Source organism: Vagococcus zengguangii (genome assembly GCF_005145005.1).
In the GTDB taxonomy this organism is placed as follows: Bacteria; Bacillota; Bacilli; order Lactobacillales; family Vagococcaceae; genus Vagococcus_A; species Vagococcus_A zengguangii.
The window spans coordinates 1,423,775-1,481,445 of the sequence record NZ_CP039712.1; the positions used below are offsets into that span (position 1 = coordinate 1,423,775).

Consider the following 57,671-nt stretch of genomic DNA (forward strand, 5'->3'; position numbering starts at 1 on the left):
CCCAAAGCTTATCGGAGTTAGTCCCGTCCTTCATCGTCTTCTAGTGCCAAGGCATCCACCGTGCGCCCTTATTCACTTAACCTTATTTGCTACCACTTTCGTGCTAGACTCTTGATTTCCACCAACTAGCGATAGTCAGCTCCATCAACCCTATGTTTTAGCTATTGAACTTTGTTTATTAACTCGTTTCAACGCGGTGTTTTCGGTTTGTTTTAATTTTGTTTCAATATCCAGTTTTCAATGAACGAATTCAGGTAACTAAGTTACCTATGGAGCCTAGCGGGATCGAACCGCTGACCTCCTGCGTGCAAGGCAGGCGCTCTCCCAGCTGAGCTAAGGCCCCTCTTTAATTAGAGAGTAAACCTCTCAAAACTGACAATGAATAATCCTAACCTGTGTATTCCGTAATATTCCTTAGAAAGGAGGTGATCCAGCCGCACCTTCCGATACGGCTACCTTGTTACGACTTCACCCCAGTTATCTATCCCACCTTAGGCGGCTGGCTCCTAAAAGGTTACCTCACCGACTTTGGGTGTTACAAACTCCCGTGGTGTGACGGGCGGTGTGTACAAGGCCCGGGAACGTATTCACCGCGGCGTTCTGATCCGCGATTACTAGCGATTCCGGCTTCATGTAGGCGAGTTGCAGCCTACAATCCGAACTGAGAACAGCTTTAAGAGATTAGCTTGACCTCGCGGTCTCGCGACTCGTTGTACTGTCCATTGTAGCACGTGTGTAGCCCAGGTCATAAGGGGCATGATGATTTGACGTCATCCCCACCTTCCTCCGGTTTGTCACCGGCAGTCTTGCTAGAGTGCCCAACTTAATGATGGCAACTAACAATAAGGGTTGCGCTCGTTGCGGGACTTAACCCAACATCTCACGACACGAGCTGACGACAACCATGCACCACCTGTCACTTTGTCCCCGAAGGGAAAGTTCTATCTCTAGAATGGTCAAAGGATGTCAAGACCTGGTAAGGTTCTTCGCGTTGCTTCGAATTAAACCACATGCTCCACCGCTTGTGCGGGCCCCCGTCAATTCCTTTGAGTTTCAGTCTTGCGACCGTACTCCCCAGGCGGAGTGCTTAATGCGTTAGCTGCAGCACTGAAGGGCGGAAACCCTCCAACACTTAGCACTCATCGTTTACGGCGTGGACTACCAGGGTATCTAATCCTGTTTGCTCCCCACGCTTTCGAGCCTCAGCGTCAGTTACAGACCAGAGAGTCGCCTTCGCCACTGGTGTTCCTCCATATATCTACGCATTTCACCGCTACACATGGAATTCCACTCTCCTCTTCTGCACTCAAGTTCCCCAGTTTCCAATGACCTTCCTCGGTTGAGCCGAGGGCTTTCACATCAGACTTAAGAAACCGCCTGCGCTCGCTTTACGCCCAATAAATCCGGACAACGCTTGCCACCTACGTATTACCGCGGCTGCTGGCACGTAGTTAGCCGTGGCTTTCTGGTTAGATACCGTCAAGGCGTGAACAGTTACTCTCACGCTTGTTCTTCTCTAACAACAGAGTTTTACGATCCGAAAACCTTCTTCACTCACGCGGCGTTGCTCGGTCAGACTTTCGTCCATTGCCGAAGATTCCCTACTGCTGCCTCCCGTAGGAGTCTGGGCCGTGTCTCAGTCCCAGTGTGGCCGATCACCCTCTCAGGTCGGCTATGCATCATGGCCTTGGTGAGCCGTTACCTCACCAACTAGCTAATGCAGCGCGGGTCTATCCATCAGCGACACCCGAAAGCGCCTTTCATCATTCGACCATGCGGTCAAAAGAATTATGCGGTATTAGCACCTGTTTCCAAGTGTTATCCCCCTCTGATGGGCAAGTTACCCACGTGTTACTCACCCGTCCGCCACTCATTTTGTTTCGGTGGAGCAAGCTCCGGTGAAACAAAATGCGTTCGACTTGCATGTATTAGGCACGCCGCCAGCGTTCGTCCTGAGCCAGGATCAAACTCTCAATAATATAAGTGGTTCACAGCAAAGCTGATGTACCACTATAGCTAGAAACTTGTTTCTAGCATCTTATGAGTTTTAGCTCATTTATGTTTGCTAGCGAATTACTTCACTAAAATTTAAAAATTGTTTGGTTTTGTTTTACATTTTGTAAAACACCCTACACATTTGGTTTGTCTTATTCATTGTTCAGTTTTCAAAGGTCTACTTTTTAAGTCGTTGTCTTTTGTGACAACTATTATATAATAACAAATGAAGTTGATTTTGTCAACAACTTATTACTATTTTTTTAATTAATTAGAAGTGTTGATTTCTAACAACTGTTAATATAATAGCACACACTGTTGACTTGGTCAACTATAACCATTAAAAAAAGCAAGACGAAAATTCGTCTTGCTTTAACTCAAAATCTCAAGCTTATTTAGCTGATCTACTTTCAGCTGTTACGCCAATGTTAAACCACATATCTTGAGGTAAGTTGTTTGATGACCAATCAACACCTGTTACACGTGTATTAACTGGTAATACTTCGTTACGATATAAAGTTGGAATCACAAACGCTTCTTCAGCTGCATATTGTTGCCATGCATCGAATGCTTCTTTACGTTTTTCTGGATCAAATGATGCATTTGAATCGATAGCTGCTAATAATTTATCATTTTCTTCGCTAGCGAAACGCGTATAGTTATATTGAGCCGTTCTTCCATATAAGCCTGATGGACTTGGATCAGTACCAGTTCCCCATGCTCCTTGGAAGACATCAATTTCTTGATCATCATTTTTTAATTTGTCATAGAATGATTGGAAATCAATTAAGCGACCTGTAGATAGTTCTACATTCAAACCAATTTCTTTCCATGATTGAACGTAGTAATCAGCTAATGGTTGAGCTGTTTCTCCACCGTCCATAGAAGCGAATTTAATCACTAATGGTTGTCCATCTTTATCTTCAATAAACCCATCGCCATCAACATCTTTGAAGCCAGCGTCTGCTAATAATTCTTTCGCTTTATCTTTGTTTTCAGTAAAGCCTTCGATTGTTGTGTCATGTAACGTACCAAATACTGGTGGAATTAATGTTGTCGCATTAGAACGTAAACCGTTGTAGAATTTCTCGCCTACTTGGTCATTGTTTACTGCATAACCCATTGCTTGACGTAATGATTTGTCAGCCATTTTAGCGTTAGGATCAGTTACTACTTCATTTTTCTCATTATCCCATTTACCTAGTTTGAAACCAATGTAAGTGTAAGATAACTCTTCACGACCTAATACTTCATAACCTTCTGTATCTTTGTAGTTAGGATAAGTATCTGTTGCCATTTTAATCATCATGTCATATTTAGATGCACGCATTGCTTCGATAGATGAAGCTGATGGTACAACTGTAAAGACTAATTTGTCTAAAGCAGGTTTGCCTTTGTAATAATATTCATTTGGTGTAAATGTTACAGATTCACCAGCAACGATTTTAGACATTTTGTATGGTCCAAATGTTACAGGATTACGACGTACAGCATCTGCTTTTTCTAAGTCTTTAATTGCAACATCTTTTAACGCATGTTTAGGTGCAGCATAATTCCAAATACCTCCACCTAATTGTTGCATACCTGGGTTCACTTCTTTATAAGTGATTTCGATTGTTTTATCATCGATTTTTTTAATACCTGAGATAGTGTCTGATTTTCCATTATGGTAATCTTCCATCCCAACAATGTTCGTCATTGTTGTGTCGTAACGAACACCTGTGTAATCTTTGTGTCCAATGATTTCGTATGGATAAATTAAATCTTCAGCTGTTACAGGTTCACCGTCTGACCATTTTAAATCTTCTTGAATTTTAATCGTAGCTTTGTTAGCTTCTTGATCTAAATCTAATGAAGCAACACCGTCATTTGTGATTACAAAGTCTTCATCTGAAGTGAAAATTGAGCCATGTGAAGGTGCCATGAATTCAGCATCATAACTATCTTCATATAATTCCCATAAGAATAAGCCTTTAAATTGCGTGTCCATTACAACAGCAACTTCCATCGTTTGACCTTCTAGTGCTTTTTCTTGATTTTCACTTTTAACTGGTAGAGTAGTAATATCCACACCTTCTGATGACTCTTTGTCTTTACCATTGTCTTTGTTGCCACCACAAGCTACTAATAAAGTAGTTGCAGTCACCATTGTTAAGCCTGCTAATAAATGTTTTTTCTTCAAGTTTGTTTCCCCCTATTTTTTTACCCTAATCGTTGACGTGCATCTGCCGAACGTTTGAACGCTTGTCCTACATAGTTAATAGCTAACATCATTACTAAAATTAATAATGACGCTGGTAACCAAATCCATAACATGTTAGATAAAACATCACCGTTACGTGCATATGCAATCAATGTTCCTAAACTTGGATCACTCGCTGGTAACCCGAACCCTAAGAACGTTAAGGTTGTTTCAATCCCAATATTTGCTGCAAAGTTCATCGTTAAATTGGTAATAATTAATGAGCTTAAGTTAGGCATTAATTCTCGGAACATGACTTTGAAATCACTTGTTCCTAATGTTTTAGATGCGCTAATATAGTCTCTTCTTGATTCTGATAATGTCTTAGAACGGAATAGACGAGCTTTACCTACCCAATAGAATAAACACATGATCGCAATAAACGACCAAACGTTAAATTTAGGTACGATCGTTACAAATACAATGATTAACATCTGTGTTGGTAAAATCATAACGAAATCGACAATACGCATTAAAATGTTATCAATAGCACCACCGTAGTAACCAGCAACAATCCCTAAACCTACCCCGATAATTGAGGTAATCAATGTAATCGCAAAACCGATCCAAATTGAGTTACGTGCCCCGATAATTAATTGACCTAATACATCACGACCACCTTCATCTGCCCCTAGCAGATAAGTCATTCCTTTAGTATCACTATATGTACCCGGTCTCGCATACTTATCAAAAATACTTACATACATTACTTTATCTTTATCGACAATAAATGATCCGATAAATACAAATAGTAGAATTGCTACTAATAAAACTAGTGAAAACATCGCTAATTTATCTTTTTTAAATTCACGCGCAATCATACGGAAGCCCATTGGTGGGATACTTTCCACGACTGCTGTATCTTTTTTTACATCTTCTGACATATTATTTACCACCTTTCCTTTTATTTTGATCTATTGAATACGAATTCTTGGGTCCACGATACTCATGATAATATCAGATAGTAACGTCCCAATTAATGTCATAATACCTAGTATCAAAATCAAGGCAGTGATTACTGTGTAGTCACGTTGTAATAATGAATCGATAAATAATTTACCAATCCCTGGATAAGCAAAAATTTGCTCAATTACAACCGAACCACTGATTAAACCAGTAATTTCATAACCTAATTGTGAAGCAATCGGTAATGAAGCATTACGGAAAATATGACGAGTATAAACTTTATTCGTTGGTACCCCTTTAGAACGAGCAGTTCTTACATAATCTAAGTTTTGAGAATCAATTACTTCACTACGTAAATACTGAATCGTTACAGCTGTTCCTAGTAAGGCTTGACTTAGTGCTGGTAAAATTAAATGATGTAATTTATCCCAGAAATAAGCCATCGTTCCTGGCTCAACATTAGCTGAAACAGAACCTGTCGTTGGGAACCAATCTAAGCGGTAACCAAAAATAAATAGCATTAATAAGGCGAAGATAAAGACTGGAATCGCAAAACTTACGAAGTTGTAAATAACAACGCCTTTATCAAACCATGAGTTTTGGAAACGACCTGCAAATAATCCTAATGGTAACGCAATAAGATAAGTTAAAATAACTGTTATAATTGATAACCAAATAGTATTGACAGCACGTTGACCGATAATCTCAGCAACTGGCATTTTGTATAAGAAACTTGTACCAAAATCACCTTGTAAAGCATTTCCTACCCAACGGAAGTACTGAGTGTACCATGGGTCATTTAAACCAGCTTGTTCACGAAGTGCCTCGATGGCAGCTGGGTCCATGTTTGGATTAATTAAACCGGTAAATGGATCTCCTGGCATTGCTTGAGCAAGTAAGAAGATGAAAACACTTAAAATAATGACTTGTGGAATCATTAAAAGAACACGACGTAGTATTGTTTTCCACATAATTATTTCTCCTCGCTTTCTCTATGAATAACTGCCGCTTTATGCGTTGATGAAATTTCTTGTAAGTCGTATACACGTCCATTTTCATCATAATAATCAGTCATCAATGTTTGATATTCTTTTTCCACTTCACGACGTTGTGCTTTATGCAATTCACGATTTTCAACATCAATTTTTGGAATGGCAGATAGCAAACGCTTCGTATAAATATGTTGTGGGTTGTTATAAATATCTTCGCGAGTTCCAACTTCAACAAAGCGACCTTTGTTCATAATAGCTAAATTATCACACATGTATTTCACGACACCCAGGTCATGAGAAATAAATAAGTAACTTAAGCCGTATTGTTGTTGGATATGTTTCATAAAGTTTAATACTTGTGCTTGAACTGATAAGTCTAAGGCTGATACCGGTTCGTCAGCTACGATTAATTTAGGATTAGTTGCAACAGCACGTGCGACACCTAAACGCTGACGTTGTCCACCTGAGAACTCATGCGGATATTTGTATAACGCATCTGTTGGCATCCCTACGATGTCTAGCATTTCTTTGACACGTTGCTTTTCTTCTAAGTCTGTTAAGTCTTCGAAGTTGCGAATTGGCTCCGCAATAATATCAATCACACGTTTCTTTGGATTCAAACTTGACATTGAATCTTGGAAAATCATTTGAACATCGCGGTTATAATCCGTCGACTTTCTAACAGAACGTTTCGTTACGTCTTGGTTATTATAAATAATTTGACCATCTGTTACTTTTTCTAAACCAACGACCGCTTTACCAATTGTTGATTTACCAGAGCCTGATTCACCAATTAATCCGTATGTTTTTCCTTTTTCAATGATCATTGTTACACCGTCTACGGCATAAACATGATCCGTTACGCGATTGAAGAAGCCACTTCTAATTGGATAATGAACTTTTAAATCTTCAATTCTTAATAATTCACTCATTATTCTGCTCCTCCCTCATGTTTGAAATGGAAATGCTTATAACAAGTACAGCGAACCAAGTGATCCGGTCCTACTTCATGTAATGTTGGATTCTCTTCATGATCTGATTCAGGAATCCAAGGAATACGTGCTGCAAAACGACAACCTGTTCTAGGCATTTTTGTTAATGAAGGAACGACACCATCAATCACGTGTAATTCTTCATCTGGATTATCTTCTTGAGGAATAGAATTCAATAATGAACGAGTGTATGGATGCATTGGGTTTGCGAATAATTCTGCTACCGGCGCCTGCTCCACAATTTGACCACCGTACATAACCGCTACACGGTCAGCCATTTCGGCTACAACTGAAAGGTCATGCGTAATCATAATGATTCCAGCTTCTGTTTCAGCCTGTAAATCAGTTAATAGATCTAGAATTTGTGCTTGAATGGTAACATCTAGCGCTGTTGTTGGCTCATCCGCAATAATAACGGGTGGCTTACAAGAAATTGCAATCGCAATAATAACACGTTGACGCATACCACCTGATAATTCATGTGGGTATTGACGCGCTACACGTGGAGGATTTGGAATTCCTACTTGTGCTAACAATTCTAATACACGCTCTTCACGTTGTTCTTTATTATAGTCTGTATGATATGATAACGCCTCAGCGATTTGATCACCAATTCTCATCAACGGATTTAAAGCCGATAATGGATCTTGGAAAATCATCCCGATGTCATTACCTCTAATTTTGTTATATAATGTTTCGTTAAATTCCAGCAAGTTCATATCTTTGTATATAACTTGACCTGTTGATTTAGCATTAATCGGATTATGTAATCCCATAATCGTTGTTGCTAATGTACTTTTACCACACCCTGATTCTCCTACAATCGCTAAAATCTCGTTTTTATCGAGTGTTAGAGAAACATCATCGACGGCGTCATAAAATGTATCTTTGATTCTAAATCCAGTATGTAAATTACGGACTTCGAGTAATTGTTCCCCAGTCTTCATAAGATACCCCTCTCCTAAAGCGTGCTTAATACTCTTTTTAAAAATCTGTCAATTTTCTTATAGTAATCAGCATGTTTCTTTTTTATTTTTAATATTCTTCTCAATATTTAATAATTATACTCAAATTATCATGATTTTTCAAGGTATTCTTTCATGTTATTCTCATTTAATAAGGAAAACATGGCAAAAAAAGAAGAGAATATTACGATTGTTCGTTATATTCCCTCCTTGACTTATAATTTTTTTGACTTCTACCACATTCAAACTTTTAGACATAACATCTAAAAAACATTTTGCTTTATAAACTTATTATAGGTTATTTGCGATGTAATCAACAGCCGCACCGACTGTTTCGATTTTTTCAGCATCTTCGTCTGAGATTTCTGTTCCGAATTCATCTTCGATTTCTAAAACAAATTCCATAATCTTGATTGAATCCGCACCTAAATCATCCTTAATACTTAATTCATCAGTGATTTTATCTTCTTCAATATCAAAATGTCTTAAAATGATTGCTGAAACTTTTGCTAATACTTCTTCACGTGTCAAGTTTCTCCACCTCCATCTCATGTTCGCTTAGACTAGTTACACTAGCCTATTTTACTTTTTTTTAATAGATTTGTCTAGCTCTCTATTTTCAGGTTAGGCTTCTATCTCTTTTGCCTTGCTAGCATAGTACTCTACTAAACCATCAGTTACTTTTGTTTCTAACATTGTGTTAATTTGTTTAATCGTGTAGGCAACGGCTTCTGGACCTGTTGAACCATGTGTTTTCACAACGGGTGCTTTTAAGCCGAATAACACTGCTCCACCGTATGCTGAGTAATCTAAACTATTTTTAACGTTTTTCAACGAATCCTTCAATAGTAATGCACCCATTTTCCCTTTGACGCCACTATCCATAATCGAGCCTTTTAAAATCGACATGATACCTAGCGCTGTTCCTTCAATGGTTTTCAATACCGCATTACCAGTGAAACCGTCTGTCACAACGACATCGGCTGCGCCAGTTAATAACTCACGCGCTTCAACGTTCCCAATAAAGTTAATACTTGCTTCATTCGCTAACAATTGATAAGTAGCTTTCGTAAGTTCATTTCCTTTAGTTGCTTCTTCACCATTGTTTAATAAACCGACACGAGGGTTATTAACACCACGAACCTGTTTAGCATAGTGAGTACCCATGATTGCATACTCCACTAAATGTTCCGGTTTATTATCAGCGTTAGCACCTAAGTCCATAAAATCAAAACCTTGTGTGTTTTCACCAAACGTTGGGAGAGTGGTCATCAAGCCTGGACGCTCGATTTGCGGAATACGACCGACTACGAACAAACCTGCAGCTAATAACGCCCCTGTATTACCTGCTGAAAAAACTGCATCGGCTTCGCCGTCTTTCACCGCTTTGGCTGCCAACATCATTGAAGCGTCTTTTTTACGACGAACCGCTTTTACCGGCTCATCATCACTTTCAATTTTCACGTCTGTATGAATGATTGTAACATTCTCCATATCTGTTACGTATTTTTTAATTTCCTCTTCTTTACCGTATAATTGGAATTCGATTGAAGGTAGCTCTTTTTTCGCTAACATTACACCTTCAACGATCGCTTTAGGTGCGTTGTCGCCGCCCATAGCATCTACTGCAATTCTCATATTATCACTCCTTTGGTCAAATTATATCATATTTAAAGCACGGTTTTAGTCAAATTTTCCAGCCTGTTCAATTTCCGTCATTTTCTCTGCTAACAATTGATAACCATTTTTGAGTTGCCAATCTGGTTGTTCCCAAATAGCAGTAGCTTCTTGGCGAGCTGTCTCTAGAATATCGAAGTCCACCACCATGTCACCGACTTGAAATTGCGGCATTCCTGACTGTCGAGCGCCAAAGAATTCTCCGGGTCCGCGCATTTCCAGATCTTTTTGACTCAAGACAAAGCCATCTGTTGTTTCTGTCATGATTTTCATTCGTTCGATACCCGTATCGTTTTTCGGTGCCGAAACTAGAATACAATATGACGCGTCGCTCCCACGCCCTACTCGCCCTCTTAACTGATGAAGCTGTGCTAGACCAAAACGTTCCGCATCCATAATCATCATGATGGTCGCATTCGGCACATTCACACCTACTTCGATTACCGTGGTTGAAACGAGAACTTGTAACGCATTATTTTTAAATTGCTTCATAATCTCATCTTTTTCAACTGGCTTCATTTTACCGTGCAGTAGCCCCACTTGAAATTCCGGTGCATAATACTGTTGTAACGTTTCAAATAATTCAGTCGCATTTTTCAAATCTAATGATTCTGATTCTTCTATTAAAGGACAGATAACATAAACTTGATGACCTTTACGTAACTCTTTGGCCGACCAGTCCAGCACCGTATTAAGTTGCTGTGGTTTGACCCAACGTGTCGTAATCGGAATACGGCCAGCTGGTAACTCATCAATAACTGAAACATCCATCTCACCATAGGCAGTAATCGCGAGCGTACGCGGAATTGGCGTGGCGGTCATAAATAAGACATCTGGATGGTTGCCTTTTTCACGCAAAGCTTGACGTTGTTTCACCCCGAAACGGTGTTGCTCATCGGTAATTACCAAACCGAGATGATGATAGTCTACCCCATCTTGAATTAAAGCATGGGTTCCGACAATAATATCTAACTCATGATTGGCTAACTGCGCTAAAATTTCACGTTTTTCTTTGGCTTTGGTCGAACCAGTCAGAAGTGCAATTTTCACTTCAGCGTCTTTAAATAAATCGGTCAAACTTAAGTAATGTTGTTCGGCTAATATCTCAGTTGGCACCATCATCGCCCCTTGAAAACCAGCTGTTACCGCAGCGTATAATACAATAGCCGCAATAACCGTCTTCCCACTACCAACATCCCCTTGTAGTAAGCGATGCATGTGTAAGGGACTACGCATGTCACGACAAATTTCATTCGTCACACGTTTTTGGGCTCCAGTCAACTCAAACGGCAACGTCTCAATAAAGGCTTTTAAGCGTGCATTATCGTATAGAATCTCAGTCCCTATATCACTCGTCTTTTCTTGATGACGTAGTTGCTGCATACGCATTTGGAATTCAAAAAACTCTTCAAATACCATACGATGACGTGCTGCTTGATTTTGACTCATCGTTTCAGGAAAGTGCATCGCTTTAACTGCTTCTTGTCGGTCTAACAATTGATACTTTTCAACTAACTCATCAGGTAACCAATCTTGGATAAGCGGTAAATAACCATCAATTCCTTTAGCGATAATATCAACTAAGGTCTGCTGACGAACTTTCTTATTCACATGATAAATCGGCGCAAATTCATCCACACCTTCTTGTTGAGAGCCACTGCTTAATATTTTAATTCCCATTAGTGATTGGCGTTTGCTATCCCACTTACCGTAAACAGTAATTTCTTCGCCCATGTGAATTTGTTTTTGCAAGAAATGTTGGTTGAAGAATGTCACCTTGACGACGACGTGTTCTTGGCGCATATTGAAGGCTAGACGATTTTTTTTGTATCCAAAATGCGATACGACCGCCTCCGTCACAACCGTTCCTTTTAAAACCACTTTTTCTTGATCGGCAATTTCTTCGATTTGACGCAATTGAAAATCATTATAGCGAAACGGATAATAGGTAATTAATTGTTCAATCGTTTCGATACCTAATGATTGTAACTGCTCAACTTTTTTCGGTCCCACACCTGATAATACCGCAACAGAATCCTTTAATGATTTCAACTTTCTTCACCTCTTTAAAACAAAAAGACTATGACGCAGTGTCACAGTCTTTTTAATTTTTTATATTTTCTGTAAAGCTAAACGTACTCGAAAGCAAAACACTCATTTAAGCACTTTATGCAATCCGGCTTTCTGCATCAGCTTCTGCGGTAATATGTCACGATTCTCAAAAATTGTTGCACAATTTTCGGCATCTTTCGCATATTACTTGAAGCTAAACGATGCCTCAAGCACTTTACGTAATCCGGCTTTCGCGTGTAACTCTTGCCAAAATAAGTCGTATTGCTACAAAAATTTGAAAAGCAATTTTCTACGCAATCCGGCTTATTTTTCAGAGTTGTTCAACACGCTCAAGCACTTTATTCTACAGAGAAGATATATGGATAAACAGGTTGGTCTCCTTGGTGGATTTCAACTTCTAGTTCATCGTTTAAGTCTAGTACGGCTGCTTCGATTTCTTCAGCTTCGGCTTGTGTACCTTCTTCACCGATAATAATTGTAACGATTTCGCTATCTTCAGTTAACATTTTTTCAATTGTTTTAACAGAAGAAGTTAAACGTTCTGGTTCTGAAACAACGATTTTACCTTCTACCATTCCGATGAAGTCATCTTGGTGAATTTCTAAACCGTCAATGGTTGTATCTCTAACGGCTGTTGTCACCTGTCCACTTGCTACTTCGTCAAGCATCGCAATCATTGCTTCTTTATTTTCTTCTAATGATGCTTGATCATTGAAGCCTAATAAAGCTGACATTCCTTGAGAAATAGTTTTTGCAGGCACAACGACTGCTGGAATTTCACTCACTTCAGCTGCTTGATCAGCTGCCATGAAGATGTTTTTATTATTTGGTAAAATAATGACTTTCTCAGCATGCACTTCATCGATAGCTTTCATAATATCTTCAGTACTTGGGTTCATCGTTTGACCACCACTGATGACATAGTTAGCTCCCATGCTTAAGAACAATTCTTTCACGCCTTCACCGGCTGCGATAGCAATCACGCCATAAGGTTTACGTGGTGTATCAGCTTTCACTTCGTGTGAATGATCTGATTCTAAAATTGTTTCGTGTTGAACACGCATATTATCTACTTTAATTTTGATTAATGAACCAAATTTTTGACCGTAGTTCATGACTTCACCAGGGTATTCTGTATGAATGTGAACTTTAATCACTTCATCATCTGCAACCACTAATAATGAATCACCTAATTCATTTAAGTAGTTACGGAAAGTATCATAGTCAAATTCGCTATCAACCGTTTCACCTTCACCGATACGAACCATGATTTCTGTACAGTAACCGAATTTAATATCTTCAGTTGCCACGTGTCCAGCCACACTACGGTGATGCTCAGCGTTCACCATTTCTGTCATTTCAGCAGGTGTTGGTTGATAAACAGGTGTTTCTAATTCTTTACCTGATAAAACACTTAAAAATCCTTCATAAATAAATAATAGCCCTTGACCACCGCTATCAACAACGCCAACTTCTTTAAGAACTGGCAATAAATCTGGTGTTTTGTCTAAAGATTTTTTAGCACCTTTGACAACTGCTTCCATTACTTCTAAGCAATCTTCTGTTTGTTGAGCTTTCTTAACACCAGCTTTAGCACTTTCACGTGCAACGGTTAAAATAGTCCCTTCAACAGGTTTCATAACTGCTTTATAAGCTGTTTCAACACCGTTAGCAAAAGCTGCTGCAAATTGTTCACTTGTAATTTCTTCAAAATCTACAATTGCTTTTGAGAAACCACGGAATAACTGAGATAAAATAACTCCTGAGTTACCACGAGCGCCCATTAATAAACCTTTTGATAATACTTTAGCTAATTCACCAACATGTTCAGATGTTGAACCACTAACGGCTTTAGCACCACTTGTCATTGATAAATTCATGTTAGTTCCAGTATCGCCATCTGGCACCGGAAAAACGTTTAACGAGTTAACGTACTCAGCATTTTGGTCCAAACGCATCGAACCTGCTTGTACCATTGCTTGAAATTGACCCGCTTTAATTGTTTTGATATCCACTTGATAAATCCTCCCTTTAGTCAAGACTACCTTCCTAATTATTCTGGTAGTACACGTACACCTTGGACAAAGACATTAACTGAATTGGCAGTAATGCCTAACATTGTCTCTAAATTGTATTTTACTTTCTCTTGAACGTTCTTAGATACTTCTGAAATTTTTGTGCCGTAGCTAATGACAGTATAAACATCAACTGCTACACCATTTTCTTCCTGACGTACAACAACGCCACGAGCATAGTTTTCTTTACGAAGGATTCCATTCAAATTATCTTTAATTTGATTCTTACTAGCCATGCCGACAATACCATAAATCTCAGTGGCAGCTCCGCCAACCACAGTGGCAATTACTTCATTGCTAATTTCGATAGTTCCTGCTTGTGTATTAATTTTAACAGTCATAAACATATCCTCCTTAAGGCACAAAGGCCCATATTCTTAAACCATTTTATCATAACCCTTGTCAGAATAAAAGTGAAAGTATTGTTTATCTATACATTTTCTGTAAATTTCATAATACTTTTTTATTTTTTCTTACGGTTAAAGTCTTGCATTGATACCCGATTTATGATAAATTAATCAAGTATGAGTAAACAAATTAACGCTTCAATATCAAAGCAAAGGAGGAAGAACCATGGCAAAAGAATGTTATATCACTGGACGTAAAGCTAGATCTGGTAACACTCGCTCTCACGCGATGAATTCATCTAAACGTACTTGGAAAGCTAACCTACAAAAAGTTCGCATTTTAGTAGACGGTAAACCTAAGAAAGTTTGGGTTTCAACTCGTGCTTTGAAATCAGGTAAAGTTGAGCGTGTTTAATAATTAAATTAAAGACAGACATCTAACATGTTTTAGGTGTCTTTTTTTATATCAATTTTCCATATAAAAAACCAACGATCAGTGCCCTCTTCCTGGGAAGCTATCGTTGGTTTTTCGTTTAACTTATTGTTTATCCACGCTTTGAATCACTGCCACAATCCCACTATCGAAACTAAAACGAGTACTTTCGCCTACAAATTCATTAGACGCATAGCTCTTTGGGTACGGACAATCTGCTTTATCAAGCAAATACTTAGCATCATATAAAGATAACCCCGTTACTGGCGTCAAACAAACAAAAGCTAAATACTTTTTATCCGCTTCTTTGCTGATTCGATGTTCACCAGGTAAAAAATACTGCAAACTGTTCTGTTCATCTCGCAAAGTAATTTTCGTCGCTAATTCAATATTTTGCCAATCAAGCGGTAGCCACAAATTAGCAAGGAAATGATCCCAACGCCCACCTGAAGCACCAATAATCGTAATTGAATGATTCGGATAGCGTCGCAACGCTTCAAAAACAGCCAATTCTGTATCAGTAAAATCTTTTTCCGGTTGCGCAGTTATGACCTCTTTGGCATGATGTTTAACGTGTGCTAATTCATCAGCACTTAATGAATCAAAATCACCCACAGCAAGAGTAGGAGCAATCCCCCGTTCAACTAAAAATAAACTACCTCTGTCAACACCAATCCAGACATCTTGTTTGGAAAAAGCCGCAAGTGACGGCCAAAGACTTGGCTCACCACCCGCGACTATCATCACTTGTTTCATTTTAGTTCACCGCATCGCGTAACGCTTGAATACGCTCAGCTGGATTTTCAGCCGCATAGACAAAAGAACCTGCCACAAAAACATCCGCACCAGCATCGGCACAAGCTTTAATCGTTTGGTCAGTTACGCCACCGTCAACTTCAATTTCGTAGTGATAGCCTTTTGCTTCACGAATCGCTGCAACTTGCGCAATTTTATCCGTTACTTCAGGAATAAATGATTGCCCACCAAATCCTGGATTAACCGTCATTAACAAGACCATATCAACCATACTCAGCACATGTTCAATTGCACTAACTGGCGTACCTGGATTAATGACAACACCTGCTTTTACGCCTAAATCTTTAATCATTTGAACACCACGATGTAAATGAGGCGTACTTTCGGCATGAATCACGATGAAATCCGCTCCTGCTTTGGCGAAATCTTCAATATAACGCTCAGGTTCAACAATCATCAAGTGAACGTCTAAAGGTAATTTAGTCACCGGGCGTAAGGCTGCCACAATATTTGGCCCCAACGTGATATTCGGTACAAACTGACCGTCCATGACATCAATATGGATGTAATCTGCTCCTGCCTTCTCAACTAAGACAACGTCTCTTTCTAAATTCGCAAAATCAGCGCTCAAAATAGATGGTGCAATCTTCATATAGTTATCCCTCTTCCTTCTTCAAGTAGTAATTAACGTTTATTTTTCCCATACATTGGTTTACGATTTTCAAGCTCGGATAAAATTTGCAAGTAATTATCATAACGTTCTTGCGCAATCTCGCCAGCTTCAACTCGAGCTTTCACTTCACATTTAGGTTCATGTACGTGTTTACACTCGCGAAACTTGCAATAATCACTCGCTTCATTGATTTCGATAAACTGCTTAGATAACTCGGGCAACTCCATTTGCGGAATATCAATCGCACTAAAACCTGGTGTATCGCCAACTAAACCACCTTCTAACGGAATCAACTCAACGTGACGTGTTGTATGTTTCCCGCGACCTAAGTATTGTGAAATCTCACCAGTCTTCAAATCTAGTTCAGGCGAAATTTTATTAATTAGCGTTGATTTACCCGCACCCGTTTGTCCCATAAATACCGTCACCTTATCATGGAAAAGTGCTGAAATCTCACCAACCAACTCATCAGATTGACCAAATTTGGGCAATAATACGTGATAACCAATTTTCATAAAGTAATCAGCATAGCCTTTAATTCTTTCGTATCCTACTTCATCTAATAAGTCTGTTTTTGTAAAATACAAAATGGGCGTAATCTTGTTGTATTCTAAATAGACTAAAAAACGGTCTAATAAATTCTCAGAAAAATTCGGTTCCTTACAACTAATAATCAAGACAGCTTGATCGATATTGGCAACGGGTGGACGAATTAATTCGTTTTTACGAGGTTCGATAGCTAAAATATAGCCTTCCGTCAACGAATCAAATTTAAACTCGACCTCATCTCCCACTAACGGGGTAATATTCTTATTTCTAAAGTTACCTCGGGCTCTTGTCTGATATGTTTCGCCATCAGCGTAAACATAATAAAAACCACTCAGCGCTTTTCTGATTTGTCCTTTTGCCATAGGGCCTCCTTTTTTGCCATTAATTAGTACTAGTATACCACAATTATCATCGAATAAAAAAACTCTAACGAGAAAAACCAGCACTTGGTTTATCGTTAGAGTTTTTAAAGTTAGATCTATTATTCAGTCTCTTGATCAGATTGTTCATCTGGCTTAACTTCTTCACTTGATGATGGTTTATCTTCGTCAGATGATGCCTCTGTTTCAACTTCTACTTCGCTTGATGACGTTGGCTCAGAAGGTATTTCTGATTCACTCACCGACTCACTTGATTCTTCAACTACTGGTTCTGGTCCTTTAGACAACGTAATCATAACCGAATTCCCTTTAACTAAACTTGCACCCGGACCAGGTGATGTACTGATAACCGAATTTTCTGGAATCATATCCGAAAATTCACTTGAACCTTGTGTGAAACCAAGACCCTGACTATTTAAATAGTTTATAGCTTCAGTTAAGGTATAACCCGTTAAGTCATCTAATAAAATCGCTTCAGTCCCCACACTGACTTTCAATATAACTGTACCCTTTTCTAAGGAAATACTCGAACCGCCTGCTGGTGATTGACTTACCACCGTGCCAGGTTCATAATCAGGATCTTCCACTTCCTCTACAGTAATACGTTTATCTTCAATTCCTAATGAGGTCAATTCACGTTTAGCTTCCGATAGACTCATACCAATAAAATTACTGATTTCAATTTTTTCAGACCCTTTGCTAACGGTCAAAACAATCGTCTCGGTTTTAAAAGCTTTCGTACCGACACGAGGTGATGTTCTAATCACATGATCCTTTTCAATCGTTTCAGAATATTCCTCTTGATAATCATCTGACACTTTAAAACCTTTATCTGCTAATGCTGTAATAGCATCATCAACCGTTAACCCTGACACATCCGGGACTTTAGTTCCTGATGGCGCAAAAAAGATACCAGCTAACACCGCCAAAACAGCTAAAACTAAAAATAAGGCGACGCGTCGTTTACGTCCACGTTTTTTTTGTGGTTTCTCCGTCGTGTCTAACTTAGATACCATTTCATCAGTCTCACGTTTCACAGCCGGCTCTTTAACTTGCGTTACTTGTTGTACGTGTGTGTCTGTAATTGGTGTTAAACGTTTTGTCTCATCATCCATCACTGATTTAGGTTCAAAAATGGGCTCATTTGCACGATTGGGTAACAAACAAGTCAACAAATCATTGGCCATTTCTTCTGCCGATACATAACGATCGGATGGCTCTTTAGTTGTTGCCTTCAAAATAACATTTTCCAAACTTTGAGGAATGTCAGGATATTGTTCACGTACCGACGGCATATCAGATTGAAAATGTTTCAATGCAATGGAAACAGCTGATTCACCTTCAAACGGCACTTTTCCCATTAGCAATTCGTATAATATTATCCCTAAAGCATATATATCAGACTGACGAGTTGCCATACTACCACGAGCTTGTTCTGGTGATAAGTAATGTACCGAACCTAATAACGTGTTCGTTTGCGTTAACGATGTTTCAGATAGGGCAATGGCAATACCAAAGTCTGCAATTTTCACATTACCTTGTTCGTCCATCAAAATATTTTGTGGCTTCAAGTCACGATGAATGATACGATGCTCGTGGGCTAAACCAATTGCTGATAACACTTGTTGCATAATCGCAATCACATGTTCTGTTGGCAGCGGATAATTATCTCGAATATATTTTTTCAAATCAGTTCCATGGACGTATTCCATAATTAAATATTGACGATTATCTTCTTGTCCAACATCATAGATACCAACAATATTCGGATGTACTAATTCTGATGCCGCTAATGCCTCACGTCGAAACCTTCTAATTGCAGTTTCATCCTCTAGGAAATCAAATCGCAAAACCTTTACCGCTACTTCACGATCCAAAATCAAATCGTAGGCAAGATATACGTTTGCCATTCCGCCGCTTCCAATGCTACGAATTACTCGGTAACGTCCGTTTATTTTGTCACCAATTTCTACCATTATTCTTCACCTTCTTCGCCTTCAAAATCCATCAAGAGAACGGTAATGTTATCTTTACCTCCTGCTTCATTTGCGATTTCAATCAACTTTGTGACTTTTTCTTTCAAGGCTATCTCACTTGCCACAATACGTAACATTCTTTCATCTGGCACCATATTACTTAAACCGTCTGAACACAAAATAATATAATCATTTAATACCAAGTCAAGCTTAATTACATCAATCTCAACTTCCATCGGCAATCCTAAAGAACGTGTTAGAACGTTTTTTCTAGGATGTAATTGAGCCTCTTCTTTTGAAATCTCACCTGTTTTCACTAGCTCATTTACTAGTGAATGGTCTTCTGTGACTTGGACAATTTCACCATCACGAACTAAATACGAACGGCTATCGCCAACATTGGCCAGAATCACACGTTTATCAATTACAACAGCCGCTACAATAGTTGTACCCATACCCGCTCGTTCTGGATATTGGACACCTTCTTCATAAATGCGATGATTCAACACTTGAATTTCCGCATTTAACCAGCTTATAACGATTTCTTCCTCATCAATATCGGTTTGTTCCCAAACAGATCCTAATTGGTTAACCGTTAATTGACTCGCAACATCGCCAGCTTGATGTCCTCCCATACCGTCAGCAACAATCGCTAGAGCGATATTTTTTTGGTTAAGATATAATCCGACCGAGTCTTGATTACTTGAACGTTTTTTACCTACATTCGTTTGGAAAGCAACTTTCATTTTTTCACACCTCTTGTCAATTGCTCGTTTATTTAGCTTTTCTTTGCAAACTGCAAATGAAAAATCCATCTGTACCGTACTGGTGTGGATATAACGTTATCCACTTCTCCTTTGAAGCAAATGGTTCAGCACCAGCCACTTCAATAATCTCAAATTCCGGATGATTAATAAGAAACTGTTGGACAACTTCCTGATTCTCTTCAGGTAAAATCGTACACGTACTATACGTAATGATACCATATTGCTTGACCTTAGTTGCAACACTTTCCAAAATTTCTAGTTGAATTTTGGGTAAATTGGCAAAATCACTAGGCTTTTTACTATATTTAATATCTGGTTTACGGCGCAATAACCCTAGACCAGAGCACGGGGCATCCACTAAAATTTTATCAAAGGTTTCATCTTCAAACATCTCACTTACTTGACGCGCATCAAGCTGTTGAGCGGTTACCACATCACCAAGATGCAGACGTTCGGCATTTTTTTCAATCAATTTTGTTTTATGTTGATGAATATCTAGTCCTAGTACACGACCACCTTGCTCAGCTTCTAAATATTGCGCAATATGCGTTGTTTTACCACCTGGCGCTGCACAAGCATCTAAGACATAATCACTTGGTTGCAGTTGTAAACTTGGCGCCACCAGCATCGAACTTTCATCTTGAATGGTAATTTCACCACGTTCAAACAAGCTACTTCCAGCTAAGAAACCTGTTGGACCAACAATCCCAACTGGTGAAACTTTAGAGGCTTCAACCTCATAACCATCTTCTTGTAAAAAGGCTATGGCTTCTGTTTGCGTCATATATTTTGTATTCACTCGCGCACTTGAACGACTTGTTTCAACTAACGACTCACCTAAGGCAATCGTTTCTTCTTCACCAATCGTTGCAATTAGCTTCTCTACTAACCATTCCGGCAAACTTAATTGAATCGATAAACGTTCTGTCGCATCTTTAATCTTTGATAAATCAGGACGTTCTTGACGTAAAACATTACGTAAAACACCATTCACGAATTTACCGATACCTGGATTACCATAGGCTTTAGCAATCTCAACCGCATCATTTACCACGCCATGAGCAGGCACGCGGTCTAAATAGGTAAGTTGATAAAGTGACAATAATAATAACTGTTTAACCCAAGGCTCAATTTTTTTCGCTTTTTGAATAAAGGGTGCTAAGTAATACTCAAGTGTCAATTGACGACTCAGTGTCCCGTAGACAATTTCCGTCATTAAACGAGCATCGCGAGCATCTAAGTTACCTTCGCGAATCCCTTTGTCGACTAATAAATTTGAATACGCTTGATTTTGACTAACTTGCGTTAATAAGTTCATCGCAACGAAGCGCGGATTTTTTTTAATTTTATGTGGTACATGTTTTTGATTTATTTTACTCATTAGTTTAATTGATCGCCAACTGCTGTTTGACGACCTACTCCATTTAAGAATTCTTGAGCGGTTAACGCTCCTTTACCGGCAGGTTGAATAGTTGTGACGTGATAAACACTACCATCTCCACAAGCAACCGTAAAATCTTTTTTATTAACTGCGACAATTGTGCCAGGGGCTTGCTCGGTTGTTTCTTCACCGACAAAACCACCTTGGATTTTCCAGCGTGTGTCTTGATTCATGGTGAAAGCAACTGGCCAAGGGAATAAGCCACGTACTTGGCAATCAACTTCACTTGCTGTTTTTTGCCAATCAATTTGCTCTTGCTCACGCGAAATATTAGGTGAATAGGTTGCTTCCTCATCATTTTGTTGAATCGGTGTCAGCTTGCCTGCTAGTAACTCAGGAATCGTTTCTAATAATAAATCGTGACCCACTTGGCTTAATTTATCAAACATTGTCCCAACATTATCGTTGTCTTCAATCGGAATCGCACGTTGTGTTAATATATCACCGGCATCCATTTTTTTGACCATACGCATGATAGTAACACCTGTTTCCTTATCTCCGTTCATAATCGAATAGTGAACCGGTGCACCCCCACGGTATTTTGGTAATAATGACGCATGCACATTGACCGCACCAAACGTTGGCGCATTAAGTAAACTTTCTGGTAAAAATTGACCAAAAGCCGCTGTGACAATTAAATCCGGCGCTAATTCTAAAACTCGTGCCATCTCAGGTGAACCTGAAATTTTTTCCGGTTGTAAAATTTCTAGGTCATGTTTTAAGGCTGCTTCTTTAACAGGTGGCGGTGTTAATACTTTTTTACGACCAACTGGACGGTCTGGTTGCGTTACAACTGCTAATACTTCATAACCAGCTGTAATCAAACCTTCTAAAATTGGGACTGAAAAATTAGGCGTCCCCATAAAAACAATTTTAGTCATTTTCTAGTTCCTCCATGTATTGTACCATTTCTTCTTCGGTCATTAGTTTCGTTGCTTTATCAATGAATAAGCCGCCATCTAAATGATCCATCTCATGTTGAATAATGCGTGAAAAATAATCATCGGCTTCTAATTCGTACTCAACGCCTTCGCGGTCAAAATAACGAATCACGATACGGTCATAACGCGGCACTAGACCATATTGACCTGGAATACTTAAACACGCTTCAATATCTACTGTTTCGCCCTCATAAGCGACCAACTCTGGATTAATTAATTCTAAAATATCATCCTCTTCGTCAGCTTGAATAACTGCTACGCGTAATGATTGACCAATTTGTGGCGCTGCTAAGCCTACGCCATCATGGGCTACCATTGTTTCATACATGTTATCTAACATTGTGACTAACTCTTCGGTAATTGCGGTCACTTTCTCTGCTTTACGTTTTAATAATTTATCTGGGTGTAACACCACTGGATATTTCATCTTTTTCCTCATTTCAAGTCATCAAACAAAATTCAAGGGGTCAGTATCAACTGACAATTTCAACCCTTTGCTAATTTCTGCTTGGTTATTTTCTAAAATCGTGCGTAAGTACGCATATAAATTAGGTTCGACTTTATATTTTATCACAATTTGGTAAAAATAACGATTATTGACACGCATAATTGCTTTTGGCGTTGGGCCTAAGACAATCGCTTGGTCACTTAATTGCTCTTTCAATCCTAGTAATATGTCATACATCTTCTTCGCCACCACATTTTCTTCCGGGTGACTAGCGATAATTTGCGCCGTAAAATAATAAGGCGGATAATTTGCTTCGTGCCTAATCTTCATCTCATAACGGAAAAATCGCTCATAGTCTTGGCGTTGCGCGAGTTGAATCGCGTAATGTTCAGGATTGAACGTTTGAATGACGACTTCACCAGGCTTATCACCACGACCCGCTCTACCACTCACTTGTGTCAACAACTGGAAGGTACGCTCACTCGCACGAAAGTCTGGCAAGTTAAGCGCCGTATCCGCATTTAAGACACCTACTAAGGTAACGTTTGGAAAATCTAGCCCTTTAGCGATCATCTGAGTCCCTAGCAAAATATCCGCTTCATGATTACCAAATTGTTCTAGTAGCCGTTCGTGTGCGCCCTTACGACGGGTCGTATCGACATCCATACGTAAAATTCTCGCTTCTGGAAACAGTTGTTGCAATTCTTCTTCCACCTTTTGCGTGCCTGTTCCATAATAACGAATTTTCTGACTTTGACAATCAGGACATGTATTCGGAATCTCTTCTTCATGTCCACAATAATGACATTTCATCGAGTGACTGTCCATATGTAAGGTTAGTGATATATCACAGTTTGGACACGGCACAACATAGCCACAATCACGACACATGACAAATGATGAATATCCTCGACGATTCAACATTAACACGACTTGTTCTTTACGTTGCAAGCGAGTGTGAACTTTTTCTAACAAATGACGAGAAAAAGTCTGCATTTTACCAAACGTTTCAGCTTCAGTCATGTCGATGATTTCAGTTGTAGGTAGACTACTAGCTTGACTCGCACGTTGTGTTAAATATAATGATTGATAAACATTTTTTTGCGCACGAGCACGCGTCTCTAATGACGGCGTTGCGCTTCCTAGCACAACCGGACACTGATGATAATTTGCACGCCAAATCGCTAAGTCACGCGCATGATAACGTGGATTCTCTTCTTGCTTATAACTACTCTCATGTTCTTCATCAATAATAATGACCCCTAAATTATCAAGTGGTGCAAAAATAGCTGAACGTGCCCCAACGACCACTTTGGCTTCACCACGTTCAATTTTTCGCCATTCATCGTATTTTTCTCCGACTGATAAAGCACTATGTAATACTGCCACTTCAGGACCAAATCGTTCTTTAAAACGACGAACAGTTTGGGGCGTTAATGAAATTTCTGGCACCAATACAATCCCAGTTTTCCCTTCATTCAATACTTCAGCAATTACTTGTAGATAAACCTCGGTTTTCCCACTACCAGTAATCCCTTGCAGTAAGAAAGTTTGCGCTTGACGTTCCTGAACAGCTTGAGTAATGGCTTCGTAGGCCGCTTGCTGTTCAGCATTCAAGGTAGCCGCATACGTTTGTTTGAACGAGTGATTCGCATAGGGATCACGTTGTACTTCACGTTCAACAATTTCAACCCAGCCTTTAGTCTCACCTGTTTTAATTGCTGGGGCGGATAACTCATAAAGTTCTTTCGCTTCGCTATTTGATATCGCATTACCGTCTAACATTAATAAAACATCCACTAAGAGATGCTGTTGCTTGGCATTTGGTTTAAGTGATGCTTTAACCTCGACTAATTCAGATTGCGACAAGCGTGCCTTAAAACCACGAGCGGTTTTGGCACGATTTTTTTTATTTACGATGTATACAACATCAACTAATTCTTCTTGGCGAAGTTTCATAATGACAGGTAATTTACCTTGTTGTTCAGCCAGTTCCCAACTTAGCTCTGATAGACCATCAAAGACGTCATCGATAATAGTTTGCGGACAGTGCTCCCGGACTACTACTTTTTTATCATAAGAGGCTTTCATGACATTCGGAAGCATCGTTTGAAAACACGTGATTTTAAACGCCAAAGTTGTCCGGCGCATCTCATCAGCTAATTCTAATAACTCTGGTGAAAGAACTGGTACTAAATCCATCGGCGCCTCAATCCTTTTCAACAATGTTGTCTCCGTTGGTGATATATTATCTTTAATTTCAATAACAAACCCTTGGATTTTACGGTTACCATTACCAAAGGGGACAATTACGCGCATACCAGGTTTAATTTTATCTTCTAAGGCTTGCGGAATAAGATATGAATAAGGCAAGTCTGTTTGCATGGTAGGGACATCGACGATTACTTCTGCTACTTTTTGCACATTCTTACCTCCTTAACGTTTCTTCCAATTGCTTCTATTTTACTAAAGTATCAATGATTTGTCTGTTACAAAAAGAATAGAGCTGAGACATCGCTGCCACAGCTCCATAAATGGAATATTTTACTTGAAGCTAAACGCATCTTCAAGCACTCTATGCTTCTTCTCTTAGTTTTGCTTCTAGTTCATTGCGTTCGCGTTTTTTTTCGGCCAAATGTATTTCTTCTTTTTGGCGTTGTAGTTCGCGTTTTAATTCTGGGTTAGGGTCGATAACAACATCGCCCATTTCAATTTCTTCTAAAGCTTGACCAACATTTTTAACTGAATAAAAGTTTTCTTTCATTGGTGTTGCGCCTAATTCTAATTCATGGGCGCGTTTACTAGCTAAAATTACTAATGAGTACTTTGAATCGACTTTCTCTAATAATGAGTCGATTGATGGTTTTAACATCATTTGTCTACCACTCCTTCATCATTTCTTTATAATGTGCTAAAACATTCGATACTTTCAAATGTTCACTTTCGATAATATGTTCAATACGCTCAACGGCTAATTCAATTTTATCATTAACAACCGCATAATCATAGTGGCTCATCATTTCGATTTCTTGTTTCGCTACTTCCATACGCTCTTCAATGACAGACATTTCATCTGTACCACGTCCGATAATACGTGCTTTTAATTCACCTAAATCAGGTGGTGTCAAGAAGATAAAAATACCATTAGGCACTTTTTCTTTGACTTTCATCGCACCTTGTACTTCAATTTCTAAAAATACATCGTAACCCTGATCAAGTGTTTGATTAACATAATCAAGCGGTGTACCATAATAGTTACCAACATACTCAGCATGCTCTAACATTTTGCCTTCTTCGATTAATCGTTCAAATTCCTCACGACTGCGGAAAAAGTAATCAACACCGTCGACTTCTCCATCACGCATATTACGAGTGGTCATTGATACTGAATATTTTAATTCATTGCCTTCTTTTTCAAACAAGGCTTTTCTTACTGTCCCTTTACCTACACCAGATGGTCCTGACAAGATAAATAATAGTCCTCTTCTTGACATGTTGTCGTCCTCTCTACTTTTCAATAGTATCTTTTATATTACGTTAAAATCGTTAGAATTTCAAGAGATAAACGACATTTACAGACGTATTTATTCGATATTTTGAATCTGTTCTTTAATCTTTTCAAGGGTTGTTTTCATTTGCACGATGGTTTCTTTAATTTGAATATTGACCGACTTTGAACCGGTCGTGTTGACTTCACGATTCATCTCTTGTAATAAGAAGTCAAACTCGCGGCCAATCGCTCCTTCAGTCCTTAATAATTCACGTGCTTTCTTAATGTGAATCACTAAGCGATCTAACTCTTCTTGGATGTCGCCTTTTTCAATTAACAAGGCTAATTCTGTCAACAAGCGCCCCTCTTCATAATGCTCACCGACTTCTTGGCTTAAACGTTTTTCTAAACGGGTACGGTAATCTTGTTCAATCTGAGGGACCATCGTTTTAACACGCAACATCTGCTCTTCAAATTCCATCAATAATTCTGTTAATACGCTAGCAATCTGCTGACCTTCAGCTTGGCGACTTGTATCCAATTGTTGAACAGCTTCTAGGAAGGTTTGCTTAATCAATTCTAACGACTCTTCAGTTAGCTCTTTATTTTCTTCTACTTCAAAAAACTGTTGGTTGCCAATTAGCCCTGTCATGATAGCTTCAGGACTAAACATTTGATTAGCATAACGCATTTCACTTGCTTCATTTAAAGATGATACTAACTCATCTAATAATTCCCAATGAACGACCAATTTTTGTTGCGCTTCACCACTGTTTTTTAACGTGATGTAACTTTCTACACGACCACGTTGAATTGCTTCTTTTAAAATAGTTTTGTAATCATTCTCGTACGCCAGCAATTCACGTGGCATTCTAAACTGAGCATCTAAAAAACGATGATTGACACTCTTAATTTCAACTTCAACTTGTAGTTGTTGGTTTATCTGTTGACTTTTACCAAATCCAGTCATACTTTTCATTTTGACAGGGCTCCTTTACGTTACATATTTTGCAAGGTTTCTTTTAAGGAATTAAATTCCTCATTTGATAACGTCACACCTTTACCCATTTTTTCATGGTTAGGTGACCAATCACGTAAATCAAATTTGGCTGGACGATCGTTCCAACTTACTAGATTTAATTCTTTGCGCCAACCTTTTGGATTTTCTGATAATACAGCGATTTCTTCAACGATTTCATATTTAAATTCTTGAGCCATCTTCGTTCCCTCTTTCTTCTATAAATGTTGCCAACATTTGCGCCATAATAACAAGTGGCGCATTTATTAAAGCGATTTTCTTATAAATATCGGTAGAAATTTTGTCTTGTAACCTCAAATCGGTTAACAATAACAACTGGGCGCGCTCACTGATGAGTGGCGTATTACCAAAATAACGGTGCCAGTATTCTCCCATTGATAATAACATATCTGCCGACACTTGTGTCTTCTCGCCACGAGCTTGATCATATGCCATCACTATTTCTTCAATAAACGATTCGTAAGAATATACTTGCGTAGGCACAACACCTAATATTTTAGCAAGATGTTCAAACAAATCAAACAACCATGTATGAACTGAAACCCTGTCATTACTTAACTTACGAATTTTCCTAATGATTGCATCTAATTCATCATTTGAAAGAACCTTAATTTGCTTGTCACTAAATACTCGGCGTAATAGACGATAATTAATTGCTCGCAAAGGTTGTTGTTCAGCTGCATAATTAAAGCTATAATGTCTACCACTCAAATCACCTAGCATTTTCTTAGCTTCTAAGTAACCTAGTTTAATATTCCATTTCGAACGCTCATGATCAAATAACAACACAGTCCCTAACGACCAATGACTTCTTAGCATGCGAACTGGTATTTCCGGCGCAATCGTATTTATTTTCGTCACACCAGGACCGACGATATCGACAACCATCAAACTTGTCGCCCCTCGCTCTAACGCGACATCCAGCGGAATATTATTGCGATAGCCACCATCAATGTAGGCTTCACCCTGCACATCTGTAGCCGACATAGCAGGGAAAAACGATGAAGATGCCAAAAGCCATTGTGAAACTAGCTCATCAGGTTGATTCTTAATCTCAATCACTTGTTCACGCATTGATCTCAAACGCGTTGTACACAAGTAAAAATCTGCCAAGTTTTGTTTAATTTTTCTTGGAATCAATAACTTATCAATCATTGTCTTAAGCGGCTCAGTACTGACACCTTTATTTAACAACGCCGCCTTAATGAAAGCTTGAATATTATCCAGAAGTTGTTCTGGCTGATAAACACTACCTTCACTTTCAAGGGGGAAATCCAATATTTTATCAGTCGCAATTTCTTCCCACATTTGCTTAGCTGCCTCAAAATCACCTTGCATGATTAAGCCGCCATTAAGCGCTCCAACTGAAGTCCCTGTAATAATGTTGATCGTCCAATCAACTTCGTTAAAAGCTTGCCAAGCACCAATTTGATACGCACCTTTGGCACCACCGCCACTAAGAACTAAGCCCTGGCGATATGTCGGTGTCAAGACTAAGCCTTCACTATCCGTTTCCGCACCCGCTTGTTTCAACCAATAGCGCCAAGACGGTTCACAGCTCGCTGTTTCAACCAAAATACTCCTAACGTTTGCCAACTCATGAGCCGCCTGTAACAGTTTAATCACCACATCACGCTCAATGTGATAGTTACCATTTAATAGCGCTTCTTCCAGGACTAATGTATTCTCATCACGAACTCGCCAACGTAAACCTAGCAAAATTTTTGAACCATAAATATAGAAAAACTGCTTACTTTCGGTTTGCTTCGGACGATAATAACCTTCGAACCACTTCACACGAAAGACTTGGTCTTTTGGTATTCTGATTACAATAGGACGAGCATTTTGTATAAATGAATCGATTTCTGACCATGATAATTGATAGTCCTCAACCAGTTCTCCAAACTTCATTTTGTCACCTCAACTTTTGTTTTCCTCTTCCATTATACCTTAAATTCCTTATCTTGATATTTATATGATTGGTTAGACGTTCATTGAACGATCATCGAATCTTCACAGCTATTAAGTTGAAAAATCCAATTTTATTGCGTATAATGAACGTATTAGTAAAAGTTTGGAGGAGAAAATATGGAGAAGCAAACAATGAAACATCAAGTCAAATACCTGACCAAAATCATTTCAAGCTCGTCACAACGTTTTCTCGCATCCTTCCTCGACGACTCTTTGATCACAAAAAAAGAGCAAGAAAAAATTAAATCACAATTAATTCGTGCTGCTTCTTTAAAAGCAACAACTGTTCTGCAAGTATCTGATACTATTACAGAACCTGTAGAAACACTCTATGGAAAAGTTAAGTACCATCCTTCTAACGAGACTACTGTCATTCTGAAAGACGAGAAGACTAAGACATTAAAAATGTTACCGATACATACAATTCGTAAAGTCAGCTTTATCGAACCATACCATTCAAAAATAAGCTAAAGGGCCATGACAAACGTCATGCCCCTTTTTTATTTTTCTAACACCATATAGGCTATCGCAACCGCTTCTGAGTGTGAAATGCTTACATGAACATCTCCGTCAAACGGTGATTGTGTCACCACCGGCCGTCCACTCTCTTCATTTAACACTTCAATCGATTTAAAAAAATCAACTGGACCAATACCTGTACCCAAAGCTTTCGAAAAAGCTTCTTTACAGGCAAAACGGCCGGCAAAATATTCGATTTGACGCTTAGCTCCTCGTGTCATAAATTGCTCGTATTCATTATCAGTTAAGACGCGCTGAATAAATTTCGGGTTCGTCTCAACAATTTGTTTAATTCGTGGTATATCAACCACATCCACTCCAATACCAAAAATACTCATAACATGCCTACTTTCATGGTTTACTATCCATAGAATAACACGAATTCCGTGCAATCTCTATACCCTAATCATCCGCCTATCCTTCCACTTATTACTTCAACCAAACACTTTTCTATAAGAAAACCCGAAAAGAAGGAACTCTCTTCGGGTTTTCGGTCTGTACTGAAATCAAGGTATTATTGGGAATTCCTGCTTAATTCATAGATAGCATAAGGAATTTTATTTTTATTTAAAACTTTGCAACAGAACCCGTTGATGGAGAGCAGAAAATGTTCTGGGAGCTAACCAAAAAACAACAAGAAAAATATGTAGAAGAAAGATTTGGAGCAAAATAAAAAGAGAAGTACGTTATTACTTCCCTTTCATAATTTATATTTAAATCAAAAATCTATCATTGTGACACAAATGTGTGTGTAATGCAATTAGAGTTACCGTTAGGTACTCTATGTGATTCCAAAAGAATTATATTAGCTTGCCGTTCTGTGAGAAATCATGGATCGGTCCTTTTTTTATCCTTTCTTAATTCAACAAGGTATTGTTTTTACTTAAAAATTAATACATAATAAGATTATTAAATTTAAAAAATGGAGGTTTGATTGTTGAAAGTTGCAATTTGTGATGACAACCCATCACTAACTGAAAAGCTAAACACCATGCTGTCTAACTACAACCAAAGCATGTTTGAAACCTATACTTATTACAACCCACTAAAATTAATCAATCAACTTGAAATCGAACACTTTGATTTCTTTATATTAGATATAGAAATGGAAGAAATGAGCGGTGTTGATCTTGCAAAAAAAATTAGAGAGCAAGGCATTCTATCCCCTATTGTGTTTTTAACAAGCTACAAGGAGTATATGGAGGAGGTTTTCCAAGTGCAAACTTTTGATTACCTGCTCAAACCTCCTACACAAGATAGAATGAACCAAGTTTTAGATAAACTTGTTCAGCATATAGGGAAGTCCAAAAATTATTTCGTGTTTTCAATCAATAAAATAACTCATAAAATTCCTACAAAAGATATTATCTACTTTGAGAAGGACAAAAGGCAAGTTATTATTCATACAATTAATGAAACGTATAAGCCATACATGTCAACAAACCAAGTAAATGAACAATTAGATGTTGATTTCGTTCAAATTCACTCTTCATTCATAATAAATTGCTCATTCATTAAGGAATTAGGGAACAACTTTCTTTTGTTAAACTTTAAAGGAGAATTTATTGAAATACCAATTAGCAGAAGATTCAAATCTTCATCACATGAAAATATTGTAATGTCTATGAGAGGTAAAATCTAATGTTTAGTATAATACTACGGAATATCAGCTTGTTGGCTTACCTATTTATTGTGTCTTACTTTTTCTCCAATTGGTCAAAAATAGTAAAAAAACACAGCAATTTTTACAAAATAACCTGGACTGCTTTAATTTTTTTGGTAGTAATTGCCAGCACCCTATCCAGTATCTATTTAACTAATACAAATTTACCCTATATAAATTTATTACTAAGCGTGATATTAATATACTCGGTAGCAAAGCTACACTCTGTTCCCTACTTAGATTCCGTTGTTTGGACAATAACACTTATTTCAATGAACCTGATTTGTGAGGTTTTGTCTTTATACTTCACAAAAATGATTATCAGTACAGGCTCCGCATCGTACGAGAACCCTACTTTTGCTATCGTTTCAATATCCTTTACCACTTTAATTGAATTGATTGGTATAATAATAATCAAATTTTCAATAGTAAAAGGAAACGAGTCTAAACTTTCAACAAGTTTAACTTCTACATTGTTTCTAATTTCAATTCCTGTTTTGTCAATCATCATTTTATTTGGTTTATTGATGAGAAACGACCATTCAGGAAGCAATCAAGTTTCTGAAGCTGCAATCATCAGCAGCGTTATCATACTTAATGTTTGTGTGATTTTCCTTTATAAAATAACCCTTGAACACCAAAAACAACAATATGACATATCACTCAACAAGAAAAACATTGAAGCTGAACACAGAATCTTAAATGAAATGAAGAAAAACAGAAGTAACGTTCTAAAGCTAAAGCATGACTTAAAAAATCAGTACTTAACCATCCTTGGATTGATTAAAAATGAAGAACTAAATGAAGCTATTGATTATATTAAGAGTAGTTTTGATATTTTAGAGCCACCTACTAAAACCTATACATCGGATGGCGTTTTGAATTATTTATTAAATGAAAAACTTGCTGAAGCAGAAAAAAATCAAATAAGCGTTGATAATCAAATTTTCATCTCAAAAAACATAAAAATTAACAACGATGTTTTGGCGATTGTAATTGGGAATATCATTGATAACGCAATGCAAGCATCTATGAGGATGGAACCTGAAAATAGGAAAGTTAATATTGTCATCAAACAGTTTAACAACGACCTCTTAATTGAAGTATCAAACAACTTTAATCCTGAAGAGGCTTCAACAAGGACTCATAGAAAAGAAGAAGGCTTAGGAATGAAGAACATAGACGGTCTTTTGCAACAAATTGGGGGCATATATCGTCATTGGACGGAAGAAGACAAATATTTTGTGACTGTTGTCATCTTTAACGTATACAAAAAAAAATAAAAAGCGGCAGATCTATTTATAAATAGATCTCCGCTTTTTTAATATACTTCCATTTTTTTAAGAGATTTAGAAAATTCCATAAATAGCCAAGCCAACACTAATACCATCATTACTGACGATATAAAGGTAATCATTGGAAAATTCATTAAACCCATTGCAGAAAAATTGGAAAACATTAACATAAGAACCACTGCCGTAATCACGGTCGAAATTTCTGATTGCTTCCAAATTGATATCATTTCTGACAAGATCAAAATTAAGAATAATAAACTACAACTTGTGGCAATAGCTACAAATCCAAGATACATCTCAAAGATCATATTTGAACTATCGAATTTTAAAAACAAATTCAATATTACTTCTACAATGAATGCTACAAAGAGTGCGCTACCAAAGCTTGTTAGAACTATAACAAAGAACGAACTTGTTTTTTTCATAAGCAATTCTTGTCTACCTACTGGAAATAAAAATGTTCTATTTCTTTGGTCACCAACGTAAAATCTTACCAACTCTTTTCTCAATAGAACCGCTCCGTAAATAGATATTCCACACATCGAAACTGTATTAGACAGTGCAATTATCCCCTGAAAAGAAGAAATCGTATCAGAACTTCCATCAAATTTCCCTACAACTGAGAAGAACATAAATGATATCAATTGAATTAATATTGTGATCAAAAAAACTTTAGACCAAGTACTTTTTATCTTGGACATTTCATATTGAAAAACATTTAATTCTACACCATTAATTAGTTTTTCGTTTTTGTTCATCATAATAATCTTTCAACCCCTCTTTGTATTCATTTCTAATTTCAAACATTGGCTTAGACTTCAAGACGTTCCCTTTTTCGATGAAAATTACATCATCGATAAAAGTTTCCATGTCTCTTAAAACATGACTACTTACAATTAACACTCTTCCTTTTGACAATGATTTCACATTTTCTATAAATAGATCTACTCCATCAGGGTCTAGTCCATTAAAAGGTTCATCTAAAAGGACTAAAGAAGGATTGTGAGCAGTAGAAAGTCCTAATAAAAATCTCTGCTTCATCCCTAAAGACATTATATTAAATTTCATGTTCTTGTTAACGCTTAATCCAACTTCATCCAATAGTTTTTCGATTGTAATCAAATTTTTTAGTCCATAATAAAATACATGATCGTTGTATATATCTTCTAAACTGAAACCCTTAAGACTATCAGAGTTGACAAAGTTTGTACCAACTTGAGATAAGAATTTTGAATCTGCTACCTCTACTTGTTTACTATCTATTTCAAGTATTCCACCATCAGGTCTTAGTAATCCACACAAACACTTCATTAACGTTGTCTTACCAGCACCGTTTGGACCGACTAATCCGTAAATCTTTCCCGCTTCTAAATCTAAATCACTAACGTTTAAATGGAACGAATCACTTAGATTTTTATATAAGTTACTGATTTTTATTGTTTGCACTTTATTACTCAATCCCTTCTTGACAGTGAAATAAGTGAAAGTGAGCTTGTTAGTATTAACCAAAAACAAACCACCGAAATATTGCTAAAGTTACCAGTTCCTTGCCCATAAAACATTGCCCTTATTAAATTACTGGATGGAACAAAAGGTAAAAATTCAAAAAAGCTTACTAAACCTGAAGGTAATCTATCCGTAGGGTACGTAATTGGAGAAAATAGGAGTCCACCTATCATAATGATCTGAGTCGCCAATCCAACAACATTTGGAGATAACCAATAAGCTAAAGCAAAACCTATTGAAATCATGCACAATTGAATTAATATAAGAATTATTGTTCCTTTTATAGAAAAGTTAATTTTAACTCCAAATCTAAAGTATGCTGCTAAAAATGACATAAACACTCCTGGAAGAGAGGCCATTCCCCAAATCAGAAAATCAGCAATCAAAATGCTAAATCTTGATACAGGTAAAGTTATTTGATAGCTTACTATTCCATCTTGTTTGGCAGTACTTACTATTTGAGCTGCAAGTACGCACCCAACTGCAATAATTCCAAGGGTAGTAGCTCCAGATGATAAGTAGACTGCTGTTTCTTTATCTACATCGGGTATGAGTAAAGCCAATCCGTATACTATCGCTACTGATAAAAAAGCTTGAGTTAAAGTGAAAACAGGTAGTAGTGATTTGTGTCTTAACAAGCTCCATTTTATTAATGCAAATAATTCTTTAATTATTGATTTATTTCCGTGAGTTTTCATCGTCTCCATCTATCATCTCTCCATATGTTTCATTTAAGGATTTCGGCGAAACCTTATAGTTTTGAACCTTTCTTTCTATAATCAAGTTCATGACCCAGTTAATGGCATCTGGTACTTGATAGTTAGTTAATTCCATCTCTATCACTAACTCTTCATCGTCTGTATTTGTTTGTGTTGCATTAGGTATAGCTACTTCCTTCAAATCATTTAGATTGATAAAGTTTACGATCATGTGGTTTCGTTCATTTATTTCGATTGATTGTTCTTTTAAGTTTTTATCCTCAATAACTTTCCCACGATTCATCAATATATACCTGTCAGCATATTTTTCGACTTCCAAGATGTTGTGTGTGACAACAATGATTACATGACCATCATGTGAGAGTTTTTTTAAATGCTTCCATATTATCTGTCTTCTAATTGGATCTACATCGTTAGTTGGCTCATCAAGAACTATAATTGGAGACGGAAATGCAACAGCCATTGCAAATGAAGTGAGCCTTCTAAGGCCACCCGAAAGTTTCTGTCCAGGTGTGTCTTTCCACTCATCTATTTTTAATTCTTCCAATATTTTATTACATTCTTTTTTTGCTTCTTTCTGATTAAGTCCTCTTATCCTTAAGATTGATTCGACTGACTGAGCCATTGTTACACCAGCTAATGGGGCATGTAATTGAGGCATCATTGATACATATTCTCTTGCTATTTTGCTATCTGTTGCAAATGACACTCCATCAAATGTAATGGAGCCCTTTGTAGGCTTTGTTATTCCAATTATTTGGTTTAACATTGTCGTTTTTCCAGCGCCATTATGACCAGTTATAGCTGATATTTCACCTTGATTAAAGGTCAAATTAATGTTTTCATTTGCATAGTGATTCGCTTTTTTATATTTTTTACTTAGTGAGTGTAACTCCAGGTGTTTATTCAAAATAGACCTCCTATAATTAGACTTAATTGAATTGATTGAAAATCGGGATAATCCATAACAATAACATCATTAACAGTGATGTATAACTAACCATCTTTACTAAAAATGGCACTCCATAACCAGCATCTTCAAAATAAAACGGATTGTCTGTGATGAAAGATATCAGTATATTGATGTCAGTTTTCTTGGTTATAATGAATTGCCAAATCAGTCTTGTTATTAGTATCGAAGCTCCAATTGTAGCGAATCCACCGTCAAAGACAGTTAGGAATACCGCCAAAAATACTACGTCCAATGACATCCCAGACATAATCGCAGCTACCCTTCCAAATCTACTCCATACCCAAACATGAGTCATCGGAACCGTCGCAACGGCCTTGGTTATATTAACATTTATTTTATTTGAACTTCCCGAGAACATCATATGCATAAACTCATGAAAAGCTGTTGATACAATTGAAATAGGAATGGCGATTAGAAAGAACTTTAAAGGCTTTGTAAATAATATATTTACTGTACTTTCAAAAGGAAATCCTTTAGTAAAGACTTCTATGACACTGATAAAAAAAGCAACTATTCCGCAAATAATCATTAAGAGGGACAATGTTTTGAAATGGCCACTCATAGGTTCTTGCAATAACTTGACTTTATTATCAATCGAGGAACTTTGCTCGACCAAAATTCCACTTTCGATCAACCCCGTAAGTGATTCTTCGTCAATTAATTCGGGTGAATCAAGTTTTCTTACCACTTCATCACTTAATATCAAGAGTTGATTTCCTTCTGATATGTACACCCAATCACCATTCTTTAACTTGCGTTTTAATGCGTGAGCTTCAACATATATTGGTTCTACTTTTTCTCTTGATAGTATTGGAATATTTCCCATTGGGAGACATCTCCTTTACCGCAAGTTGGACATTCATCTTCGAATCTTGGCCAAGTTTTATGAGTAAACGAATTTCCATCTTCATAATTGATTTCGTATTGAGTACCTAAACTTTTCGGTTCAGTATACCTAGTAACCACTCTTATTAATTCATCTACAATGGATGCTGTTAATTGGAATATACCTGGTCCATATGCTATTGATGGTGGGTCAAATTGAATGTTTCTAAAACCTACAAATTGCTCTATGAATTTCGGGTCATTTTTACTAAAGTTTAAATTCATACAATCAAAACATCCTGTTTCTTGTGGTATTACTGTTTAAACTCTTCCTCTACTAACCTGAGAAGCTCCGAACACACAAGGAAGTCCAACTTTAACAATGGCTTCATTAACAATTCTATGAATGATAAAAGGCGGTTCATCAATTGCACAAATTACAATATCTATTCCTTCCGTAAGCCCAATAACATCATCTACATCCATTATTTTCATATCTACGGTTTCAACTTTTATGTTTGAGTTCATTTCATTAATGGCTCTTTTAGCTACTACTGCTTTCTTCTCTCCCACATCAGACTCTCTGTATAGTAATTGGCGTCCAAAATTACTTGATTCAACTCTATCATAATCAACCATTCTGATCATCTTAGGACCAAGTCCTAATAATAAGATGTTTAAATTATTGATTTTTTCTTGGATTTCGAATTTATTGTCTTCAGCTTTACAGTATCTACTAAAATAGTTCACGTTGGCTATATATCTGTCCTCAACTGACTTACCAGGGAATGTTTCTTCAATTAAGCCTTCTTCATTTAAAAAATCTATTCCTTCTTCAACATCTTTAGACGTTAATTCTGGATATTTTTCTTTCATTTCAATTACAACTTCATTAAACGGCCTAATGCCATCAAGAAGATTTGACAATGTCCAGAATTGTCCTTCCTCATCATCAAACTCAGTAGTGATCCCGAGCTGTGCCCCTACTCTGAATCTCTCTTTATTTAATTGGTACAGTGGATAAATTGGTTTAATCCTTGGATATTCATACTTCATGCTGTTGCGTCAACTGTGTCAGCTCTACGTACATTAACTTTTTTCATCATATTTTCCTTCTTCCCTAAACCTTTTATAAAGTCTTTTCTGCGAAACAGAAAGTTTATTTCTCTTTCGATATATTTATAATACCTTTTATTATCGCCCATATTCTTGTCTGGTAATAACTGACAACCTAAATGTAACAAACAGTTAAATAAAAAACATTTTAAACAAAATCAAATTAAAACGTTGAATTCCTTAGTCTATTCGGGGTATAGTTTACCCATTATAAAAAAAGGAGTGTAACAAATGAGCGTAAAAAAACGGAAACATTAAAAAAAGACACAACTGTTATCCAGTCATGTCTTTCAAAATTTAATTATTTATTCGCAGTGCGGATCACGAAATCGCGTTTGCTTTTTTCTGGACGTTTGCGACCAGCGTCTTTGCGTTTGTTGTTACCACGGAATTCTCCGCCTTCTTTACGATCGCGTCTTTCTCCACGGTCACGACGTTCGCCTCGTTGTTCACCACGCTCGCCGCCACGTTGTTCACCGCCACGGTCATTACGACGTCCACCGCCGTTACCGCTACGGTTACCACCACGATTGTAGTTACCGCGACCATTACCACGGCCTTTACCACCGCCACCTTTGCCTTTACGGCGATTTGATGGTAATGGACGTTCTGGTGTGATTTTTACTGGGACAGCAGAAGAATCTTCTTTTGCCACAGATTTCACTAATAACGCCACTAAATCTTCAGCAGAGTATTTTTCTAATAAAGCTTCTGCTGTTTTTAAGTATTGTTCTAAACCATTGTTAGCTAAGTCAGCTTCAATTGTTTGAATAGCCGCATTTACTTGTCCTTGCAACGCTTCTTGTTCGGTTGGTGGACGTAATGGTGTCATACGTTTTTTCGTTAAATCTTCAATAACATGTAAGTAGTCCATTTCGTTTGGCGTAACGAAAGTGATAGACATACCTTCTTTACCGGCACGGCCTGTACGACCAATACGGTGAACGTAGCTTTCAGGATCTTGAGGAATATCATAGTTATAGACATGGGTAACACCAGAGATATCTAAACCACGAGCCGCTACGTCAGTCGCCACTAACACATCAATTGTGTTAGATTTGAATGCGCGTAAAACGCTCATACGTTTTTGTTGAGTTAAATCACCATGAATCCCTTCTGCTTTATAACCACGTGATTCTAAACCGCGTGCTAATTCGTCAACGCGACGTTTTGTACGGGCAAAAACAATCGTTAAGTCTGGTGATTGAACATCAAATAAACGAGTCATAATATCAAATTTTTCGAAATCTTTACAACGAACATAATATTGATCAATTAAATTAGCTGTCATTTCTTTAGCTTTGATGCTTACATGTTCAGGATTTTTCATGAACTTCACACCAATATTTTTAATGCTGTTAGGCATTGTTGCTGAGAATAATAACGTTTGACGTTCGCTTGGCGTGCTTGAAATGATTGTTTCAATGTCTTCTAAGAAGCCCATGTTTAACATTTCATCTGCTTCGTCTAATACTAACGTTTCAATGTTGTTTAATTTTAAAGTACGACGGTTAATATGGTCAATTAAACGACCAGGTGTTCCGACGATAATATGTGGTGCATCTTTAAGTGCACGAATTTGTCGGCCGATATCAGCCCCACCGTATACTACTTGTACGCGGATTTTTTTATCTCTACCAAGACGATATAATTCTTCTTGTGTTTGAATCGCTAACTCACGAGTTGGTGCTACCACGATCCCTTGAATAGCTTTTTTACTTGTATCAATTTTTTGTAACATTGGTAAACCAAACGCTGCTGTTTTACCAGTCCCTGTTTGTGCTTGACCAATAACATCTCTACCTGCTAAGGCTAATGGAATAGTTCCGCCTTGGATGGGTGTTGCTTCTTCAAAACCAGCTTTTTCGATTGAGCTCAAAATGTCTGGTGCTAATCCTAAATCTTTGAATTTCAAATAATATCCTCCTAAATCTTGACTACAGTTTCACTTATTTTCTACGGTTGCCTGTCCGTAGGTGTCTTGTGTCCGTCCACATCCTATATATCCTACCACATATCACGACAACTTACAAACAAATATGATTACTTTTCAGAAATTTCTTTGATAATTTCAGACAATTGCATGCTATTGCTCCCTTTAAACAAGACTAAATCATTTGGAGCTATAATTTCTTCTAGGCGCGCGACTAATTCAGAACGTTCTTCTTTGTTAAAGTAATCCAATGGCACTAACGTATCCGCTGTGACGATTTTATCCGCTAAATAGCCCATCCACTCACCGTATAAAACAATGTGATGAATTGCGTCAAAATCAATTGCTTCAAGCATTGATTCGTGCATCTCTTGTGATTGCTCGCCTAATTCGCCCATGTCGGCTAAGATTGCAATACGTTTACCATCTTCATTGACGTCAATTTGGCTAAACGTCTCTAGCACTAAGCTCATAGCGGTTGGGTTGGCATTGTAAGCATCGTTTAAAATCTCTGCCCCATTCCAAGCTTTAACCCATTCGGCACGACTTTGCGTTAAGTTTAAGTTAGCTAATCCAATTTTGATTTGATCAACACTTAATTCGAAATAGCGACCGGCTTGAATCGCAATTAAGGCATTGTTAACGTTGTAGTCACCTACAATCGGAATCATGAACGTTTCTCCAGGGAAAACTGAGACAGTGAAAGTCACGGAATGTTTAGAACTTTCTACGATTGTCGCGCTAATATCTTCGTTTCCTTGTTGCCCAAAGCGCACAACTTGTTGTGCTAAATCTTCAACTAATGGTTCTAGTAATGGTTCATTGCCAGGTATAATTAATTCCCCATCAGCTGCTAGCCCTACAACGATTTCCATCTTCGCTTCGGCAATGCCCTGACGAGAACCTAAATATTCAATATGCGACTCACCAATAATCGTAATCGCGGCTAATTCAGGCTCAGCAATCAGTGAAAGTGGACGAATTTCATCTTTGTGGTTCATCCCCATCTCTAGCACTAATAACTCCGTATCAATCGGCATATGCAAAATCGTATATGGTAAGCCGATATCATTGTTATAGTTTCCTTGCGTTTTGTACGTTTTGAATGATTGACTTAAGACAGAATCCAGCATGTCTTTAGTTGTTGTTTTCCCATTCGAACCAGTCACGCCAACAACACGGGGTTCAATTTTTTGTACGAAATAATACGCTAAATCTTGTAAAGATTGCAACACATCAGCAACTTCAATAATAGCAATCCCTTCAGGTTGAATGTTCGCATTGCCTGCTTCCCAAAGTGTCGCAACTGCTCCGTTTTCAATAGCCTGTGGGACGAATTCATGGCCATCACGTACGCCTTTAAGTGGTACAAATAAACTTCCTGATACGACTTTACGTGTGTCAAATTCAACGGACTCAACAACTACGTCATCTTCTCCATGATCTGCGATTAACTTTCCTGATAATACTTCAACGATTTCTCCAATGGTTAACATAAAAAACGCTCCTCTTCATACTAAAAGACTGTAACCTATCGTCACAGTCTTTAAAAATGTTTAGCTATCTTATTCGTTGGCTAGTGCTTGTTTTTCTTTGTGTCGGTTTAAGGCTAATTGAATTAATTCTTCGATTAAGTCACCGTATTTCAAGCCCATTTCTTGCCATAATAATGGATACATACTGAATTGTGTAAATCCTGGCATCGTGTTCAATTCGTTCAGGTACAATTCATTATTACTTGTTAAGAAGAAATCACAACGACTTAAGCCACTACCATCTAAAGCGATGTAAGCATTCTTAGCATATTCTCTTGCTTGCTCGTGAATTTCAGCTGGAATTTCAGCTGGAATTTGCAACGTTACTTGGTTATCGATGTATTTAGACTCGTAATCATAAAACGCCACATCTTTCACGATTTCACCGGCTAAAGTTGTACGCACTTCGTCATTCCCTAAAACGCCAATTTCGATTTCACGCGCGTCAATTCCTTGCTCCACCACAATACGACGGTCATATTTTAAAGCAGTTTCAATCGCTGCTTGTAATTCTTCTTTCGTGTCAGCTTTGCTAATCCCCACGCTTGAACCTAAGTTAGCAGGTTTAACAAACATTGGGTAAATTAATGACCCTTCACATTTTTCAAAAACTTTCTCTTGATCCGCTAACCACTCCACTTTAGAAAGTGCCACGTAAGGTACTTGTGGAATCCCAATTTGTTGTAGAATATGCTTTGTCATGATTTTGTCCATGCCACACGCGCTTGATAAAACGCCTGTCCCCACATACGGCATATTAAGTGTTTCAAGCATCCCTTGAATTGTCCCGTCTTCACCATTTGGGCCGTGTAAAATTGGAAATACAACCGCATTTTCTTCAACAATATCGCCAATCTTTATTTCTTCAAATGTTTCATTATTTAAATGTAGTGTTTCAATTGCTTCAGGTGCTTGTGTTAATAATGGTCCTCTAAACCATTTACCTTCTTTAGTAATATGCACTAATTGCACTTGATAGTAGTCATAGTAAAAAGCTTGTAACATTGAAAAAGTCGATAAAATCGAAATATCATGTTCAGCACTCTTCCCACCATATAAAGCAATAATTTTCATATAGTTCTCCTCTATTCTTAAAAAAATCTTATCTTATTATAGCAATTTTCAAGATAAAAAAAAAGTATCTGCACAAAAAAGCCAAAACTCTTCTAGAAAAGTTTTGGCTTTTAGTATTATTTAATTAACTAATCCCTAAAAAATTTGAAATTTCGATTTTTTTGTCCAATGACCACTCGTTAGATTCTGTTCGGTAATTTAAGGTAAGTACCACTTGATCTTTGGCATTTAACTCTCGGAATTTATCCTCAACAATATAAGCATTGACTTGCCAGTCATTTGTTTTTTCAGCTTTTGAAAAATCAAATACAACACCTTCTTGCAAAACAGGGGTCAATTCTTTCAGAAAATTATTTGGCATTTTATCAACAATTTTTCGCTTTTGAAAAAAACCTTTGCTCGCATCCATTTCCACTTGCAATGTTCGTTCAATAGCACATTGTAAAACCGAATAAAAGTCACTCATATGACGGTAATAAACTTTACCAAAGTCATTGTCTTCAGCAAAATAAACGAAGTTATTTTGTAATTTATAAAAGAAAGGCGAATGCAGTTGCGTCTTCATATGACCAAAGTACAAAAGTTCCGCAATCTCAATCGGTTTCATTTGACGAATCAAATCAATATTTTTAAAATCAATCCACTTCAATTCTTGCGATTGACCGACCTGTTTGAAGAACTCACGAATATTTTCTTCACCTTTAATCATTCTCAAACTAGTGTTAGACTCAATTTCTCCATGAGTCGCTTGACTATTCAACAACAGAATATTTTGTGGAAAAGCAGTGATGGTTGTTTGAAAATCGTCCAAATCAATTCCTTTAGACGTCACCGCATTTGACATAGAATCTAAACGCACATAAATTTGCGAACCAACCACTCTTTTCACCTCTTTCTAGACATTTATACTCCTTAATTTTACACGAAAACTGTATAAATTGGGAGTCTTAAATGATTACATTTAGATTACAATAGGATATTATTACTATTAAATAAATAAAAACCCAAAACTGTTGAAACGCTCACAATTGGAACGCCCTCTTCCGTCACAATACTCTAATTTATTGAACAAATAATAACGCATCATCTTAGAAATATGGTAAAATAATTATGAGCTATTTAATATACAAAAGGAGTTCTATCATACTATGACGAATAAGAATAAGAAAACAAAAAATTGGTTGATCAATATCTTCTGCTTGTTGCTATTAATCGTTGGCTTATTGCTAATATTCAATAAACAAATCCAAAACTTTATCATTAAACAACGGACTGATGAGTATCAGTTGCGTCAAGTCTCACGTGAGGACATACTTGCAAATGAACAAGCCAGTGGCGAATTTGATTTTGATAAGGTAGAATCATTAGATTTAGAAGCAGTCTTAAAAGCTAGAGCAGCCAATGAACCATTACCTGTGATTGGTAATATCTCTGTACCAAGCGTTAAAATGAGTTTACCTATCTTTAAAGGTGTCTCTAATACTGCTTTATTATTTGGCGCTGGTACGATGAAACCCGAGCAAAAAATGGGAGAGGGGAATTACGGACTAGCTAGTCATCGAATGGTCGATCCAACCCTTTTATTCTCTCCTATCCTAGACATAAAAGAAGGCGATAAAATCTACTTAACAAATCTTGATAAAGTCTATGTATACGAAGCAACTTTTATGGACTATATTGCCGCGACCCAAGTTGAAGTAATTGACGATGTTGAAGACGAGGTCCTAGTGACCCTTATTACTTGCGATACAACCGGCACCAACCGTTACTGTGTTCAAGGTAAACTTGTAGACGTCCTTGAATTTAACAGTCAAGATAATGAACAGAACGATATCTTCCAATTAAAAAATAATAAATAAACACAAACAGGTACGATGATATTTTCATCGTACCTGTTTTCTTTATATTAACCTACTATTTAACTTTTTTCGCCCTAAGGCTCTCCAATTTTTTTACACGTTAGTTGATTTCATTAGCAGGCGCATTGTTCAGTTCCCATACGATGGTACCCGTATAAGCTCCTTGACGCGCTTTACCTGTTGGAACTTCTAATTTCAAATATTCTTCCAGTGGGATTGCTATTTCGTCTGTTCCTTCAGTTAAAGTCGAATATATTAGCGCTGAATCATTCGCTGTAATGACTTGATCGCGCACCTCATCCGTATAAGTGATACTGTTATCTAAGACAGATGATTGTTCCTCATTCGTTAACTCTACTAACATTTTCGCTGTTAATGACCAACCTGCGTTTTCAATGCCTCGTAAATCGGTAATTTTTAATGGCTTATCTAATTGTTCTACATCATATGTTTGAGACGTATTACTAATCTTATGATCGCCAAAATACAGAGTTGACGGTGACTCGACAATTGTCAATTCACCAGCATTTACTAGTAACTTCGCAACTTCTTCAAAGGCATCAGATTTAAATTCGACTTGATATGTGTCGGCTAAGTTGGTCTTAATATCTGACAAGTTAACCACCTGTACGTTCTGTTCCTCCCAAGTACTAGGATTACCAAACTCATCGGTAACACTCACAAAATGATCTCGTTCTGCTATCCATTCATCTCCGACCATTATTTCATGATCTTTCACCTTAAGACCTAAGGATTCAACCCAATACCAATCTCCCGCCATCGTACTACCATCATACGTTGTAGCTAATTCTTCCGCAGTCAATGGCACAAGGTTAAACTTACCGTCTTCACCTTTTCTTGACCATTTAGCAGCTTCTGTCGGCGGCACTAAGGTATCAAATTTCGTATCAGTATGTGAGACTAATGAGAAATTCGGACCAAGGACCATATGACTCAAGACTAAATCACCAGGTTCCTGACCGTCCTCTAAAGTAGAAATTCCACGTACATCGAACATATTTAACGTATTCGTAACATTACTCAAATCAATATTTTCAATATTTAAACTTTCTAATGATGGGCAATCATGGAACATACGCTCCATTGTTACCACATTACTAGTATCCCAAGTACTGATATCGATGGTTTTTAAATTTTCATTTAATGTAAATACGCCAAACATTTCTGTAACTTTAGATGTATCAAAATGCGTTAAATCTAACGATGTTAGACCTGTACGGGCAAAGGTGCCATGCATATTTTCTAAATTACTTGTGCTCCAACCTTCTAAATTCAATTCAGTTAACGATACACATCCATTGAAAGTATCTTTCATATCAACGACATTTGTAACAATTAAACTAGACAAGTCAAGTTTTGTCAATTCGGTACATTGAAAAAACATAACATTCATATCTTCTAATAGCGGTGTTTCCCATTTCGAAGTGTCTATTTTATTCAAAGAACTACATTTATAAAACATTCCTTGAGCATTTTTCAAAACTGGTAATTGTATGTTTTCAGCTTGAACAATTTCTAAATCCTTACATTCCGCAAACATGTATGATGCATAAGTCAAGTTATTTGCCACAAAACCTGATATATTTATAGAAGTAATACCACTACCCCTGAACATTTCTATCATTGTTTCGACATTTTCAACCTTCCAATTTGAAACATCGACATTTGTTAATGATGAAGTTCCCATAAAAGTGCCAAACATGCTAGTAACTTTTGAGGTGTCCCATCCACTAACATCCAGTAAGGAAAGTGATTCACAACCTTCAAATGTTTGATAAAGAGTGGTGACGTTAGGTGTTTTCCAATTAGATACATCTAACTCCGATAGTTTTTTTGTTCTAGTAAATGTCCATTGTAGTGTTTTAACGTTAGTAGTATCCCAATTTGAAACATCTAGTTCTTCAACTACTTCACATCCATAAAACATTGCTTCCATGTCTGTTACATTATCCGTCACAAAATTACTTACATCAATAACTTTTAGCACCTTACAATTTCTAAACATATATTGCATATCAGTTGCACTAGATGTCACCCAATTGCTGACATCTAATGTAGTCAGAGATGTACAGTCTGAAAAAGTATGATTAAATGTTGTTACATTAGAAACATTCCAGTCAGAAACACCAATTACTTCCAAAGATTCACAGTTTCTAAATGTGCTTGACAAATTCTTTAGTGTAGAATTCACTTTCCAACCACTCAAATCCAACGTCAGCAGATTTTTACAATCTAAAAATGTTTGCGACAGATTTTCGATCGAGTCTAATTGCCAATTACGTAAAATTAATGTTTCAACTCCAGAATCAAAAAACAAGTTAGACATATTTTTGATATTTGACACATCCCAATTACTTAAGTCTAAATGACGTAAACTTCTTGTATAGGCAAACATACCAGATATTGTATCACAATTTAACAAGTCAATGTTTTCTATGCCTTCTATGTCAGTTAAACTGGTAAACCCCATAAATAGAGCTTGTCCTCCGCCTCCAGTTAACGTTAATTTCCCGTCTATTTTAATATTAGTAATTTTTTCTATTTCCACTCCTACTTCTCTAAAGACGCTCATATTCCCACCATTTGATGCAGTCTCATCAATGGTCCCCCCATGAATAACTAATGTAGTACCTTCAACGCTCCAATCAGGCATCAAATTCAACCTTGTATTAGATTTATCAACAAGTGTCGAATTATTACTTTTATCGTTCATATTATCTGTGGAAACAGATTCCTTATCTTCAGAAACACTTGTTTCACTTGTTTCACTTGTTTCACTTGTTTCACTTGTTTCACTTGTTTCACTTGTTTCACTTGTTTCACTTACCAAACTACCATCTACCATCTCCTGGGCAATCTCACTTGTTGGTAGGGTTTCTTCTAACACTTCTGTATTTATTTCATCCGCCTTTAATGGCGTCGCATTTCTTAAAACACTACTACTATATAAACCTAACGAACCTAACGCAATCGTTGTCACACTGACAAACGTTACCGTCTTATTAAATTTTTTATTAGTCAAAAAAATTACCTCCTGTTCTTTAACCAATTACCTTCGTTCTGTAACATCACAACATAACCTGCTTGTCTATCTTACTACAAAGGTTATTGGTGAAACAGTCCATAAATGTTTTGTGATTTAACAAGTTTGAACTGTTATAGTAACTCCTTAACATAACGTTAAGGAGCACTATCCACCTGATTAACTAGCAGGAACGTCACTTAGCGTCCATAGCAAGTTCGTTGTATAAACAGCCGCACGTTTCACCGCACTACCTGGTACATGTAAGTTGACACTCTCATTCAACTTAACCGTTTTTTCAACCACTTCTCCAGTATCATCTCTAAATGACATCGGACCGTCTGTCAACGCACTACTGCTTCCAAAGTAATAGGTGTATGTTCCTGCACCTTGCCCATCAGCAGCGCCCAACACTGTGTATTCTACTCCTGGATCAAAGGTTACCGTCTCCTCCATTAAAGCTAACTCTTTTTCTGAAGCAGTCGTCGCAAACGTTGCTTGTTTAAATGATAATTCAGCACCGTTCAAATCATTATCGCCAGTTTTGAATTGCGCTTCTTGTTTTACTTTTAATGTCCAGCCAGATAACGTCCCACGTTTATCTGTAATCTGCGCATAGTTTGGCACATCCACTAACGCATTATTTTTCACTACTTGTTGCGCTCTAGCAGGGTAATCTTCATTTGTGCTGACAATTTTTTGAACGCCAAAGTATAGATCCGACACGAAATCAATTGATAACGGTCCATCAGTACCTGGTGCTGGCTCTCCCGGATTAGATGGGTCAACATCTGGATCAGTTGGGTCAGTTGGAACAACTGGCTTATCTGGATCTGGTGTTTCAGGGTCAACCGGAGGTGTTGTGCTGTCATCTGGAATAAACTCTACAGAACCCGTTCCTGTTAACGACCCCACATCTGCTGCTTTAACAGTTGTGGCAAGTGTACCTAATACCATTGTGCTTAATAACGTTGCGGTTATAATTTTTTTCATTGGTTATTCTCCTTCTAATTAATGTTTTTATGAGCTAACTAGTTTACTGCTACGGTGTATCCGATAATGTCCATAATAAGTCGGTGGTATATTTTTCTGCTAACTTAGTTGAAGCACCTGGCACTTCTAAACTGATTTCTTTATTTAACTTTGTAATAGCTTCAGGATACGTGCCCTCATCGCCAGTATTAGTTGCCAAGCTATCATTGGTACCAAAGCGAAGAACCCAAGTTCCCATCCCTTTACCATCACTTGCCTGAACGACATCCACTTGTGTTCCAGTTTCCAACGTGAACGACTCGTTCAACACACTAGGAGCTGCCGAGCTGTTTTCAGCTTGTGTGTTCATGTTCCCGTCAGTAAAATGAATTTTAGTGTTAGCTAAAGTTTTAGTCGTTTCTGGTACTGTAAAGTCTTTTAATTGCTTAACTGATAACTTCCAAGTTGCCTGGTCATCGCCACGCACATCTGTTACTTGGACATAATTAGTTGTTAATTCATTATCTGGCCCGTATGGTTGAGCTGCAGCATAGTACGTTTGATTACTAGTCGAGATTTTTTGAAGACCAAAATATAATTTTGAAGCGAAATCTAATGATATTGGACCGGCATTTGGTGTTTCTGGATCTGGTAGATCCGTTCCAGGATTTTCTGGATCAGTTGGATTAATTGGTTTTTCTGGATCTGGTTTGTTTGGATCAACCGGATCCACTACTTCGTTGTTTGGTTCAAATCCAACACCTGCTTCGCTGGACGCTTCCTGTGGTAAGCCTTCAGCACTGACTGCGGGCATTAACCCACCTAATAATAACGTGTTCATTATAATAGTAGAAATAATCGTTGTTTTTTTCATTGCCTATTCTCCTTCTTTTAATAATAGTAGTAAGTTCTTATGATTCATTTGCCGGAATGTCTGATAACGTCCATAAGAAGTCTGTATAATATTGAACTGCATCTCTAGGTGTGGCACCAGGAACAAATAATTGAACGCCTGTATTTAATTGTTCACCATCAACCGTTGTTAAACCTTCCCAACGATCCACCCATGTCCCGACACCTTGGCCAATCGTTGCATCCATCACTAAGTAATCTTCACCTGGTTCAATCGTCACGTCGTGAACAGTCGGTGTTTGACTTTCTAATGTAATATTTGAATCTGCTTTACTATTTGTTAAAGTCACTTTGGCACCGGTTAATTCTTTGTTAATAGTGTCTTCATTTTTAAACGGCGCTAATTGTTTTACTGTTAAACGCCAGCCAGCATTCGTTCCTCGGTTATCGGTAATTTGGACATAGTTTGGACGTGTCGTACTTTCGTCTTTACCCTCTCCATCTGCATTGAAGAAATACTGTGCTTTTGCAAAATACGTTTGATCGATATTGACAATCTCGTGCACCCCAAAATCAAAGCTTGAAGCATAGTCAATTGATAATGGTCCAGTAGTGCCTGGTTCTGGTTTTCCATCAGGGTCCGTTGGGTTCCATGGTTCAACAGGCTTTCCAGGATCCGGTTCATTAGGATCAACCGGTGGAGTCACCGTTGTACTAGGGATAAACTCGACTTCTCCTTTAGCTGGATATGTTTTTTCTTCTTCTGCTAGTGATAGAATAGGGGCTGTAAACAATAATAATGCGATAGGACTCATATATATTTTTTTCATCTTTATAATTCCTCCATTTTTTTTTGTTGTGTTAGCAAGCCTAGACTTAATACTACTAGTAGACTTCCCAACCATAGATAAGATACTTTTGTTTCTCCGGTCTGTGGTAGTACTGGTCTTGAGACGATACCATTCCCATTATTATTGGGTAATTGAGGGCTTGGCGACGCGGTATCTGGACCATTATCTACGGGGTATTCACCCGTAAAACCGACCACGCCACTTGAACCATAACTTTTCTCCTCAGCTTGTACGAGGCTAACTGGTAGCATCAATAACAAACAACCTATGAGGACAAGATAGTATTTCATCATATTCGAGATTGTCTCCTTTCGTCCGATTTTATTATTTTTTCTTCTTAATTAATAAGAAAATAATAATCATAAGTAGTAGTGCTAAAATACCTATTCCAATGTAGATCAACCATTGATCATTGTTCTCTTCTATAGAGACATCGGTTTTATTCAACTCACGCGCTTTTTCAGCTGTGATTTCAAAATCTTGTTCAAATGTCCATTGGTCTTCACCAGAAGAAGCCTCGATATGCATGGTATACTTCCCTGCTTTTAATTTTTCTCCTTCTAATCTCAGTGGATAAGCCATGGTAGTATTTGGCGCCATCTGCATGCCTTCATTCTTCGTTTCATACAATGTTTCGGACTTATCTTTTTCTGTTACCTTGGCTGTTACATTAAATTTATTTAAATACTTAGCAACTGGATTCTGTAGATAACTATTAATAACATTACGAGCATTGACTTGGCTTGGTTCAACCTTTAACAGCTTCAAATCTGAAGCTAAGGTTGTTTCCGTTTGTCTCAACAACAAAGCAATAGAATAGGCAAATTTGTTTTCAATCGCCATCCCTTGTTGATTGTCTTTTTCCTCATCTTTTTCATCTTCATGTTCTCTAAAGGTCAACCCGCCTGCAAGCACGCCATCAAACGTCTTATCTGGTAACTTGATGGTGATTTTGTAATCCACTGTTTGCATGGCTGGAATGGTGACTGTTTCTTCTTTTGAGGTCACAACCTCCTTGAATTGAAGCGGCGCTGTTTCATCGGTGGTGGTATCCGTTACCCCATAATCAACCACTCCGTTAATATTTGTTGTAGCAGGCTCTATAAATGTTGCTACTTTTATCTCTTCGTTTGAATGATTTTTTATTTTTGCTACAATTTCTTGCGTTGTTGAAGGTTGAACTAATAAATCAAAATACGTACTTCCTTCTCTTTGGTTCTCTGGTAAAACAGCTTCCACACTAAATTTTAGCTCTGATGCTTCAATTGTCTCGTTGTATACCATCCCCCATACCAACAATGATAAAATCCCCATGACTATTTTTTTCATCCAAAATTCCTCCCCAACTTCACTTTAAACGTATAATAAATAACAGATATTATACTTACCTAATTTATGATAGCATCTGAATGGTTGTTACAACAACAAATATGAAAGCGATATTAAGATGTTAATATTCTAATAATAAACAACAAAAAAACGAGTGGGATAACCCACTCGTTTTCGTTGCTTTATTATAAATTTGCTGGCGTATTTTTTAATGTCCAAATTAAATCAGTACTATATTTTTGTGTTTTAATAACTGCTTTACCTGGTACTTTTAAATTAACATCTGGATTTAACATTGTTTCTTCAGGAACTACTTCTCCTGCTTCATTTTTCACATAAAGCGTTCCTGCTTCCAATGAATCAGATGACCCCATATAGTAGGTAAATGTTCCAGCACCTTGTCCTTCAGAAGTTCCTAATACCTCAACTTCTTGTCCTGCAGAAAGTGTAGTAGCACCCGTTAGCAGTGATACATCTTTAACATCTGATTTAGTAGCGTAATAAGCATTATTTAATGATAATTGTGCACCTACTAATACGTGAGGCGTTTCTTCACTTGTTTGGAATTCAGTCGCCTGTGTAACAGATAATGTCCAACCCGCTAACGTTCCACGTTTATCAGTCACTTGCGCATAGTTAGGTACATCTGACAATTCACCTGTTTCATCAAATACTCGTTGTGCTCTTGCTGCATAATTTTCAGTTTTACCAGTAATTTTATTCACTCCAAAGTAAAATGATGAAACATAGTCAATTGATAATTCTCCACCTGTACCTGGCTCAACTGGTTTCTCTGGATCTGGATCTGGATCTGTTGGTTCAACAGGAATTACTGGTTTCTCTGGATCTGGATTTTCTGGGTCAACGGGTGGTGTTGGTGTGTCATCAGCTTGGAATTCAACTGATGCATCTTTTGATAACGATACAGGGCCTTCATTATCATCTGCCAAAACGACAGTTGAAACAGTACTTAATAATAATGAACTTAATAATAGAGAGTTAATTAATTTGTTTTTCATTTTTTATCATCCTTTTCTTTTTATAATGTGTTTTCTGTGCTTTCTGTATTTCCTGGTGCATCAGTTAATGACCAAACAAGTTGTGTTGTATAAGCTTGGTTTAATTTAGTTGCTTTACCTGGTACTTCTAAACGAATATCAGTGTTTAAGTTATGGGTTGCTTCATCGTATGCTTCAGTATCCACCGTCACACCCTCTATTTCAACAGTAGCATTAGTTTTATCAACTGGAGTGACTGCTGTTCCAAAACGAGTTACCCATGTCCCAAAGCCTTGATTTTGGCTATTATCTGCGGTGGTAACATTGAAAGACGCCTCTTTTTCTAAGGTAAATGTCTGCAGAACGTGCGGTTTAGCAGAAGTAGTATCTTGTTCTGAATTGGCGTTAACATTTGTGAAAACAATTTTAGCACCTTCTAACTCTTTTGACTGCGCTAGCCCTTCACTATCAGTAATCGGGGTTGTAAAAGCATTAGGTTGACTTACATTCAATTGCCATTTTCCGTCAATTAATCCACGACTATCAGTTACTTGAACATAGTTTGTAGTTTCTAAATATTGACCTGGATTTTCTTTATCTTGATACAATTGAGCGGCTGCAAAATAAGTTTGGTCTTTTGTACTAATTTTTTGATTACCAAAGTACAATTTAGACGCAAAGTCTAAAGATAAAGGTCCTTTGTTTCCGGTAGGTGGTTCAATCGGTTTAGTAGGGTCTGTAGGATCTACCGGATCAATCGGTTTAGTTGGATCGGGGTTTTCTGGATCAACGGGTGGCGTTACTTCACCATCACCAGACTTGAACCCTACACCAGCTTCTGTGTCGATTCCCTGAGAAACCTCTTCAGCAAATACCCCTGTTGAAACTGTTCCTAATACTAACGTGCTTAATAATACTGTTGAAATTACTTTAGTTGCTTTCATTTTATATTCTCCTTTTATTTAAAAATTTTCTTGTTAATTTGCTGGACTATCTGACAATGTCCAGATGAATTCGGTTTTATAGGTAACGGCATCTTTTGGTGTTGAACCTGGAATAAACAGTTGAACACTAGTATTTTTCACTTCGCCAGACGGGATAGTTTCCACTTTACTCCATCTGTTAATCCATGTTTGAGCGCCTGCTCCTTTGTTTGCTTGCATCACGACGAAGCTTTCACCTGGTACAATTGATACATCACCAGACAACGGTGTCTGATCAGTTTGTTCAATATATGAAATGGCTTCGCTATCATTCAATTTCACCTGAGCGCCTATTAATTCACTATTTTTTGTCTCGTCGTTTCTAAACTGATACAATTGTTTGACCGTTAAGCGCCAACCAGTATTCGTGCCACGCATATCAGAAACTTGAACATAGTTAGGGGTGAATATTTTTTTGTTTATCTCACCAACTTGAGTATCAAAATAATACTGTGGGTTAGCATAATAAATTCGGTCTTTATTATCAATTTCGTTCGTTCCAAAATCAAAACTCGAAGCATAATCGATAGATAACGGACCTTGTGTGCCAGGGGCGGGTTTGCCATCTGGACTAGTTGGATCCCATGGGTCAACAGGTTGATCAGGATCAGGGTCTACTGGATCAATTGGAGGTCTAACACTATCACCAGGTATGAATTCTATTTCACCGGTTTTTGAATAGGTGCTTTCTTCAGCGTTCACTTCTAAACTTTCAAACAGAACAAAACTGAAGATAATGAGCATTAAGTTGATTTTTTTCATATCACACCTCCTTCTGTTTATATCTTAAATACCCAAAGAAAGAGATAACAACCAGATTGATGCCCATAAATTGATAAGCATGTGTTTGCTCACCTGTTTGTGGCAAATAATGTGGTTGACCTGTTTGTGGCAAATGATGTGGTTTTTCTTCATCCGGACCATTGTCTACTTGATACTCACCTGTAAACGTTACTTGTCCTTTAGAACCATATTCACTTTCTTCTGCCTTCACCGAGGGTGCTAATATCATAAACAACATTAAGGCTAATGTAAGCTTGTTAATGTATTTCATTGTTTCTCATCCCCCTTGTTTAGTCGTTATTTTTTTTCTTTTTAGCAAGCAGAACAATAATAATGATCATTAACAACGCTAGAACAGCAATTCCTATGTAGATGTATAACATTGAGTTATCTTCTTCAATTGACACGTCTTTTTTGTTTAGTTCACGTGCTTTTTCAGCTGTGATTTCGAAGTCTTTTTCCAACTCCCATTTATCCTCACCTGACGTTGCTGTTATATGCATCGTATATTTACCAGGTTGCAATTTTTCGCCCTCAAGTCTAATTGGATAAGCCATTGTCGTATTTGGAGCCATTTGCATCGATTGATTAGACGTTTCGTAGATGACTTCGGTCTTATCTTTTTTAGTTACCTTTGCTTCAACATTTAACTGGTTCAAATATTTTGCGACAGGATTTTGTAAATCTGAGTAAATAACATTTCGAGCATTTAATTGATCTACACGAACATCAAGTAATTTCAAATCAGAAGCTAAAGATGTTTCATTTTGTCTAACTAATAACGCCACTGAATAAGCAAATTTATTCTCAATAGCCATCCCTTGTTCTTCAGATTCATTTGCTTTACTATCATCATCAACTTCTTTAAAAGTCAATCCTCCAGCTATTACACCATCAAACGCTATATCTGGCATCGTAATCTTAACTTTGTAGTCATATGTTTGATTGGCTTTAATTTTGACTGTTTCTTTATCAGCCTTAGCAATCTCTTTGATAGTTATAGGTGCTGTATCATCGACGTTTGTTTCCGTCTTACTGTAGTCCACTACACCGTTAACATTTGTAGTTGCTGGTTCTACCGTTGCCTCTACCTCTATTTCTTTATCGGTGTGATTACGTATTTTGGTAACGATCTCTTGTTCTTGATTTGGTTCCATTATCAAATCGAAATAAGTACTACCTTCTCTTTGATTTTCTGGTAATATAGTATCAACACTAAAATTCAGTTCTGAGGCTTTCACCATTTGACTGCCCATGACAGCTGAACTAAATAATGCAACAATTAATAAAAAAGTTTTTTTCACTAATTTCATCTCTCCTTTAAAATTAATTCGCAAGTTTTTCATTCGCAAAAGATTGTCGGTAAGAACTAAAAAATTATGTGACTTCTAACAAGTCACCTTTAGTCCTATACCATCTTAACTAAAAATAACGAAGAGTAACAGTTCAAAAAAAATGTTTTTATAAATGTTTTTGAACTGTTGGACTTTTTTATGATTTTATGTTTTACTTTTAAATGTTGATATTACAGTGATTAAGGGGGTTCATATGCTATTACCTAGCCGTACGCAAAAATTTGTAGATTTAATTAATGAAACACATATTCAAGCTGTATCTATTGATTATCTACTAAAAAAATATAAAATTTCTTTTCCCACGTTAGAACGCTTTGTCAATGAACTAGATAAAATTATCTATCCATCCTATTTTATTTTAACAACTAAAGAATTATCCTTATGCTTATCTCGACACCATTCTTCAGATTCATGTATTGCCAAAATTTTGCAAAATTCCTTTGAATATAATTTGTTAATTAAAATTTTTTTTAATGAAACTTATACCATTTCATCATTATCTGAAGCTTTATTTGTGAGTGAGTCGACCGTTAAACGAACCATGAAAGATATTAATCTGAATCTAACTCCTCTTAACTTCAAAATATCCACAAAACCTTTACGGGTAAACGGAGATGAGACCAAACTTCGACATTTTTTCATTATTATTATTAAGGAGATGTATGGTCTAGAGAATTTACCGTTCAAGAAAGAAGATTTAGATTTTATTAAAGATTTTTATAAACAATTTCATAGTATATTTGGATTGCCTTATTCTCAACAAGATCTACTTAACTATCAATTATTTTCGTTAGTCGCTCTTCAAAGAGAATTGAACGGGCATACTATTTCGACACCTTCTAAAATAGTAGAAGAAAGAAAAGCACTGATCGATTCTATTTCTTTGGATTATCCTAATGTTGAGAGTAATCACTATAAAGGAGTTCCTTTATGTAAAATTTTTTATTTTTTATTATCTGATGGCTTCTATACACCAATCAAAGCATTAAATTCTACCGATTCTTTTACTAATCAAATACATAATTTTATTGAGGAAATTGAATATATTTTTTTATACTCTTATTCAGAAGAAAACAAAAATATAATAACAAAAAAAATACATGAAATAGTTTTTGGTTATCTCTCTATGCCAGACCACTATCATACTGCAAATAATTATTATGAAAAGTTTTTTTATCACAATGATTTTTTTATAGAAAAGATGAATAGTATCTTTAAATTGATTTTTGAAAAGAATTTCCCAAATGCTTCCCAAAATAGTATGTATATGCTATTTTTTACAATGATTGTTGAAACAGATCAACTACTATCAAGCTTTATGAAAAATATAGAACCTACAAAAATATTGATTTATTTTAATTTTGATCCCACATTTAATCTGTATATCAAAAATAAACTTGAATTAACATTATCCGGTAAAAACGAAATTAGTATATTAACAGGAGAACATTCATTCGAAAACATTGATGTATTTTTTAGAAATTATGATATTATCATAACTAATCACTTTTTTGATGATTTTCCTTCATTCGAAAATATTATTACTGTCTCACACTTCTTGTCAAAAACAGACAACGAAAAAATCAAACAAATGAACGATAAAATAACAAAAGAAAAATTTAATCGCATGTCCGATGAGATGTATGAACGAGCAAACGAACTAATCAAACCTCTATAATGATCATTTAATAATTAAGTATTACATTAATCGTAAAAAGATATCCAATATTTCTGATTAACTCAGTATATTGGATATCTTTTTATTCAAAAAATTAAATATCAGACTATTGTATTACCTCATTTAAGACTAAAGACTGAGATACAAAATTAATACGAAGGTATATACTAAATTCACAGTTGTTCAAAAAATAATCGATTATAAATAACGGAGGTCATTATGTCTGTATTAACGGTCAAGAATGTAGAAAAAGAATACAAAATTGGAAAAAATACGTTTAAAGCACTCAAAGGGGTCAGCCTATCAATCAAAAAGGGAGAATCAATTGCTATAATCGGCAAAAGTGGTTCTGGAAAATCAACGCTTATGCACATCTTAGCTTTACTTGATAAACCAACATCCGGAGAAATTGAGTTGTTGGGTCAAAATGTTAAGGACATCAACAAAAAAGTATTAAATCATCTACGAAACGAAACGTTTGGGTTTGTCTTTCAACAGTTTTTTATTAATCCTAAAGATACTGTATTAGATAATGTCATGTTACCGTTAAAAATTAACGGACTAAATAACAAAGAAAGAAAAAGAAGAGTGATGAATGCTTTAAAATCTGTTGAACTTGATGATAAAGCACAAAATAACGCTAATGATTTATCGGGTGGTCAAAAACAACGAGTTTGTATTG

General features: G+C 37.0%; 52 protein-coding genes, 1 tRNA gene, 2 rRNA genes and 1 pseudogene (2 of these 56 running past the window's edge). 7 read left to right on the forward strand and 49 right to left on the reverse strand.

What is annotated here, in order from left to right:
- The 13 genes from FA707_RS06695 to FA707_RS06755 form a co-directional block, all read right to left on the reverse strand.
- Positions 1-82 (reverse strand): 23S ribosomal RNA (locus tag FA707_RS06695); it reaches 2,835 nt to the left of the window's first position.
- 188 nt (positions 83-270) lie between these two features.
- Positions 271-343: transfer RNA gene (locus FA707_RS06700), tRNA-Ala, on the reverse strand.
- A 75-nt stretch (positions 344-418) separates the two neighbouring features.
- Positions 419-1,979: ribosomal RNA gene (locus FA707_RS06705) — 16S ribosomal RNA — on the reverse strand.
- The 16S and 23S rRNA genes sit together here with 1 tRNA gene alongside, the layout of an rRNA operon.
- A gap of 407 nt (positions 1,980-2,386) precedes the next feature.
- A complete protein-coding gene (locus FA707_RS06710; protein WP_136954204.1) occupies positions 2,387-4,144 on the reverse strand; it encodes an oligopeptide ABC transporter substrate-binding protein in 1,758 nt (585 codons plus the stop codon).
- A gap of 53 nt (positions 4,145-4,197) precedes the next feature.
- Entirely contained in the window at positions 4,198-5,121 is a 924-nt protein-coding gene (locus tag FA707_RS06715) for an ABC transporter permease (RefSeq protein ID WP_136953505.1), read from the reverse strand.
- 30 nt (positions 5,122-5,151) lie between these two features.
- Positions 5,152-6,114, reverse strand: coding sequence for an oligopeptide ABC transporter permease (opp4B, locus tag FA707_RS06720; RefSeq protein WP_136953506.1), 963 nt, complete (start codon positions 6,112-6,114; stop codon positions 5,152-5,154).
- Positions 6,115-6,116: 2 nt separating this feature from the next.
- Positions 6,117-7,067, reverse strand: a complete 951-nt coding sequence (locus FA707_RS06725) for an ATP-binding cassette domain-containing protein (protein ID WP_136953507.1) — start codon at positions 7,065-7,067, stop codon at positions 6,117-6,119.
- Positions 7,067-8,074, reverse strand: coding sequence for an ABC transporter ATP-binding protein (locus FA707_RS06730; protein WP_136953508.1), 1,008 nt, complete (start codon positions 8,072-8,074; stop codon positions 7,067-7,069). Before FA707_RS06730 ends, FA707_RS06725 begins: the two co-directional genes overlap by 1 nt.
- Positions 8,075-8,383: 309 nt before the next feature.
- Entirely contained in the window at positions 8,384-8,623 is a 240-nt protein-coding gene (gene acpP / locus FA707_RS06735; RefSeq protein WP_136953509.1) for an acyl carrier protein, read from the reverse strand.
- Positions 8,624-8,716: 93 nt separating this feature from the next.
- Positions 8,717-9,730, reverse strand: a complete 1,014-nt coding sequence (gene plsX / locus FA707_RS06740; RefSeq protein ID WP_136953510.1) for a phosphate acyltransferase PlsX — start codon at positions 9,728-9,730, stop codon at positions 8,717-8,719.
- A 45-nt stretch (positions 9,731-9,775) separates the two neighbouring features.
- A complete protein-coding gene (gene recG, locus FA707_RS06745) occupies positions 9,776-11,821 on the reverse strand; it encodes an ATP-dependent DNA helicase RecG (protein ID WP_136953511.1) in 2,046 nt (681 codons plus the stop codon).
- 359 nt (positions 11,822-12,180) lie between these two features.
- Positions 12,181-13,818: a fatty acid kinase ATP-binding subunit FakA gene (gene fakA / locus FA707_RS06750; protein ID WP_138421348.1), complete on the reverse strand. Its 1,638-nt coding sequence runs from the start codon at positions 13,816-13,818 to the stop codon at positions 12,181-12,183.
- A gap of 77 nt (positions 13,819-13,895) precedes the next feature.
- On the reverse strand, positions 13,896-14,258 hold the full coding sequence (locus FA707_RS06755) for an Asp23/Gls24 family envelope stress response protein (RefSeq protein WP_136953513.1): 363 nt from the start codon (positions 14,256-14,258) through the stop codon (positions 13,896-13,898).
- Between the two features lie 232 nt (positions 14,259-14,490).
- Between FA707_RS06755 and rpmB the strand changes: the two genes are divergently transcribed.
- The gene (rpmB, locus tag FA707_RS06760; protein WP_136953514.1) at positions 14,491-14,679 is read left to right on the forward strand and encodes a 50S ribosomal protein L28; all 189 of its coding nucleotides are present in this window, start codon (positions 14,491-14,493) and stop codon (positions 14,677-14,679) included.
- Between the two features lie 123 nt (positions 14,680-14,802).
- On the opposite strand, the gene FA707_RS06765 is transcribed toward rpmB, so the two are convergent.
- From FA707_RS06765 to FA707_RS06830, 14 genes are all read right to left on the reverse strand, one after another.
- Positions 14,803-15,453 carry a thiamine diphosphokinase gene (locus FA707_RS06765; protein WP_136953515.1) on the reverse strand — a complete coding sequence of 217 codons (651 nt, stop codon included), beginning with the start codon at positions 15,451-15,453 and terminating at the stop codon, positions 14,803-14,805.
- A gap of 1 nt (position 15,454) precedes the next feature.
- A complete protein-coding gene (rpe, locus tag FA707_RS06770; protein WP_136953516.1) occupies positions 15,455-16,105 on the reverse strand; it encodes a ribulose-phosphate 3-epimerase in 651 nt (216 codons plus the stop codon).
- A gap of 32 nt (positions 16,106-16,137) precedes the next feature.
- Positions 16,138-17,037, reverse strand: coding sequence for a ribosome small subunit-dependent GTPase A (rsgA, locus tag FA707_RS06775; protein ID WP_136953517.1), 900 nt, complete (start codon positions 17,035-17,037; stop codon positions 16,138-16,140).
- A gap of 119 nt (positions 17,038-17,156) precedes the next feature.
- On the reverse strand, positions 17,157-19,031 hold the full coding sequence (gene pknB / locus FA707_RS06780) for a Stk1 family PASTA domain-containing Ser/Thr kinase (protein WP_136953518.1): 1,875 nt from the start codon (positions 19,029-19,031) through the stop codon (positions 17,157-17,159).
- A complete protein-coding gene (locus FA707_RS06785) occupies positions 19,031-19,777 on the reverse strand; it encodes a Stp1/IreP family PP2C-type Ser/Thr phosphatase (RefSeq protein ID WP_136953519.1) in 747 nt (248 codons plus the stop codon). The genes pknB and FA707_RS06785 overlap by 1 nt, the downstream gene beginning before the upstream one ends.
- Positions 19,778-19,805: 28 nt before the next feature.
- Entirely contained in the window at positions 19,806-21,179 is a 1,374-nt protein-coding gene (gene rsmB, locus FA707_RS06790) for a 16S rRNA (cytosine(967)-C(5))-methyltransferase RsmB (RefSeq protein WP_136953520.1), read from the reverse strand.
- Entirely contained in the window at positions 21,179-22,120 is a 942-nt protein-coding gene (fmt, locus tag FA707_RS06795) for a methionyl-tRNA formyltransferase (protein ID WP_136953521.1), read from the reverse strand. The genes rsmB and fmt overlap by 1 nt, the downstream gene beginning before the upstream one ends.
- Positions 22,113-22,607 (reverse strand): peptide deformylase, encoded by a 495-nt coding sequence (gene def / locus FA707_RS06800; RefSeq protein WP_136953522.1) that lies wholly within the window; start codon positions 22,605-22,607, stop codon positions 22,113-22,115. Before def ends, fmt begins: the two co-directional genes overlap by 8 nt.
- A gap of 21 nt (positions 22,608-22,628) precedes the next feature.
- Positions 22,629-25,052, reverse strand: coding sequence for a primosomal protein N' (gene priA / locus FA707_RS06805; protein ID WP_136953523.1), 2,424 nt, complete (start codon positions 25,050-25,052; stop codon positions 22,629-22,631).
- A gap of 151 nt (positions 25,053-25,203) precedes the next feature.
- The gene (rpoZ, locus tag FA707_RS06810; protein ID WP_136953524.1) at positions 25,204-25,503 is read right to left on the reverse strand and encodes a DNA-directed RNA polymerase subunit omega; all 300 of its coding nucleotides are present in this window, start codon (positions 25,501-25,503) and stop codon (positions 25,204-25,206) included.
- A 4-nt stretch (positions 25,504-25,507) separates the two neighbouring features.
- Positions 25,508-26,122, reverse strand: coding sequence for a guanylate kinase (gene gmk, locus FA707_RS06815; RefSeq protein WP_136953525.1), 615 nt, complete (start codon positions 26,120-26,122; stop codon positions 25,508-25,510).
- 90 nt (positions 26,123-26,212) lie between these two features.
- A complete protein-coding gene (locus FA707_RS06820; protein WP_136953526.1) occupies positions 26,213-27,097 on the reverse strand; it encodes a YicC/YloC family endoribonuclease in 885 nt (294 codons plus the stop codon).
- Positions 27,098-27,117: 20 nt separating this feature from the next.
- Positions 27,118-27,336 (reverse strand): YdbC family protein, encoded by a 219-nt coding sequence (locus FA707_RS06825; RefSeq protein ID WP_136953527.1) that lies wholly within the window; start codon positions 27,334-27,336, stop codon positions 27,118-27,120.
- Complete coding sequence (locus tag FA707_RS06830) at positions 27,320-29,068, reverse strand: patatin-like phospholipase family protein (RefSeq protein ID WP_136953528.1); 1,749 nt, start codon at positions 29,066-29,068, stop codon at positions 27,320-27,322. The genes FA707_RS06825 and FA707_RS06830 overlap by 17 nt, the downstream gene beginning before the upstream one ends.
- A gap of 177 nt (positions 29,069-29,245) precedes the next feature.
- On the opposite strand from FA707_RS06830, the gene FA707_RS06835 reads away from it, so the two are divergent.
- The gene (locus FA707_RS06835; protein WP_136953529.1) at positions 29,246-29,599 is read left to right on the forward strand and encodes a hypothetical protein; all 354 of its coding nucleotides are present in this window, start codon (positions 29,246-29,248) and stop codon (positions 29,597-29,599) included.
- A 29-nt stretch (positions 29,600-29,628) separates the two neighbouring features.
- Here the strand turns inward: FA707_RS06835 and acpS are convergent, their stop codons facing one another.
- Positions 29,629-29,985: a holo-ACP synthase gene (gene acpS, locus FA707_RS06840; RefSeq protein ID WP_136953530.1), complete on the reverse strand. Its 357-nt coding sequence runs from the start codon at positions 29,983-29,985 to the stop codon at positions 29,629-29,631.
- A gap of 599 nt (positions 29,986-30,584) precedes the next feature.
- On the opposite strand from acpS, the gene FA707_RS06850 reads away from it, so the two are divergent.
- Positions 30,585-31,289, forward strand: a complete 705-nt coding sequence (locus FA707_RS06850) for a LytR/AlgR family response regulator transcription factor (RefSeq protein WP_136953531.1) — start codon at positions 30,585-30,587, stop codon at positions 31,287-31,289.
- Positions 31,289-32,593 carry a GHKL domain-containing protein gene (locus FA707_RS10465; RefSeq protein ID WP_168177366.1) on the forward strand — a complete coding sequence of 435 codons (1,305 nt, stop codon included), beginning with the start codon at positions 31,289-31,291 and terminating at the stop codon, positions 32,591-32,593. Before FA707_RS06850 ends, FA707_RS10465 begins: the two co-directional genes overlap by 1 nt.
- 38 nt (positions 32,594-32,631) lie before the next feature.
- Here FA707_RS10465 and FA707_RS06865 read toward each other — a convergent pair whose 3' ends face one another.
- The 10 genes and pseudogenes from FA707_RS06865 to FA707_RS06910 all read right to left on the reverse strand — a co-directional run bounded on the left by FA707_RS06865 (position 32,632) and on the right by FA707_RS06910 (position 43,166).
- Positions 32,632-33,366: an accessory regulator AgrC gene (locus FA707_RS06865; RefSeq protein ID WP_136953534.1), complete on the reverse strand. Its 735-nt coding sequence runs from the start codon at positions 33,364-33,366 to the stop codon at positions 32,632-32,634.
- Complete coding sequence (locus FA707_RS06870; protein WP_136953535.1) at positions 33,338-34,051, reverse strand: ATP-binding cassette domain-containing protein; 714 nt, start codon at positions 34,049-34,051, stop codon at positions 33,338-33,340. Before FA707_RS06870 ends, FA707_RS06865 begins: the two co-directional genes overlap by 29 nt.
- A gap of 8 nt (positions 34,052-34,059) precedes the next feature.
- Positions 34,060-34,818 (reverse strand): ABC transporter permease, encoded by a 759-nt coding sequence (locus FA707_RS06875; protein ID WP_136953536.1) that lies wholly within the window; start codon positions 34,816-34,818, stop codon positions 34,060-34,062.
- Positions 34,790-35,740 carry an ABC transporter ATP-binding protein gene (locus FA707_RS06880; protein ID WP_136953537.1) on the reverse strand — a complete coding sequence of 317 codons (951 nt, stop codon included), beginning with the start codon at positions 35,738-35,740 and terminating at the stop codon, positions 34,790-34,792. The genes FA707_RS06875 and FA707_RS06880 overlap by 29 nt, the downstream gene beginning before the upstream one ends.
- Positions 35,741-35,762: 22 nt before the next feature.
- Positions 35,763-36,629 carry a hypothetical protein gene (locus FA707_RS06885; protein ID WP_136953538.1) on the reverse strand — a complete coding sequence of 289 codons (867 nt, stop codon included), beginning with the start codon at positions 36,627-36,629 and terminating at the stop codon, positions 35,763-35,765.
- A pseudogene (locus tag FA707_RS06890) lies at positions 36,593-37,684 on the reverse strand (ThiF family adenylyltransferase). The gene FA707_RS06885 and the pseudogene FA707_RS06890 overlap by 37 nt, the downstream one beginning before the upstream one ends.
- Before the next feature lie 361 nt (positions 37,685-38,045).
- On the reverse strand, positions 38,046-39,659 hold the full coding sequence (cshA, locus tag FA707_RS06895; RefSeq protein WP_136953539.1) for a degradosome RNA helicase CshA: 1,614 nt from the start codon (positions 39,657-39,659) through the stop codon (positions 38,046-38,048).
- A gap of 128 nt (positions 39,660-39,787) precedes the next feature.
- Complete coding sequence (locus tag FA707_RS06900; protein ID WP_136953540.1) at positions 39,788-41,173, reverse strand: UDP-N-acetylmuramoyl-tripeptide--D-alanyl-D-alanine ligase; 1,386 nt, start codon at positions 41,171-41,173, stop codon at positions 39,788-39,790.
- Positions 41,174-41,242: 69 nt separating this feature from the next.
- Positions 41,243-42,286 (reverse strand): D-alanine--D-alanine ligase, encoded by a 1,044-nt coding sequence (locus FA707_RS06905; RefSeq protein ID WP_136953541.1) that lies wholly within the window; start codon positions 42,284-42,286, stop codon positions 41,243-41,245.
- A gap of 124 nt (positions 42,287-42,410) precedes the next feature.
- Positions 42,411-43,166, reverse strand: a complete 756-nt coding sequence (locus tag FA707_RS06910) for a hypothetical protein (RefSeq protein ID WP_136953542.1) — start codon at positions 43,164-43,166, stop codon at positions 42,411-42,413.
- 268 nt (positions 43,167-43,434) lie between these two features.
- Here FA707_RS06910 and FA707_RS06915 point away from each other — a divergent pair, with 268 nt between their 5' ends.
- Complete coding sequence (locus tag FA707_RS06915) at positions 43,435-44,145, forward strand: class A sortase (RefSeq protein WP_136953543.1); 711 nt, start codon at positions 43,435-43,437, stop codon at positions 44,143-44,145.
- 100 nt (positions 44,146-44,245) lie between these two features.
- On the opposite strand, the gene FA707_RS06920 is transcribed toward FA707_RS06915, so the two are convergent.
- The 11 genes from FA707_RS06920 to FA707_RS06970 form a co-directional block, all read right to left on the reverse strand.
- Positions 44,246-47,188 (reverse strand): BspA family leucine-rich repeat surface protein, encoded by a 2,943-nt coding sequence (locus FA707_RS06920; RefSeq protein ID WP_168177367.1) that lies wholly within the window; start codon positions 47,186-47,188, stop codon positions 44,246-44,248.
- 180 nt (positions 47,189-47,368) lie between these two features.
- Entirely contained in the window at positions 47,369-48,181 is an 813-nt protein-coding gene (locus FA707_RS06925; protein WP_136953126.1) for a WxL domain-containing protein, read from the reverse strand.
- Positions 48,182-48,230: 49 nt separating this feature from the next.
- Entirely contained in the window at positions 48,231-49,034 is an 804-nt protein-coding gene (locus FA707_RS06930) for a WxL domain-containing protein (RefSeq protein WP_136953125.1), read from the reverse strand.
- A gap of 37 nt (positions 49,035-49,071) precedes the next feature.
- Complete coding sequence (locus FA707_RS06935; RefSeq protein WP_136953124.1) at positions 49,072-49,842, reverse strand: WxL domain-containing protein; 771 nt, start codon at positions 49,840-49,842, stop codon at positions 49,072-49,074.
- A 2-nt stretch (positions 49,843-49,844) separates the two neighbouring features.
- Positions 49,845-50,156 carry an EF2685/EF0750 family sortase-dependent surface protein gene (locus tag FA707_RS06940; RefSeq protein ID WP_136953123.1) on the reverse strand — a complete coding sequence of 104 codons (312 nt, stop codon included), beginning with the start codon at positions 50,154-50,156 and terminating at the stop codon, positions 49,845-49,847.
- A 31-nt stretch (positions 50,157-50,187) separates the two neighbouring features.
- A complete protein-coding gene (locus tag FA707_RS06945) occupies positions 50,188-51,192 on the reverse strand; it encodes a WxLIP family cell surface protein (protein WP_136953122.1) in 1,005 nt (334 codons plus the stop codon).
- Between the two features lie 185 nt (positions 51,193-51,377).
- On the reverse strand, positions 51,378-52,211 hold the full coding sequence (locus FA707_RS06950; RefSeq protein WP_136953121.1) for a WxL domain-containing protein: 834 nt from the start codon (positions 52,209-52,211) through the stop codon (positions 51,378-51,380).
- 20 nt (positions 52,212-52,231) lie between these two features.
- Positions 52,232-53,134 carry a WxL domain-containing protein gene (locus FA707_RS06955; RefSeq protein WP_136953120.1) on the reverse strand — a complete coding sequence of 301 codons (903 nt, stop codon included), beginning with the start codon at positions 53,132-53,134 and terminating at the stop codon, positions 52,232-52,234.
- Between the two features lie 33 nt (positions 53,135-53,167).
- Positions 53,168-53,935: a WxL domain-containing protein gene (locus FA707_RS06960; RefSeq protein WP_246032310.1), complete on the reverse strand. Its 768-nt coding sequence runs from the start codon at positions 53,933-53,935 to the stop codon at positions 53,168-53,170.
- A 1-nt stretch (position 53,936) separates the two neighbouring features.
- Positions 53,937-54,227 (reverse strand): LPXTG cell wall anchor domain-containing protein, encoded by a 291-nt coding sequence (locus FA707_RS06965; protein WP_136953119.1) that lies wholly within the window; start codon positions 54,225-54,227, stop codon positions 53,937-53,939.
- 19 nt (positions 54,228-54,246) lie between these two features.
- Entirely contained in the window at positions 54,247-55,269 is a 1,023-nt protein-coding gene (locus FA707_RS06970) for a WxLIP family cell surface protein (protein ID WP_168177368.1), read from the reverse strand.
- Between the two features lie 235 nt (positions 55,270-55,504).
- On the opposite strand from FA707_RS06970, the gene FA707_RS06975 reads away from it, so the two are divergent.
- Together FA707_RS06975 and FA707_RS06980 are read left to right on the forward strand one after the other, a co-directional pair.
- A complete protein-coding gene (locus tag FA707_RS06975; RefSeq protein ID WP_136953546.1) occupies positions 55,505-56,989 on the forward strand; it encodes an AcpB/EbpR/MafR family transcriptional regulator in 1,485 nt (494 codons plus the stop codon).
- A 219-nt stretch (positions 56,990-57,208) separates the two neighbouring features.
- On the forward strand, positions 57,209-57,671 hold the 5' portion of the coding sequence (locus tag FA707_RS06980) for an ABC transporter ATP-binding protein (RefSeq protein WP_136953547.1). 215 nt of this gene lie beyond the right edge of the window; the window shows 463 of its 678 coding nt (coding positions 1-463); it begins with the start codon at positions 57,209-57,211; its stop codon lies beyond the right edge, outside the window.

What these genes read in the sequence shown, in the direction of transcription:
- fmt (WP_136953521.1), bottom strand. Translation starts at nt 22,120, where the DNA reads ATGACTAAAATTGTTTTTATGGGGACGCCTAATTTTTCAGTCCCAATT.
- FA707_RS06960 (WP_246032310.1), bottom strand. Translation starts at nt 53,935, where the DNA reads ATGAAAAAAATCAACTTAATGCTCATTATCTTCAGTTTTGTTCTGTTT.
- FA707_RS06875 (WP_136953536.1), bottom strand. Translation starts at nt 34,818, where the DNA reads ATGGAGACGATGAAAACTCACGGAAATAAATCAATAATTAAAGAATTA.
- rsgA (WP_136953517.1), bottom strand. Translation starts at nt 17,037, where the DNA reads ATGGCAAAAGGACAAATCAGAAAAGCGCTGAGTGGTTTTTATTATGTT.
- FA707_RS06785 (WP_136953519.1), bottom strand. Translation starts at nt 19,777, where the DNA reads ATGAAAGTTGCTTTCCAAACGAATGTAGGTAAAAAACGTTCAAGTAAT.
- def (WP_136953522.1), bottom strand. Translation starts at nt 22,607, where the DNA reads ATGAAATATCCAGTGGTGTTACACCCAGATAAATTATTAAAACGTAAA.
- FA707_RS06955 (WP_136953120.1), bottom strand. Translation starts at nt 53,134, where the DNA reads ATGAAAGCAACTAAAGTAATTTCAACAGTATTATTAAGCACGTTAGTA.
- FA707_RS06950 (WP_136953121.1), bottom strand. Translation starts at nt 52,211, where the DNA reads ATGAAAAACAAATTAATTAACTCTCTATTATTAAGTTCATTATTATTA.
- FA707_RS06965 (WP_136953119.1), bottom strand. Translation starts at nt 54,227, where the DNA reads ATGAAATACATTAACAAGCTTACATTAGCCTTAATGTTGTTTATGATA.
- FA707_RS06820 (WP_136953526.1), bottom strand. Translation starts at nt 27,097, where the DNA reads ATGAAAAGTATGACTGGATTTGGTAAAAGTCAACAGATAAACCAACAA.
- FA707_RS06945 (WP_136953122.1), bottom strand. Translation starts at nt 51,192, where the DNA reads ATGAAAAAAATAGTCATGGGGATTTTATCATTGTTGGTATGGGGGATG.
- FA707_RS06925 (WP_136953126.1), bottom strand. Translation starts at nt 48,181, where the DNA reads ATGAAAAAAATTATAACCGCAACGTTATTAAGCACAATGGTATTAGGT.
- FA707_RS06725 (WP_136953507.1), bottom strand. Translation starts at nt 7,067, where the DNA reads ATGAGTGAATTATTAAGAATTGAAGATTTAAAAGTTCATTATCCAATT.
- FA707_RS06900 (WP_136953540.1), bottom strand. Translation starts at nt 41,173, where the DNA reads ATGTTAACCATTGGAGAAATCGTTGAAGTATTATCAGGAAAGTTAATC.
- FA707_RS06930 (WP_136953125.1), bottom strand. Translation starts at nt 49,034, where the DNA reads ATGAAAAAAACAACGATTATTTCTACTATTATAATGAACACGTTATTA.
- FA707_RS06825 (WP_136953527.1), bottom strand. Translation starts at nt 27,336, where the DNA reads ATGGCTCAAGAATTTAAATATGAAATCGTTGAAGAAATCGCTGTATTA.
- opp4B (WP_136953506.1), bottom strand. Translation starts at nt 6,114, where the DNA reads ATGTGGAAAACAATACTACGTCGTGTTCTTTTAATGATTCCACAAGTC.
- FA707_RS10465 (WP_168177366.1), top strand. Translation starts at nt 31,289, where the DNA reads ATGTTTAGTATAATACTACGGAATATCAGCTTGTTGGCTTACCTATTT.
- acpS (WP_136953530.1), bottom strand. Translation starts at nt 29,985, where the DNA reads ATGAGTATTTTTGGTATTGGAGTGGATGTGGTTGATATACCACGAATT.
- FA707_RS06940 (WP_136953123.1), bottom strand. Translation starts at nt 50,156, where the DNA reads ATGATGAAATACTATCTTGTCCTCATAGGTTGTTTGTTATTGATGCTA.
- FA707_RS06970 (WP_168177368.1), bottom strand. Translation starts at nt 55,269, where the DNA reads ATGAAATTAGTGAAAAAAACTTTTTTATTAATTGTTGCATTATTTAGT.
- rpoZ (WP_136953524.1), bottom strand. Translation starts at nt 25,503, where the DNA reads ATGATGTTAAAACCATCAATCGACTCATTATTAGAGAAAGTCGATTCA.
- FA707_RS06755 (WP_136953513.1), bottom strand. Translation starts at nt 14,258, where the DNA reads ATGACTGTTAAAATTAATACACAAGCAGGAACTATCGAAATTAGCAAT.
- FA707_RS06710 (WP_136954204.1), bottom strand. Translation starts at nt 4,144, where the DNA reads ATGGTGACTGCAACTACTTTATTAGTAGCTTGTGGTGGCAACAAAGAC.
- plsX (WP_136953510.1), bottom strand. Translation starts at nt 9,730, where the DNA reads ATGAGAATTGCAGTAGATGCTATGGGCGGCGACAACGCACCTAAAGCG.
- rsmB (WP_136953520.1), bottom strand. Translation starts at nt 21,179, where the DNA reads ATGAGTAAAATAAATCAAAAACATGTACCACATAAAATTAAAAAAAAT.
- FA707_RS06865 (WP_136953534.1), bottom strand. Translation starts at nt 33,366, where the DNA reads ATGATGAACAAAAACGAAAAACTAATTAATGGTGTAGAATTAAATGTT.
- FA707_RS06975 (WP_136953546.1), top strand. Translation starts at nt 55,505, where the DNA reads ATGCTATTACCTAGCCGTACGCAAAAATTTGTAGATTTAATTAATGAA.
- FA707_RS06885 (WP_136953538.1), bottom strand. Translation starts at nt 36,629, where the DNA reads ATGGGAAATATTCCAATACTATCAAGAGAAAAAGTAGAACCAATATAT.
- rpe (WP_136953516.1), bottom strand. Translation starts at nt 16,105, where the DNA reads ATGAAGATTGCACCATCTATTTTGAGCGCTGATTTTGCGAATTTAGAA.
- FA707_RS06935 (WP_136953124.1), bottom strand. Translation starts at nt 49,842, where the DNA reads ATGAAAAAAATATATATGAGTCCTATCGCATTATTATTGTTTACAGCC.
- FA707_RS06730 (WP_136953508.1), bottom strand. Translation starts at nt 8,074, where the DNA reads ATGAAGACTGGGGAACAATTACTCGAAGTCCGTAATTTACATACTGGA.
- FA707_RS06830 (WP_136953528.1), bottom strand. Translation starts at nt 29,068, where the DNA reads ATGAAGTTTGGAGAACTGGTTGAGGACTATCAATTATCATGGTCAGAA.
- pknB (WP_136953518.1), bottom strand. Translation starts at nt 19,031, where the DNA reads ATGGTAGAAATTGGTGACAAAATAAACGGACGTTACCGAGTAATTCGT.
- rpmB (WP_136953514.1), top strand. Translation starts at nt 14,491, where the DNA reads ATGGCAAAAGAATGTTATATCACTGGACGTAAAGCTAGATCTGGTAAC.
- FA707_RS06905 (WP_136953541.1), bottom strand. Translation starts at nt 42,286, where the DNA reads ATGAAAATTATTGCTTTATATGGTGGGAAGAGTGCTGAACATGATATT.
- FA707_RS06835 (WP_136953529.1), top strand. Translation starts at nt 29,246, where the DNA reads ATGGAGAAGCAAACAATGAAACATCAAGTCAAATACCTGACCAAAATC.
- FA707_RS06715 (WP_136953505.1), bottom strand. Translation starts at nt 5,121, where the DNA reads ATGTCAGAAGATGTAAAAAAAGATACAGCAGTCGTGGAAAGTATCCCA.
- FA707_RS06915 (WP_136953543.1), top strand. Translation starts at nt 43,435, where the DNA reads ATGACGAATAAGAATAAGAAAACAAAAAATTGGTTGATCAATATCTTC.
- fakA (WP_138421348.1), bottom strand. Translation starts at nt 13,818, where the DNA reads ATGGTACAAGCAGGTTCGATGCGTTTGGACCAAAATGCTGAGTACGTT.
- FA707_RS06765 (WP_136953515.1), bottom strand. Translation starts at nt 15,453, where the DNA reads ATGAAACAAGTGATGATAGTCGCGGGTGGTGAGCCAAGTCTTTGGCCG.
- gmk (WP_136953525.1), bottom strand. Translation starts at nt 26,122, where the DNA reads ATGTCAAGAAGAGGACTATTATTTATCTTGTCAGGACCATCTGGTGTA.